The following is a 57671-nucleotide window of genomic DNA, read 5'->3' on the forward strand; positions in this document are numbered from 1 at the left end:
TGGGTAGTGCTCGGCGGTCCAACTTACCCGCCGCAGTCAACGGAATCGAATCCAACACCACAAACACCGACGGAACCATATGCCCCGGCAACACCGACACCACCCGCTCACGCACCACCTCGACATCGACCAACCCACCACCGACACCGAACACATACGACACCAACACCGTCGCCCCCGTAGGACCATCGACACCCACCGTCGCCACGAAATCAACCTCAGGAAGAGCCGCGATCACCGCATCGATCTCACCCAACTCGATCCGGAAACCACGAACCTTCACCTGAAAATCACTACGACCCACATACTCCAAAACCCCAGAACCAGTCCACCGCACCACATCACCCGTGCGATACATCCGCTCCCCCACAACCGAAAACGGCGCCGCGACGAACCGCTCCGCCGTCAAACCCAACCGATCATGATAACCACGCGCCAACCCCGGACCAGCCAAATACAACTCACCCGCAACACCCACCGGAACCGGCTGCAAACGCGAATCCAACACCACCACAGCAAAACCCGACACCGGAGAACCGATATCAACCGGAACACCCGGCGACATCGGCGCACTCAACGACGCAAACACCGTCGCCTCCGTCGGACCATACGCATTGAACATCAACCGACCCGGCGCCCAACGATCAACCAAATCCGACCCAGAAGCATCACCACCGGTCGCCACCACTGCAAGCGCATCCAGACCGGCCGGATCCACCGACGCCAACGCCGCCGGCGTGACGAACGCATGCGTGACGGCCTCCTCACGCAACAACTGAGCAAGCTCCACACCACCGAAAACATCGGTCGGCGCAATCACCATCGTCGCACCACCAGAAAACGCCAACACCAACTCGAGCACCGACGCATCGAAACTCGGCGACGCAAACGCCAACGTCCGCGAAGCAGGAGTAACCCCGAACCGAACCCGCTCCACCTCAGCCAAATTCGACAGACCCCGATGCGTCACCACCACACCCTTCGGCACACCCGTCGAACCCGACGTATAAATCAAATACGCAGCATCATCGAGACGAACCGAACCCAACCGATCGCTGCTCAAAAGTGGCTCGGCTGAAAGATCGTCGAGTTCTCCTACGGTCGACTCCTCATCCATGACGATCCACGACACCCCGCCGGCGGCCTGCCCCAGATCGGACACATACTCAGCCGCAGTAATACCCACCGCCGCACCAGAATCGGACAACATATGAGCAATACGATCCACCGGATACGACGGATCCACCGGTAAGAACGCACCACCAGCCTTCGCCACCGCCCACACCGCAACCACCGACTCCACCGAACGCCGCAACCCCAACGCCACAAACGAACCCACACCCACACCACGACCGATCAACAACCGCGCCAACCGCGACGACCGAACATCCAACTCCCCATACGACACCGACACCCCACCACACACCAACGCAATCGCATCCACACCGGCAACACCCACCGCAGCAGACAAAATCTCCGGCAACAACCCACCCACCACCGACACACCACCACGCACCGGCACCAACAACTCACGCTCGGACACCGACAACACGTCTATGTCGTCAGTGAATACTCGTGGATTCTGAGAGACAACGCGGAGGATCTTGATCAGCCGAGCGAGATGACCACGAAGTGCCTCTTCACCGAGAACTGCTGCTTCGCAATCGAAGCGGACCGAAATACCTTGGGGAGCGCCTAGCGCGTCGAACGTCTCGTCGACCGACACCACCAGTTCGGCATCGGTGTCGACTGCGGGCGTCGCTTCGGTACCGAACGCCAGCACGACGCGGTAAAAATCCTCGCGTGAGAGCTCCTCGAAGACATCGGCAATCAACACGTCCGCGTGAGCGAGAGCAGCGGTGTCGCTTTCTTGCGCGCGGGAGGCCAATTCGGCGAACGGTTCTCCGCGCACGACCGAGGTTCGAAACACGATTGTGTTGCCCTCGGTGAACGGTGTTCGCGCACCGATCGCGATGTCGGTCTCCCCCGAAAGACGGGCCAGCAGTGCGACAAGAGCAGCGTGAACCGTGATGAGAACGCTGGACCCCTTCTTTGCCGCATCGGAAGTAAGCCGTCGGTGGACTCCGAGGTCCACGGTGTCCTCGACTACGAATCTCGGCTGCGGGTGAACCTGGGAAGGTGCGCCCTGCGTGGACGTCCCCAGGCCGACTCCGACCGGTGCGTCGGCAAGCGTTGCCGACCAATAAGCCAACTGTTGTTGCTCGAGTCTGCGGCGGCGACCGACTGCTGCGCTCTCGACGTGCACTTCGTCGACCAGATCATGTGGGCCGGCCTCGACGAACGCGGACAGAATATCGATGAATCCACGATGATGACGCGCAAGATCGGCATCGATGTATCTGTTCGGATTTCCGCGGAAGTCTACGAATGTTTTTGCTGGAGAGCCGCTTTGGTAAATGTTGACCAAAAGGTCGTCGACCGGGCCGGAGGTGACGATGTTGAATTCACCCGAGATGGGCCCGAGATGGATTTCCTGATGAAACAGCATCACGTTGACCATGGGCGCAAGTAGGCCGCTATCGAGGCCCTTGGCGGTCAGGTCGCGTCGGATGTCCTCGATGCTGAATCGCTGATGCCGCAGCGCTCCCATGAGTTCGAGTTGGACATGCTGTACCAAGTCGCCGATGCTGCCGGCCGGAGAGACCCTGATCGGCAGCGGAGCGACGTTGACGAGCATTCCGCCGGAGCGACGGAGAACTGCGGTCGTTCTTGCGGACACCGGAATGTTCACCAGGACGTCTTCGCGCCCCGTCATGCGTGAGAGGTAGCACGCGAAAGCTGCGATGACCACGGCGGCTGCCGTTGCACTCTTGGTTGCGTCCGACTTCTCGAGGTCCTCCACGACGTGCTCGTCGAGGGCCGCGCTTTCGAGCTTGCTCGCGGCCACTGTGGCGCCATCGGAGTTGGCGAGTGTGGCGCCACCCTGCACGTCACGTACGTGGTCGGCCCAGTATTCGCGGTCGGTTTCGAACCGCCCAGAATGTCGGTATTCCTGATCGAGTGAGTACAGCTTCCTCAGGTCCGCTGCACTCGCCGGCTTCGGATCCTTTCCTTCGAGCTCGGCTGTATACAGCTCGGCGGTGCGGTTGACCATGGTCATTGCGCCGTAGCCGTCGAGTGCGACGTGATGAATTTTGCTGTACCACAGGAAACGACTGTCTTCGACTTGAAGAATCCATACCGTGACCAGGCGATCGCGGGTCAGGTCGACTGGTTCGGTGTAATTGTGGTCGATCCATTCCTTTGCTGCGGACATGGGATCCGCTTCGCTACGGAGGTCCAAGAAATCGACGTTGTCGTCTATTTCGTGATCGACGATCTGGACCGGTTCCCCGTCGATCTCGGACAGACGAAGAAAGGCGGATTGGAATTCGTGCCCGGCGGTACGTGAAGCCTTTCTCAATAGCTCGAGATCGAGGTCACCTCGTAAGTCCACGTATTGCGCGATGCAGACCGGGACCTGGGGCGCCAGTTGCTGAGCAAACCACATTCCACGCTGGGCCGACGAAAGCGGAAATCCTGCTGTCTCGTCACCACTCCTAGGAAGAGAGCTGTGCGACTCCCCCGATATCACGGCTCGCATTCATTCGCCTTTCTGATGCGGGAATGTCGTCGAACAGATTGTCGGCTTCGACACCGGTCGTCGATACGATGCTCGAGCAGGCTCGATCAATGTGTTCACTGTCCGTTCTGATCGGGTGCAGCTGTGCAGGCCAGTTCTGAATCCATCGGCTTCTCGGCGCGGGTAACAAACCCGGCCGACTCACGTTGATTCGAAGCGGGCCACATCATGGATTGGAATCGTGCGCGTAATCAGAAACATGCATTCAGTCGGTTTCCGACGCGGTGCCGTGCCGCGAGTCCGTCTGCCGTCGATACACTCCATGCGTTCTACGGCAGGACTCATCACCGGCGCCCCCTCTCATGTGCCTACACCACCGATCGTTCAGGGCCCCGGTCTTCCTGACGAACGGTTGTCGATATGCGTGCTGCAGAAATCGCGTTCATGACAATGACGACCTACCAACTCACAATAGTCAGCCGCCATTGCTTTAGCGGACTATTAGTTGAGAATCGAGATCGATTCCATCTCCGTTACACACTCGATTAGATCGAGGTAAATCGCGTGGATTGTCCTGGTCGCTGGTGCCGATATCAGAACTTGATTTTGCTGAAGCCCTAGTTTCGAAGTGTCGCGTCTTTTTCGCTGTTCATAACAATCTTTGCGTTTGTTATTCGCGAGCACACTACTGCGAACAACAAAAAAAGTCCCGCGCTGAAGCACAGGAGCCGTTCCGGCCATGCACCCAGAGCTGTCGCGACAGTCGTTCGGCTATGGAGTCCGATCTGTGTTACGAGGGTGTCGGCGACGAACAAGGGAGTTTGATCGACGATTGCCCCGTCGGGCGAAACAATTGCACTCACCCCGCTCGTTGCGGCGACTACAACGGATCGCCCATGCTCGACAGCGCGAATTCTCGACATCGCCAACTGCTGATAGGTCATCTCGGTATCACCGAAGGTGGCGTTGTTGGTCGGGATCGCGATGAATTCTGCGCCGGATCGGACAGATTCGGTCAATGCTCGGTCGAACGCGACTTCGTAGCACGTCGCGATTCCTGCAGCGATACCAGCAACGTGGACGACTCCGTTTCCGGTACCGGGGACGAAGTGGCCAGCCTTGTCGGCGTACTCCGAGAACAATCGAAAGAAGCTTCGGTAGGGTAAATACTCACCGAACGGTTGAATTATCTTCTTGTCGTGCCGTTCGCCGGGCCCTTCGTCGCCATCCCACGCGATGACCGAATTCGTGGTGGTGCGATCGTCGTTGACCAGAACCGTGCCGACGAGAATCGGTGCCCCGACGGCCTCGGATGCCGCGGTGATTTCCGAAGCTGCGTCCGCGTTTCGCAAAGGGTCGATATCCGAAGCGTTCTCGGGCCACACGACCAGATCCGGACGATCCACGCGCCCCGCTGATACTTCGTCGGCCAACGCGAATGTCTCACGGACGTGATTGTCCAAGACCGCCCGGCGTTGCGAGTTGAAATCCAGACCCAGCCGAGGCACGCTGCCCTGGATTGCGGCCACGGTGATGGTGCGCTCTCCTGCCTCCGGCTCATTGCTCACCAGCGTCGGAAGAAGCGCAACTGCGACAATGGATGCTGCACTCGTCGTTGCGACCGAGACCAACAGCATGCCTCGGATGGGACGTCTCTTTCTCGCCGCGAGAGTACAAGCGATCGCAGCAAGTCCAGTGCCGGTCAGCGCAACGCCGAAGCTCAGCAGCGGAGCCCCGCCGATGCTTGCGAGGGGCAGCAACCAACTGTCGGGTTGCCCGAACGATAGTCGGCCCCAAGGGAATCCACCGAACGGAAAATTCGATCTTGCCCACTCGACGAGACTCCAGACGGCAGCCGTGGAGACCGGCCACCAGCGGTTTCGGGAGACCATGACGGCTAGTACGCCGAAGAGACCGATGAACAAAGATTGTGCTGCAGCGAGTGCAAGCCACGGCAGCGGACCGACGTAGACACCGATCCAAGGAAGCAGTGGAACGAAGAACCCCAGTCCTGCGAGGAATCCATAGCCGAAACCGCTCTTCTTCGAGACCGACCCGGTAGTTCTGAAACGCCGCAGGACGAGGACGAGAAGTGCCACCCCGACTGGGGCGAGAAACCAAAGGGGGCGGGGAGGGAAGCTCAGGAACAGTAGGAGGCCGGACGCCACAGCGGACAAGACCGACACACCAGTGCGGACCACCTGCGCTCGTGCGACCCCCACCCGTTCAAGCGCCATGAATTGTCCGCCCACGATGCACGGTGCGAAGACAGGTCGGGGACGGCGAGCCAGGCTCGAGCGAAGGCAGGGCAGGGACACCGGCGCGCGGGTCGGTCGACCAACGCGCAACACTGTCCTTGGGTGCCCTGACCACGAGATCGGTTGCGTCCCAGATCGCGTAGCTTGCCGGAGCCCCCGGCGTCAGGGTGCCGGCAAGGCCATCCCGCACGCCGCCCGCGCGCCACGCACCGCGCGTAGCCGCCGAGAACGCCGCTCGAGGCGAGATCGCACTCCCCTCGGTCCGGTGATTGACCGCTGCGCGCAGCATCCTCCATGGATCGAGCCCGGTGACGGGCGCATCGGAGCTGAATGCGAGGGAGACGCCGGAGGACGCCAATTGTGCAAGCGGGTTCAGCGTCCGCGCACGATCCACCCCAAGTCGACGCGCATACATCCCCTCCTCGCCACCCCACAGCTCGTCGAACATCGGCTGCATACTTGCGATGACTCCCCAGGACGCCAACTTCGCTGCTTGTTCGCCGGACACCATCTCCACGTGTTCGACACGATGTCCGAGGGCGGCCAGGGCGGGGCCACCGATGGCGGCCGCAACGCGGGAAAAACCCTGTACGACGGCAGATACAGCAGCATCGCCGATAGCATGGAAGCCCGCTTGGATCCCGGCTTCCGTGCAAGCAGCCACATGAGTGGCAATCGCGTCGACGTCGAGGAACGAGAGTCCTGTGCCGGGCCCGTCGTTGTAGGGCGCGCTGAGCCAGGCCGTGCGTGAGCCGATCGAACCGTCGACGAACAGATCGCCGCCGAGCGCATGTGCACCTGTCTCTTGCGCGAGCGTGCGCGCGTGATCTGCGCTGGACACCGACTCACCCCAGTACCCGCGTACTTCGACCCCGTGGTCAATAGCGAGCAGTTCCTGGAAATCGTCACGGCCGGAGATATCCGGACCGCCACATTCGTGCACTGCGCAGATGCCCTGCGATGCGGCGTAGTCGAGAGCTGACGTTCTCGCGGCCGCTCGGGCGGCCGGAGTCAGAAGATTCAAGGCGGCGCGACGAACGGCGTGATGAGCGTCCCCTGTGAGTGCGTGCTCGGGATGAAAGCCCGCGAGGGCGTTCAGCTCGCTACTGGCGGCACGGAGAACCGTCGAACTTGCGGCGCTGTGGCTGTCCACTCGGGCGAGATAGATCGGCCTGCCGGGCGCGGCTTCGTCCAGGTCCGACGTCGAGAGCACACCAGCCTCGTCCCATGCGGTGTCGTCCCAGCCGTGCCCCCAGATCAACGGATCGGAGCTTTTCAGCGCGTAGCGGCGTATCTCGCGCACACACTCTCCGCGCGAGCGGCACGCACTCAAATCGAGCGCACCGAGAGCCAGACCGTACGCGGTGGTGTGGACGTGTGTGTCGACAAATGCGGGGGCTACGAATGAGCCGGCAAGGTCGATCTCTTCGGCGCCGGGGTGCAGCGCGCGGCCCGTTCGATCCTCACCTGTCCAGGTCACGATTCCGTCGGTAATTGCAATTGCGCTCGCGTCGGGAGCCGTTGGACTGTAGATCCGTCCACCGAGAAGCAGTTGGGTACTCACGATGGTCCAGTGTGCCCTCAGCGAACCGGCTTCTGGAAATCCTGCCCGTCGATGTCGACTATCTGTCCCTCGAGCACCGTGGCAGAGGGCGGCCCGCCATAGGTCGGCCGTGTGGGCGCGTCGGACACGATCTCTCCGTCGATGACGGTGGGCCGCATTCTGCCTGCGGCTGTCGCAACCGTCGGCATCCATCTGGCGGCTGCCAGCATCACCAGTGGACGGAGCACCCAACGCGTGGGGGGCAGAAGAAGCAAGATGCCGAACGCGGTGGTGACCAAGCCTGGAACGAACATCGCGACCGAACCTATGGCGAACAGCACACCGTCGGCGACCGCTCCACCGGGGGACCGCTCGCCGCGACTGGCACTGCGGAGGCCTTCCATCACGCGGCGGCCCTGACCGCGGACGAGTATCAATCCGGCAGCGGAACCGGCGATGAGGAGCAGCACAGTCCAAAGCACGCCGATAGCGCTACCAACAGCCACCAGCGCGGCCACCTCGACGATGACATAGAGGGCAAAAAGCGCAATCACGTGTTCGTTCCTTTCGTCGCTTTTATGTACAACGAACGGCCATGCTGTATTTCTCCCCGAGTCCGTCGTTGGTTCGATAACGATTTACAACCGTGGACGTACGACACCCGTTTCGTATGCCAGGACCACCGCTTGAACGCGATCGCGAAGACCGAGTTTGGTCAGCATCCGGCCGATGTGGGTCTTCACCGTGGCTTCGGACAACACCAACTTACCGGCGATCTCGGCGTTGGACAGTCCTGTTGCGAGCAATCCGAGCACCTCCCGTTCACGGTCGGTGAGAGCGTCGAGCACCACCGGGTCCTGCGCAAGAGGCGCGTCCTCGGCGATGAAACGTGACAATAGACGCCGCGTCACTTTCGGCGAGACGACTGCGTCACCGGCGGCGACGCTGCGGATCGCGGATATCAAATCCTCGGACGGGGTGTCCTTGAGCAAAAAACCGCTGGCCCCTGCCCGCAGTGCTCCCAGGACATGCTCGTCGAGATCGAACGTCGTCATGACGAGCACTCGAGAGTTCGACTCGGATTCGGTGATCATCGCGGTAGCTTGCACACCGTCGATTCCTGGCATTCGAACATCCATCAGTACGACATCCGGGCTGTGGTCGCGGACAGCGCGCACAGCTGCCGATCCGTCTGCCGCTTCCGCGACGACGGTGATGTCTTCCTGCGCGTCGAGGACCATCGTCAGGCCCATCCGCATCAATTCTTGGTCGTCGACGATGAGAACTGTTATCGGCACGGTCCCAACTTAACGTCATTCGAGCGGCAACTCAGCGCGTACTCGCCACCTGCCGTCCGCCGTTCGGCCGGCTTCCAACGCACCCTGCAGGACGGCAACACGCTCACGCATGCCGAGCAGACCGTTCCCGGTCCCCTCGACCGCACTGGTTCCTGATCCGGCGCCATTGACGATCTCGACGAGGATGTCTTCCTCGCGGCGAACGACTGCTACCCGTGCCCGCGGAGCGTGGCCCCCGTGGCGCAGAACGTTGGTGAGCGATTCCTGAACGAGGCGGTGAATACCCAAGCTGATCGCGGGACTGATGTCGTCCAAATTCCCGGTTTGTTCGAGTTCTACGTTCAATCCAGCTCGCGACATCATGTCGACCACTTTTGCCAGCCCCGCAGTCCCGTACATGGGCATGTCCTCGGAATGGGGGGTGGTTCGAAGCAGTGCGACCGTACGGCGTAGTTCCGCGAGCGCCTGCCTGCCGGTAGCAGAAATATTCGCGACTGCTTCTTCGGCTCGATCCGGATCCCGCCGGATCGCGTACGACGCCCCGTCGGCCTGAACGATCATCACGCTGACACCGTGTGCGATGACGTCGTGCAACTCCCGAGCGATGCGGGTGCGCTCGTGTGCAACCGCTTCTTCCGCGCGCCTATCCCGATCATATTCGGCGACAAGTAGTTTCGCCTCGACCGCCTCGTCGTACGCACGGCGAGCTCCGAGGAACTCGGCAGCGATCCAGGCAAACCCGTACAGCAGAACAGTGAACAACACAAAGAAGACCGCATCGTCGTGCAGCGCCCATACCGCCAGACCCCCGTCGAGCAAGACCCCGACCAGATAGAGGAGACCTTCTCGGCGGCCCACGTACGCGATAAGTGTGTAGAGCATGATCGGCAGGGCCAGTGCAGCAGGATGAATGTCAGCTCTCTCCCCGACGGCAAGTCCCCCGAGCGTGACGATCAGCGAACTTGCAAGCACCGCCCACGCGACTGTCCGCGGATGCCGTCGTCGCCATGCGATCGGAGCGCTCAACGCCGCTGCCCCGACGACGAACAGCATCGGGCTCATCATTTCGACGTTGCTGAAAAATGACACAACCTCGAAAAAGAACAGAGTGCCTGCTAACAGCATGTCGGCGATGAAGGGCTTCCCCCTGAGCCACAAGCTGAATCTACGCATGTGGTTGAGTTTGCCGCATGACTGCCGCCGACTGGGGATTGTTGATGGTCGCAGCGACAGCGGCAGGTTGGGTCGACGCCGTAGTCGGTGGTGGCGGTCTCATCCTCCTACCCGCGATCTTGCTCGTCGCGCCACAGTTGGCCCCACAGGCGGCGCTCGCCACGAACAAAATGACTGCCGTGTTCGGTACTTTCGCAGCTGTAGTCACCTTCTCCTGTCGTATAGCACTCGATTGGCGAATGCTCGTTCCCGCCGGGGCCCTCGCAGCCCTCGCGTCGGCAGCAGGTGCTGCTGCGGTGTCCTTGATCGACCGCGAATTGTTCATCCCGATCATCATGGTCGTTCTCATCGCCGTCGCGGCCCTGGTGACGGCCCGACCCACGATCGGCTCTGCTGCAGGCTCACACGCACCCAGCAAGCGGAAGACACTGACCGTCGTCTTCCTCGCAGCCGGCGGATTCGGGTTCTACGACGGCATACTCGGGCCTGGCACCGGGACGTTCTTCATCATCGCCTTTGCGACGTTGCTAGGAACAGAGTTCGTGCGCAGTGCAGCAATGGCGAAGGTGCTCAATCTCGGCTCCAATCTCGGCGCACTGGCGTTCTTCGCCGTCACCGGTCACGTGCTCTGGCAGCTGGGAGCGGCGATGGCTGTGTGCAATGTGATCGGCGCAGTGTCGGGCTCACGCATAGCGCTCGCTCGTGGTTCCGGATTCGTGCGAGTGGTCTTGCTGGTGGTCGTGTTCGGGATGGTCATCCGTCTCGGATGGCAACAGTTCGGCTAACCTCGATTCCTGTGACCCAGCATCCGCGAAGACATGTGGACCCGGACTTTCTCGAGCTCCCCCTTCGCGAACTTGCCGCGGCAGTACTCGATACCGCGCGGCGAGCGGGTGCCGTCCATGCCGATCTTCGCGTTCACCGGCTGACCACGCAGTCTCTCAATCTTCGCGACGGTGCGGTTCAATCCGCGGTGGACGGCTCCGAGATCGGGCTGGCAGTTCGCGTGGTGATCGACGGTACCTGGGGATTCGCCTCGCACACCGACTTGTCCGTTGCCGCTGCGATACGAACGGCCAAGACGGCCGTCGACGTCGCCACTGCTCTGCGTGCCCTCAATCGCGAGCACGTCGAGTTGGCAGACGAACCGATCTATTCGGACGCAACCTGGGTGTCGGACTACGAGGTGGATCCTTTCGACATCCCTACCCGTGACAAAGTCGAGCTCCTTGCCGAATACTCGTCGCGACTGGCAGCGTCCGACGGCGTCGACCATGTGACGGCTTCGGTTCAACAGGTCAAAGAACAGACGTTCTACGCGGACTCGGCGGGCAGCTCCATCACCCAGCAACGCGTTCGACTGCATCCACAGTTCGAGGCGACCACGGTCGACTCCGACGCCGGTGCCTTCGAGACGATGCGGACTCTTGCGCCACCGGTCAGTCGTGGGTGGGAGTACCTGGCTGCGGACAGCACGTGGGACTGGGCCGACGAGCTCGCGCGCATACCCGACTGGCTCGGTGAGAAAGTGAAGTCCCCCTCGGTAGTAGCCGGTCCGCTGGACCTCGTGATCGACCCGACCAACCTGTGGCTCACGATCCACGAATCGATCGGCCACGCTACGGAGTACGACCGCGCCATCGGATACGAGGCGGCCTACGCCGGTACATCTTTCGCGACGCCGGACAAACTCGGCACACTGAAGTACGGCAGCGAATCCATGCATGTAACAGCCGACCGTACCGAAGTTCACGGGCTGGCAAGCACGGGCTACGACGACGAAGGTGTCGCCGCCCAGAAATGGGACCTGGTGCGCGACGGCGTACTGGTGGGGTACCAATTGGATCGCGTATTTGCGCCACGACTCGGGCTTTCGAGGTCCAACGGGTGCTCGTACGCCGACTCCGCACATCACGTTCCGATTCAGCGCATGGCCAACGTCTCCTTGCAACCGGACCCGAATGTCGATCGCAGCATCGACGACCTGGTGGCGGCAGTCGAGGACGGAATTTATGTCGTCGGTGACAAGTCGTGGTCGATCGATATGCAGCGGTACAACTTTCAGTTCACCGGTCAGCGGTTCTTCCGTATTCGACATGGACGACTCGAAGGCCAAGTACGCGATGTCGCCTATCAAGCGACCACGACCGACTTCTGGGGCTCGATGGATCTGCTGGGTGGTGAATCGACCAGGCGGCTCGGTGGCGCATTCAATTGCGGCAAAGCGCAACCCGGTCAAGTTGCTGCGGTCAGCCATGGCTGTCCGGCAGTTCTCTTCCGAGGCGTCAATGTACTCAACACTCGATCGGAGGGGGTCAAATGATTCGAGCTCAGGACGTCGTCGAACAAGTTCTGCGTGCCGCCACAGTCGACGAGACCTTGGTGATCGTCATCGACTCCAGTGAGTCCTCGCTCCGATGGGCCAACAATTCGATGACCACCAACGGCGTCGGAATGTCCAGACGATGGACGGTCGTCTCCATCGTTCGCGGGGACGATGGCTCCCGGGTTTCCACCTCGTCCTCCAGCAGCGTCGATCCGAAAGACATAGCAGCGACGGTCCGCGCCTCCGAAAATGCCGCTCGTGCAGCCGAATCGGCGGAGGATGCAATGCCCCTCGTCGAGGGGAGCGCCGTGGCACCGGAATGGGATGCCGATCCCGCACAAACAGATATAGCCGTGTTCGAGTCCCTCACCGATCCTCTGTCGACAGGTTTCGACGGGACGGACCAGCTTTACGGTTTCGCCCACCACCAGATCGAAACGGTATGGCTCGGGTCGTCGACGGGCATGAGACGGCGATTCACGCAGCCGACGGGATCGATCGAGATCAACGGAAAGCGTGCGGATGCCAGCGCGTGGGTCGGCGCGAGCACGAAGTACTTCGACGACGTATCGATCGAAAAGATGCTCGAGGACCTTTCCACCAGGCTCGACTGGTCCAGAAACATGATCGATCTACCCGCAGGGCGATACGAAACTCTACTGCCGCCGTCCGCGGTTGCCGACTTGATGATCTATCTGATGTGGTCCATGGAGGGACGTGGCGCACAGGAAGGACACACGGCGCTTTCTCGGGCAGGCGGAACTCGCATCGGTGAGAAGCTGGGCCGGTTACCGCTGACATTGTTTTCGGACCCTCGGCACGAGGGTCTCGAATACTCGCCGTTCGTTGCAACAGGTTCTTCGAACGATTCGGTATCGCTTTTCGATAACGGTGTGTCCACCTCACGCGTCGAGTGGATCCGAAACGGAACCATCAATGCACTCGCCTACCCGCGCTTTCTCGCAGAGAAATACGACACCGACCTCACCGTGCCGGGCGACAACCTCGCTCTTACCGGTGGGTCGGATACCACCCTCGAAGAGATGGTCGCGCGAACCGAACGAGGATTGCTGCTGAGCACCCTCTGGTACATACGCGAGGTGGACCCTGCGACTCTGCTGCTGACGGGGTTGACTCGCGACGGTGTCTACCTGGTCGAAGACGGCAAGGTTGTCGGAGCGGTCAACAACTTCCGCTTCAACGAGAGCCCGTTGGACCTTCTGCGCCGGGCCACGGAGGCCGGGACAACGGAGAAAACGCTGCCCCGGGAGTGGAAGGACTGGTTCACGCGAACTGCTATGCCGCCGTTGCGGATTCCGGATTTCCACATGTCCTCGGTGAGTGAAGCGCGGTAGCCACGAGTTGCGGGTCGGGCTACGCCGGCACGATCGAGATGCCGACCGTGCCTGACTTTCCTCGACGAAGCGAGCTTCCCTTCACCGTGAGCCAACCGAGAATGCCGTACTTGGAGGAGATCGCCGAGCGTGCTTTCTCGGTGCCTGCGGCGTCCATGATCTCGGCGACACCGGCGACTGCGTCGCCTTCGACCTTGCCCCGCGCCGAACACGGGGCGATAGTGACCGAGGAATTGCGTCTGATGCGCTTGACCTTCCACGAATCGGTCGTCGTCCACACCAGCAGACGATCTCCGTCACGAGCACCCCACAACGGCGTCGCGACGGGAGTCCCGTCCTTCTTGAAGGTGGTCAGTGACACAAATTTTCCATCGGCGATGTTCGCAAAGGTGGCCATGCCGATAAAGGGTACGGCTACTCCCCCTCCAGGTCGCCCTCGGTTTCGAGATACACCTGGCGTAGGCCGTCGAGGACTGCGGCGTCGGGCTCGGCCCACATCTTCCGTTCGGCCGCTTCGAGCAACCGCTCCGCGATCCCGTGCAGGGCCCACGGATTGGACTGCTGCATGAACTTCTGATTCTGCTCGTCCAGGACGTACGTCTCGGCCAGCTTCTCGTACATCCAATCGGCGACGACGTCTGTAGTGGCGTCGTACCCGAACAAGTAATCGACCGTGGCCGCCATCTCGAACGCACCCTTGTATCCGTGTCTGCGCATCGCTTCGAGCCAGCGAGGATTGATCACCCGAGCTCGGAACACGCGAGCGGTTTCCTCGGACAGCGTTCTGGTCCGCACGGATTCCGGCCTCGTACTGTCACCGATGTACGCCTCGGGTGACTTCCCCGTCAGAGCACGAACAGTTGCAACCATCCCGCCGTGATACTGGAAGTAGTCGTCCGAATCGGCGATGTCGTGCTCACGAGTATCGGTGTTCTTGGCGGCAACAGCGATGCGGCGGTAAGCACTGCGCATATCGTCCGAAGCGGGCACTCCGTCGAGACCTCGCCCGTATGCGAACCCGCCCCACGTTGTGTAGACCTGCGCCAGATCTTCGTCGCTACGCCAGGTCTTGCTGTCGATCAGTTGCAGCAACCCAGCGCCGTAGGTTCCAGGCTTCGAGCCGAAGATGCGAGTAGTCGAGCGACGCTCATCGCCATGCTCGGCGAGATCTGCCTGAGCGTGTGCGCGAACATAGTTTTGGTCGGCCGGTTCGTCCAATGCAGCGACGAGGCGCACCGCGTCGTCGAGCATGGCCAGCACGTGCGGAAAGGCGTCGCGGAAAAAGCCGCTGATTCGCACCGTGACATCGATACGTGGTCGTCCCAGTTCGGCCAGGTCGATGACTTCGAGCTTGGTGACGCGTCTGGAAGCCTCGTCCCACACCGGTGCAACGCCGAGGAGTGCGAAGACTTCTGCGACATCGTCACCGGAGGTCCTCATGGCGGAGGTGCCCCACACCGAAAGACCCACGGACTTGGGCCACTCCCCGTGGTCCTTGCGGTAGCGGGCGAGAAGCGACTCGGCCATTGCCTGCCCGGTTTCCCACGCCAGGCGCGACGGCACTGCCTTGGGATCGACCGAGTAGAAGTTCCTGCCGGTGGGCAGCACGTTGATGAGTCCGCGCAGCGGGGACCCGCTCGGGCCGGCGGGAATGAACCCGCCGTCGAGTGCGTGCAGGATCTGGTCGATCTCGCGAGAGGTCGCCCGGAGCCGGGGAACGACCTCGGTGGCCGCGAAGCGAAGGATCTCGGCAACGACCGTTCCGTGCTCTCCCGCTACTCGTTCGGCGGCGCCGGGATCCCACTGCTCCGTCTGCATCTTCGCCACGAGACCGTGCGCGATCGACTCGATGGCGTCGACTCGTGTTCGCTCCTCGTCCCCGTCTTCGCTCAGTCCCAACGCTTCGCGAAGTCCGGGCACGGTTTGTTCGCCGCCCCACATCTGACGTGCACGCAGCATGGCCAGCACCAACTCCACCTCGGCGTCGCCGACCGGTTCCTGGCCGAGGATGTGCAGACCGTCCCGGATCTGGACGTCCTTGATCTCGCAGAGCCAACCGTCGACGTGCAGCAGCATGTCGTCGAATACTTCTTCGTCGGGACGTTCCTCCAATCCGAGGTCCTGATGCATCTGTGCCGCAGTCATCAGCGTCCAGATCTGCTGCCTGATAGCAGGCAGTTTGGCCGGGTCCAAAGCCGAAATGTTGGCATGCTCGTCGAGCAACTGCTCGAGCCGGGAGATGTCGCCGTAGCTTTCGGCACGGGCCATCGGCGGGATGAGGTGATCGACCAAAGTGGCGTGGGCACGACGCTTGGCCTGCGTTCCCTCGCCCGGATCGTTGACGAGGAACGGGTAGATCAGCGGCAGGTCACCGAGCGCGGCATCGGTGCCGCACGAAGCAGACATCCCGAGTGTCTTACCTGGCAGCCACTCGAGGTTGCCGTGCTTTCCGAGGTGGACCATCGCATCGGCACCGAAGCCGCCGTCCTGGCGTGAGGCCTGGATCCAGCGATAAGCCGCGAGATAATGGTGACTGGGAGGCAGATCCGGATCGTGATAGATCGCGACGGGGCGCTCGCCGAATCCGCGGGGCGGTTGAACCATGATGACGACGTTGCCGAACTGCATTGCCGCTATGACGATTTCGCCGTCGCGATCGCTCGAACGATCGACGTACAGATCACCGGGAGCCGGTCCCCAGTGCTTCTCGACGGCGGTCGTCAGGTCCTCCGGCAGCTCGGCGAACCACGACCGGTACCGTGCGGCCGAGATGCGGATCGGATTGCCCTCGAGCTGTTCGTCGGTGAGCCAATCCGGGTCCTGTCCACCGCGCGCGATAAGTGCGTGAATGAGCGCGTCGCCATCGCGGGCGGCCAAGCCCGGAACGGCATCGGGGCCGTCTTCGGGTCCGAGATCGTAGCCCGCTGTGCGCATCTCGGTCATGAGCGAAATCGCGCTTGCCGGAGTATCGAGGCCGACGGCATTTCCGATGCGAGCATGTTTGGTCGGGTACGCCGAGAACATCAGGGCAATCCTGCGCTCCGATGCAGGAATGTGGCGAAGCCGTGCATGACGCACCGCGATTCCGGCTACCCGAGCGGCACGTTCGTGATCGGGAACGTAGGTGGTGAGACCGTCGCCGTCGATTTCTTTGAACGAAAACGGAACCGTGATGAGTCGGCCGTCGAACTCGGGAACCGCAACTTGAGTCGCAACGTCGAGCGGGGACATGCCGTCGTCGTTCGCGTCCCAGGTAGCCCGGCTGCTGGTCAAGCAGAGCCCCTGCAGGATGGGAACGTCCAGCGCGGCCAGTTCGGCAACGTCCCAAGCTTCGTCGTCGCCGCCTGCCGACGCGCCTGCAGGCTTGGTTCCACCCGCGGCCAACACTGTCACGATCATCGCGTCGGCCGACTTCAAGGCGCCCAGGAGTTCCGGTTCCGCGGCGCGCAACGACGCGCAGAAGATCGGAAGCGCCTTCCCACCCTTCGCCTCGACGGCCGCGGCAAGAGCTTCGATGTATGCGGTGTTTCCAGCCAGGTGCTGCGCTCGGTAGTAGAGGATCGCGATGGTCGGTCCGTCGGCATCGGCGGGTGTCACCGAAGACTCCAGCACTCCCCACGTGGGTGTGTGGACGGGCGCAGAAAACCCATGACCGGTGAGCAGAATGGTGTCGGACAGGAAGCCGTAAAGTTCGGCAAGATTCTCCGGGCCACCTTCTGCCAGGTAATTGTGGGCCTGCGCTGCGACATTGCCGGGGACGGTAGACAACTCCATCAACTCCGCGTCCGGCGCCTGCTCCCCACCGAGAACGACCACCGGGACGCCCGAGGCAAGTACCGCGTCGACGCCTTCTTCCCAGGACCGCTTCGACCCCAGGATCCGGAGCACGATCACATCGACGCCCCCGGCCAGCCCGGCAACATCGTCGGCGAGCAGGCGGGAAGGGTTTCCCCACCGATAGTCGGCGCCGCTGGCACGCGCACTGAGCAGGTCGGTGTCCGATGTGGACAGAAGCAGGATCACGGGTACTGCCCTCCTCGGGGTTTTCGCGCCCCGCATTTGTCTTGCGTGTGGGCTCACGGGAGAGGGTCTGGCTTTCACAGTGGCGCGACCGCGCCGGACTCACACCGGCTTCCTCTCGGCCGAAGCCGTTCGAAGGGGATGCTACCGAAGAAACCCTCCGCCTCGTAACATCGGGAAACGCCGACAAGATGCACTTGTAGCCTGAACAGGTGATGTCGAGCGACCCGAGAACAACTCCCGACCGCTGCCCAGGTGCACTGACCTTGCACCAAGCGGCCGATGGCCCGCTGGCCAGGGTGCGGCTACCCGGTGGAATGGTCGACCCTTCCCACATGCAGGTTCTCGCGAAGGCTGCAGCCGATCTCGGCAACGGGTCGATGCAGTTGACATCCCGCGGCAATATTCAATTCCGCGGGGTTCGGGACAGCACCGAACTGGCTCGACGACTCGCGAATGCCGGTATGTTGCCTTCCCCGTCGCACGAGCGTGTACGCAACATACTGGCCTCGCCTTTGACAGGTCGGGTGAACGGTGTCGCCGATGTTCGAACCTTGATCACCGCACTCGACCGAGGCTTGTGCACCCGTGCCGAGCTGGTGGATCTTCCCGGCCGGACACTGTTCGCCCTCGACGACGGCCGAGGTGACGTGACCGCTCTGGACCCGGACTTCGGTGTCCAAGCGCTCTCGCCCGAGTTGTTCGCACTGATCCTCGGTAGCGCTGATACGGGTGTCCGGGTCGACCGCGATCGCGTCGTCGACGTGCTGGTGGATGCCGCCCGGATATTCGTCTCGTTGCGGGGCACGGAGTGGCGACTGACCGAGCTCGCCGACGGGCCCGCACGAGTTCTCGCAACGCTGGGCCTCGATTCATCCACCTGCGACCCGACAAGTACGGGCCCACTGGCCACTCGGCCGTCCGATACGCCCCCGATCGGGTGGCTATCGCAGCGCGACGGACTCGTCGCGCTGGGCGGAGTCCTTGCGCTCGGAGTCCTCGATGCGCGGCTCGCCGAGTTTCTCGCTGCTATCGACAAGCCACTCGTCGTCACGCCGTGGCGCGGGATCGTCGTGTGCGATCTCGACGAGGGCGCTGCCGAACAGGTGGTCCGAGTACTTGCCCCGATGGGCTTGATCTTCGATGCCGACTCACCCTGGGTGAACCTCAGCGCCTGCACCGGCGCACCTGGGTGCGAGAAGTCGAATGCCGACGTGCGGGGGGATCTACGCGACGCCGTGGCTGCCGGCCGCAATCTTGCTGACCAACGCGAACATTGGTCAGGATGCGAGCGTCGATGCGGCAGGCCGAAAGGCGAGATCGTGGACGTCGTCGCTACCGGCGCCGGATACCGGGTGTCATGAGGGGCCTCCGTTCTGACCTATCGTGAACTCCATGTACGACTACATCCGCGACGGTGCGGAGATCTATCGACAGTCCTTCGCGACCATTCGAGCCGAGGCAGATCTTTCGGCGTTCGCCCCTGACGTCGCGCAGGTTGTCGTTCGGATGATCCATGCCAGCGGTGAAGTCGACCTCACCGAAGTAATCGGCGCTACACCGTCGGTTGTTTCCGCCGCCCGCTCTGCCCTCGCCGCAGGTGCACCGGTTCTGTGCGATGTGAAAATGGTCGCGGCCGGTGTCACACGCCGCCGATTGCCCGCCGACAACGAAGTGATCTGCACCCTGTCGGATCCGACAGTGCGTGATCTCGCGGCCAAGATGGGCACGACTCGAACGGCGGCCGCGCTCGAATTGTGGGGCGATCGGCTCGACGGCGCTGTAGTTGCAATCGGTAACGCGCCGACAGCGCTGTTCCATTTGCTCGAGATGCTGGCTGCAGGCGCACCCAAACCCGCCGCGATCGTCGGGGGTCCGGTCGGTTTCATCGGTGCTGCCGAATCCAAGGAGGACCTCATCGCTTCGAACTTCGGTCTCGAGTATCTGGTGGTTCGGGGACGGCGTGGCGGTAGCGCCATCACAGCCGCCGCAGTCAATGCCATTGCAAGCGAGGAAGAATGAGTGTAATTCCAGGAAAGTTGTGGGGCGTCGGCATCGGGCCCGGGGATCCCGAACTGGTGACGGTCAAAGCTGCGCGGGTCATCGGTGAAGCCGATGTCGTGGCATTCCACAGCGCCAAGCATGGCAAATCCATCTCACGCGGAGTTGCCGCCGGCTATATGCGCGAAGGTCAGATCGAAGAGCACCTGGTGTACCCGGTCACCACGGAGACCACCGATCACCCAGGCGGCTATCAGGGAGCTATCGACGAGTTCTACACCCAGGCAGCCGAACGCCTTGCCGCACATCTCGAGTCCGGACTCTCGGTAGTACTTCTCGCCGAGGGCGACCCGCTTTTCTACAGCTCCTACATGCACATGCACAAGAGGCTCTGCGACCGGTTCGACGTCGAGATCGTACCGGGTGTGACTTCGGTGAGCGCCGCCTCGGCCGCACTGAAGACACCACTGGTCGAGCGCGACGAAGTCTTCACGGTGCTACCCGGAACACTGTCTGTCGCCGAGCTGACGAGGCGGCTTCGAAACACCGATGCGGCCGCGATCATGAAGCTTGGACGCACGTACCCCAATGTTGCAGCCGCACTGAAAGATTCGGGTCGACTCGGCGAAGCGTACTACGTCGAGCGAGCCAGTACCGGTAGCGAACGGGTTCTAGCCGCTGCCGACGTCGTCGCCGACGAGGTGCCGTACTTCTCCATCGCAATCGTGCCGAGCCCGGCGAACAATCCCGTCGAATCGCGCACACTGGGTGAAGTTGTCGTCGTCGGCCTCGGTCCGGGCGCAGACAAGTGGACGACGGAAGAAGTTCGTCATGAGCTTCGCGCTGCCACCGACCTCGTCGGCTATGTGACATACCTCGACCGAGTCCCGTTGCAGGCCGGACAGATTCGTCATGCAAGCGACAACAAGGCCGAGTCCGAACGTGCTGCCTTCGCTTTAGATCTCGCGAAGCGGGGTCGACGGGTTGTAGTGGTGTCCTCCGGCGATCCTGGAGTGTTTGCAATGGCCTCGGCAGTCGTCGAGATCGCCGCCGAAGATCAATGGTCGACCGTGCCGGTGCGGGTCGTCCCTGGAATGACCGCAGCCAATGCGGTAGCAAGCCGCGTCGGCGCACCACTCGGACACGACTATGCCGTGATTTCGTTGTCGGATCGCCTCAAGCCCTGGGACGTCGTGGCCGCCCGCTTGTCAGCTGTGGCCGAAGCGGACATGGCGATTGCCATCTACAACCCCGCCTCGAAGTCGAGGACGTGGCAGATCTCCGCGACACGCGACATCCTCCTCGAACATCGTGAACCCGACACCCCGGTGGTCATCGGTCGCGCGGTAGGAAGCGAAGACGAGTCGGTGACCACCGTCCGGTTGGCAGATCTCGCCGAAGCGAAAATTGATATGCGATGCCTCCTCATCGTGGGATCCTCGCTCACCGAGATCATCGACACGGGAAGTGGCGCAATGATTTTCACGCCGCGCAGATACCCTGCCACCGAGGGCCTGACCTAGCCGGAAAGCGAACCCAGCCAGGTCAGCACGTCGCCCACAGTGTGGACCACACGTCGATCGGACGGCACTGTCGGCCGGGCGATCATGATCACTGGAACGCCCAGCTCTCTCGCTGCGGTGATCTTCGCTTCCGTCATCACTCCCCCGCTGTTCTTGCTGACGACGGCGTCGATCCCACGGCTGCGCATCAGTTCGATCTCGGAGGCGATGTCGAACGGCCCTCGTGCGAGCAGTAATTCGTGATCGATCGGAAGTGCCGAGTCTGGTGGATCGATACTACGAATCAGAAACCAGCTGGATTCGATCGCCGCGAAGGCCGCTACCTCCTGACGCCCGATCGTCAGCAGGACGCGACCGGCGTCGGCTGGAATGGCCGCCGCTGCTTCTCCTGGGGTGAATACTTCTATCCACTGGTCATCGCGCCCGCGGGACCATGGCGCGCGATGAAGTCCGAGAAGCGGGATGCGATGGTGTGCAGCGGCGATGGCGGCGTTGTTCGAGATCGTGGAGGCGAAGGGATGCGTCGCGTCCACCATCGCGTCGATTTCGTGATCGTGCAGCCAGCGGATCAGCCCGTCGGCCCCGCCGAACCCGCCGACGCGCGAAGTGCCCAGCGGAAGTATCGGGTCCCGGACGCGTCCGGCAAGAGAAGTGACGAAGTCGAACCGATCGTCGCCGGACAACCGCGCGGCCAGCTCACGCGACTCGGAGGTGCCTCCGAGTACCAGAACCCTCACTGCTTGATCGACATCCACTGCGCAACCGGAAGTTGCGGTCGCCAACTGGTGAACGAGCCCAACGGCTCCCCCCGGTAGATCTGGAACTTTCTCAACGACCCACCGTACCGATCCACGCACTGCAGAAGAAGCGCCTCGGATTCGGCCGTCACCGCATTCGCGACGAGTCTCCCACCTTCTCGCAGTTGCGACCAGCAGGCCTCGATCATCTCGGTCTGGGTCAGTCCGCCACCGATGAACACGGCATCGGGTTGCTCACCGTCGCCGAAGCAGTCGGGTGCAGCGCCTCGAACCTGAAGTCCCGGAACGCCGAGCGCACGTGCGTTGACTTCGATCTGTGATCGTCGCGCCTCGATAGTCTCGAATGCCACTGCGGTACATCGTGGATCCGTTCGCATCCACTCGATACCGATCGATCCGGACCCGCCACCGACATCGAACAACACTTCTCCCGGCGTCGGGGCAAGCGCACTGATCGTCAACGCGCGAACCTCGGATTTGGTCAGCTGACCGTCACCGGCGTAGACAGCGTCGGGCAGCCCTGGGATTCGACTGATCCGAGACGCAGGGGGCGAGAACACGCACTCGACGGCGACGACGTTGAGCGGATCTCCGGGCACCTCGCGCCACGTGCGCGCAGTGCCGGTCACCGACCGTTCGGAGTGTCCGCCGAGTTGTTCGAAGACTGTGACAACCGAGTCCGCGAACCCCGACTCACGCAGCAACGACACCACCTGAACCGGGGTGTGCCGGTCTCGGGAAAGAACGATCACTCGGCCGCCATGAGCCAAGGCGGGTAACAGCGTCGCGACTTCGGAATTGACGAGACTGACTGCTGTGGTGGTGTGCACCGCCCAGCCCAGCCGCGCACAGGCCAACGACATCGACGACGGCGCCGGCATCACATGCAACCGCGCGGCGCCGAATTCTCTCGCCAGCGTGACTCCGATGCCGTGGAACATCGGATCCCCGCTCGCGAGTACGCATACCCGCTTGCCGTCGAACTCGTCGATCGAGGCGCGCAGTCCTGGCAACAACGGGGACGGCCACCGACGTACACGTCCTTCCGGTATAGGAAGCGTCGCCAACTGCCGAGCCGAGCCGAAGACCACGTCCGAGGACAAGATCACTGCCCTGGCTGATTCGGCTACACCTTCCCAACCGTCTGCTCCGATACCGACGACCGCGATCCGACCGACCGGGATCATCAGCGAGGCATCTTTCGCCACAGCCACGACGGCAGCAGATTCAATCCGGCATACAGGGGTCCGAGAATGCCGGGCACCCACACCCGAGACTTCTTTCGTGCCAGCGCAAGCACGACGGCATCTGCGACTTGGCCCGGGGTACTGGAAAACGGTGCGGGAGACATCCCCTCGGTCATCGATCCGATGACGAAGCCCGGGCGAACCAGTAGCAGTGACACCCCCGACCCATGCAGAGCGTCCGCCAAACCGCTCGCGAAACCGTCGAGGCCAGCCTTCGCCGAGCCGTACACGTAATTGGCTTTGCGCACGCGGATGCCCGCCACGGAGGAGAAGACTACGAGTTCGCCGCTCCCCTGTTGACGCATCATCCGAGCCGCGTGAGTAAGAGCGGAGACCTGAGCGACGAAGTCCGTATGCACTATCGCCATCGCATGCTCTGCGTCCGATACGGCCCGTGCATGATCGCCGAGAATTCCGAAGGCCAGAATCACGGTCGCCAACGGCCCGTACTCCTGCGCGACGGAATCGAGAAATTCACCGTGACGGCTCACGTCGTCGGCATCGAACTCCACCGTTGCGATACTGCGTGCACCTGCGGCTTGCAACCGTCCGACCTGCGGGGAAAGCTGATCGCTCCGTCTGGCAGCGAGCACGACGGTCCGACCGGGCGCAAGCCGAGTCGCCACCTCCATACCGATCTCGCTGCGGCCCCCTAGAAGCAGGACTGTGCCGACATGGCGCGGAAAAGTGTCACTGGGTGGAGTGGACGTCACGGCTTACAGTGTCGCCGATTACGGTCATAGCATGGCCACCACCCCCGCAGACTCTGCAGCCCTCACCGCCGAAGCGGCCGAATTTCTCACCCAACGTCATCTCGCGACACTGACGACACTTCGCGCCGACGGCACTCCCCACGTCGTCGCTGTCGGTTTCACTTGGGATCCCGATGCCCGTTTTGCTCGCGTGATCACACGCCGTACGTCACAAAAGGCAATCAATGCTGCGCGAGGTGGATACGCGGCGGTCAGCCAGATCGAAGGACCACTCTGGCTGACCTTGGAGGGTCCGAGCGAAGTTCTGACGAACCCCGACGACGTTCGCGATGCCGAACAGAGATACGCCGTGCGTTACCGAGTTCCCAGTGAGAATCCCGAACGAGTCGTCATCCGTATCGCCGTCCAACGGGTACTCGGCTCCGCTTCGTTGCTGGCGCGTTGATTTACGAGGCAGGCAACACTGTCAGCCCACGCGGCCGAAGATTGACCGACTCGCACCCGTCCGCGGTGACGATCACGATGTCCTCGATTCGCGCACCCCACTGACCTCGAAAATAGATCCCGGGTTCGATACTGAAAGCCATCCCCTCGACCAATTCGATGTCATTGCCCGCCACGATGTATGGCTCTTCGTGAACCGACAGACCGATTCCGTGGCCGGTGCGGTGCAAAAAGACGTCTCCTAGTCCCTCGGCGGACAGCACGTCGCGCGCCGCCGCGTCGATGGTCTCGGCTCTCACACCGGGCCTGACGGCGTCGACTGCCGCCTGTTGTGCTCGCTCGAGGACTGCGTACTGCGCGGCAACCTCGCCGGTGGGCTCGCCCAGAACGTACGTCCGCGTCGAATCGGAGTTGTACCCCGGCGCGACAGGCCCGCCGATGTCGATCACAACGACATCTCCTGCCTCGATGATGCGCTCCGACACCTCATGATGCGGATCCGCACCGTGGGGACCGGAGCCGACGATGATGAACGCTGCTTCGGTGTGCCCTTCCTCCACGATCGCCGCACCGATGTCGTGTGCAACTGCGGCCTCCGTTCGACCGACTCTGAGAAAATCCCCCATTCGGGCGTGGACCCGGTCGATCGCGTGGCCTGCGCGCCGAAGCGCCTCGATCTCGGCGCTGTCCTTCGGCATTCGCAGTTGCCGCAACACCGCGGTTGCCAAAATTGGTGTCCGCCCCAACTTCTCGGCCAGCGGCACGAAGTGCAATGCCGGCATGGCGTCGTCGACCGCGGTCTTCGCGCCGGACGGCAAGACGGCGGCGACAAGTGCGTACGGGCTGACTCCATCCACCCAATCGGTAATGACGAGGCCCAGATCACCGACCGCGGAATCCTGGAGGGCTGCCAACTCGATACGCGGGACGACCACGGTAGAGCTCGAGCCATCCGCAGGGATCACCAGGCAGATCAGACGCTCGAACGAACTTGCCCGCGAACCGACCAAATATTGCAGATCTGGACCAGGCGTGACCAGCAAGGCGTCCAGACCCGCTTGCCCGGCGTACTCGGCTGCGCGAGCCAGCCGCGAGGCATAGATTTCTGTCGCGAATCGGGTGGGTGACGACGTGGAATCGGAACTCATGACTTCAGGCTAACGGCGTTTGGCAAGATGATGTCCATGACAGCCCCGGGAACGTCACCTCTTCTCCTTCTCGACGGAGCCAGCCTGTGGTTTCGGGCCTACTACGCGCTGCCCGAATCGATCACGGCCCCGGATGGGCGACCCGTCAACGCCGTGCGGGGATTCATCGACATGGTCGCCGCTCTGATGGCTCGAACCGAGCCGCGCCGACTCGCGGTATGCCTCGATCTTGATTGGCGGCCGAAGTTTCGAGTGGATGCAGTGCCGTCGTACAAGGCACACCGCGTCGCAGAAGTACTACCCGACACCGGATCGAGCGAAGAAGTACCCGAAACACTGACACCGCAGGTCGAGATGATCATGAACGTTCTCGCTGCCGCAGGGATCGCAACTGCCGGATCTGTCGGACTCGAAGCCGACGACGTGCTCGGAACTCTGGCTGCGCGCGAGCGAGAAGATCCAGTCGTCGTCGTCAGCGGAGATCGCGATCTGCTGCAAGTTGCATCCGATGAACCCAACCAGGTCAGGGTCCTCTACGTCGGACGGGGGTTGGCGAAGGCCGAGTTGTTCGGCCCCGCAGAAGTGGCAGACAAGTACGGGGTTCCCCCGCACCGGGCGGGCGAAGCGTATGCCGAACTGGCCCTTCTGCGCGGTGATGCCTCCGACGGACTCCCGGGTGTGAAAGGCGTTGGCGAGAAAACAGCGTCGACGCTCATGCTGCGCTACGGCTCGGTGGCCGAACTGCGCGCAGCGGTGGACGATCCAGCATCCGATCTAGCGAAGGGCATTCGAGCCAAACTGACCGCGGCGAGCGACTATCTGGATGCAGCACTGCCTGTAGTTCGCGTCGTTACCGATGCCGAGGTCGAGTTCTCACGTTCGGACATCATCCCAGCGGTGCCCGCCGACCCGGATCGGCTGTCGCAGCTGGCTTCCGAGCTCGGAATCGGCAGTGCCGTGGACCGATTGACCTCGGCACTGGGCACCTACGGCCGTCCCTGACCCGAAACCCAGCTGCACTCCGTATCTCAGCTGGGTTTCGTACGGCGCTTGGTCCCAGTACGCCAGTTGGTCCCAGTACTTCAGCGGGTCCCAGAACTTCAGCGGGTCCCAGTACGTCAGCGGGGACGTGATACCTCGTAGGTTCCGGTGTCATCGGTGAACGTCAATGTCACCTTCTTGTCGATGCCATCGACTCGCACCGAGCAATCGAAGGATGCACCTTTTTCGACGGCTTGGCCGCTGGGGCAATCTACGTTCGAAACGCTTGTGGCGCCGTAGGTTCCGGATACGATCTCTTCGATTCCGGCCTCGGCAGCGTCAGTATCGAGGGTCTTCGTTCCACCCAAGGTCGCAAAAAGCACCCCACCGATGAGAAGAATTGCGACGACCAACCCGCCGATCAGGAACAGGGGTGTCTTCGACTTGGTTCCCTGCGGTGATTGTCCACCTGGATTCCACTGCTGCTGACCGGGCTGCTGCTGACCGGGATACATGCCCCCGTACTGGCCCTGGGGGTTTTGGCCCTGCGGATACTGCCCCTGCGGAAATTGGCCCTGGGGGAACTGCCCCTGCGGATACTGCCCCTGCGGGAACTGGCCCTGGGGGAACTGCCCCTGCGGAAATTGGCCCTGGGGGAACTGCCCCTGCGGATACTGCCCCTGCGGGAACTGGCCCTGGCCGTAGGACTGAGTTGGATAGTTACCCTGCCCCTGGGGCTGCGCCGGGTATTGCCCCTGTGGATAGGGCGGCTGTTGCGGGTAGCCCTGAGTCGGTTGGCCCGATATAGGGCCGGCTTGGTCCCACGCTTGCTGACCAGGTGCTTGCTGACCAGGTGCTTGCTGACCGGGCGCCTGTTGTTCCCATGGCTGACCGGTCGTTGGGAGTTCACCGCCAGAATGGGTCTCCGACGCTGGTTCCTCCCGTTGCCCCTGATTGCGCGACCACTGCTCATCGGGGTTGTTCGGACCGTAAGGGCCGGTCATCTCGCCTCCACTTGATTCGATGTCGTCACACCTTAACGGAATTCACTCACGCCGCATCGACTGCGACAACACCACGTCTCAAGGCAGCAACGGCACGCGCTGCCGTCTTGGATATCTCCGGATCCGGCGAAGCCAGACGCACTTGGTCCAGTAGATCGATGACCTGTCGGCACCATCGAACGAAATCGCCGCCGGACAGAGCTTTTCCGTTGTCTCCGGCAGCCACGAGAGCATCGACGAGCGAGCTGTCGCTGGCCCAGCGATACACGGCCTTCACGAACCCCATATCAGGTTCACGTGTCGGCGGCAGAGAGTGTCGAATTTCGTCGGCGCGCAATTCCGTCCATACCCGGACCGTCTCGGTCAGAGCATGACGCACAGGTCCGGTTGGCCCCTGTGGAGTCGAGTCGCCTTCCTGCCGTGACTCGAACACGACCGAGGACACAACGGCTGCAAGTTCGGCAGGCGCAAGGCCGAGCCAGAGGCGTTGCCGCAGGCACTCGGCAACAAGCAGGTCCGATTCGGAATAGATGCGGCTCAATCGCGAACCGTTGCCTGTCACCTCGGGCGTACGACCGGCAGTGATGTACTCCCTTTCGGCAAGCAGCGACAAAATTCGGTCGAATGTACGCGCCAACGAATTGGTGGTGGCGGACACCTTGCGGCGCATCGATTCGTTCTCCCGCGCGAGCCTGTTGTACTGCTCGCCCACTCGGCCGAGTTCCTCACGATCGGACCTCGAATGAACCGGATGCGAACGTATGCTGCGCCTCAACGTGGCGAGTTCGCGGTCGTCGGCCGCCGTGGATTTACGGCGTCGGTGATCGGATGGCACGGAGATGCCTGTCGAACGCAACGCCGCCGCCAAATCACGCCGAGTCCTCGCCGTTCGATGATCGACGTAGCGAGGCAAACGCATCGCGCCCAAGGAATCTGCAGAAGAGGGGAAGTCGGCAGCCGACACTCGTCCCGCCCACTTGTCCTCGGTCAGAACCAACGGCCGAGGATCGGTCAGGTCGTCGTCGGGCTCGAGGACAACAGCCAACCCGCTGCGTTTGCCGCTGGGAACGGACACGACGTCGCCGCGCTTGAGACTCCGTAGCGATTCGACGGCTCTGTCCCTTCGGTCCTGCCGTCCCTGACGCTCGAGGGTCTTTTCGCGGTCCTTCAGTCGTTCGCGCAGCTTGGCGTACTCGAAGTATTCGCCCTCCGGCCCGCCCAGTCGTGCACCCAATTGCGTCAGAGTCACATCGTTGCGCTCGATGCCGCGAACGAGACCGACGACAGATCGGTCCGCTTGAAACTGTGCAAACGAGCGTTCCAACAATGCGCGCGAGTCGGCAGCTCCGAATTGTTCGACCAGATTGATCGACATGTTGTAGCCCGGGCGGAATGAACTCCGTAGCGGAAAGGTGCGGGTCGATGCCAGACCCGCTACTTCGGTCGGCTCGGTTCCCGGCTGCCACAGCACGACGGCATGACCTTCGATATCGATGCCACGGCGTCCCGCTCGACCCGTCAGCTGGGTGTACTCCCCCGGAGTCAACTCTGCATGAGTTTCACCGTTGAACTTGACCAGCTTCTCGAGCACGACGGTGCGTGCTGGCATATTGATGCCCAGAGCCAATGTTTCGGTGGCAAACACTGCCCGGACCAGGCCTTTGACGAACAGCTCTTCGACGGTATGGCGGAAGACCGGCAGCATGCCCGCGTGATGGGCGGCAAGCCCTCGCTCGAGAGCCTCGCGCCACTCCCAGAAGCCGAGTACTTCGAGATCCTGACGGGGAAGCTCGGAGGTGTGCTTTTCGACAATGTAGCGAATCTCTTCGACCTGCTCCGGCGTCGTGAGAACCAACCGAGAACGCAGACATTGCGTCAGAGCAGCATCACAACCGGCACGGCTGAAGATGAAAGTGATCGCCGGTAGTAGACCTTCCTGGTCCAGCCGAGCGATAACGTCAGGCCGCGGCAAAGGTCGATTGTTCGCACTCGCTCCGTGTCCACCGCGCCCGCGTCCTCTTCCATGGGGCGCTTGCCATCTGTCGACGTAGTCGAGTGACTGCCTTTCCTTCACGTGGCGGACCAGATCGCGGTCGACAACCGGTTTGGCCGCACCCCCGCTGGAGTGAGCGCGACTGTCGAACAAATCGAACAACCGGCGGCCGACCATGATGTGCTGCGACAACGGCACCGGTCGATTCTCGTCCACCACGACGGTGGTATCTCCCCGGACCGTCTCCATCCACGCGCCGAACTCCTCGGCGTTGCTCACAGTAGCCGACAGGCTGACCAGCCGAACGTCCTGAGAGAGATGAAGAATCACCTCTTCCCACACCGCACCCCTGAACCGGTCGGCGAGATAATGAACCTCGTCCATGACCACGTGGGACAGTCCCCGAAGGGCATTCGAGTTGGCATAGAGCATGTTTCGCAATACTTCGGTCGTCATCACGACGATCGGCGCATCGGGATTGATGCTCGAATCGCCGGTCAGCAGTCCGACAGTCGACCGACCGTACCTTGCCGTCAGGTCGGCGAACTTCTGATTGCTCAGCGCTTTGATCGGAGTCGTGTAGAAGCACTTGCGACCCGACGCGAGGGCGAGATGAACGGCGAACTCACCGATAATCGTCTTACCCGCGCCGGTGGGGGCGCACACCAGAACGCCGTGGCCTGCCTCCAATGCCGTACAGGCATCGATTTGAAAGCGATCGAGCGGAAAGCTCAGCTCACCGGCGAACTTCTGCAATTCGGACGTCGAGACGCTCACTCGATCACGTCAGATCGTGTCGGTGAAGTCCTGCTGGGGTTGACGGGGTGCCTCGACCTTGCTCGGTGACTCGACCTTGTTCGGCGATTCGATGGATCCAGAGAAATCGATCGACGATGCTTCGTCATCGGATACATCACCCCATTCCTCGCTACTCTTGCGCAATTTACGCCTGTCGTGAATGCGAGCGACCTGCACTGCCATTTCGAACAGGATCGTAAGTGCCAACGCCAATGCCAACATCGAGAACGGGTCTTGTCCGGGCGTTGCGATCGCAGCGAAGACGAACAGTCCGAAAATCAGTCCGCGGCGCCATGCTTTCAATCGTTCGTAGGTCAGGATGCCGACAAAATTCAACGCCACCACCAGGAGCGGAATCTCGAAGCTGACACCGAAAATGATCAGCAAATTGATCAAGAACCCGAAGTACTGGTCACCGCTGAGCGCCGTGATCTGAACGTTGTCGCCGATGGACAACAAAAAGTGCAGGCCCTTGGCCACGACGAAGTACGCGAGAATCGCACCCGCGACGAACAGTGCAGCCGCGGAAGAGACGAACGCGATCGCATAACCGCGTTCCTTCGCGTACAGGCCCGGGGTGATGAACGCCCACAGCTGGTAGAGCCATATAGGGCATGCCAGCACTACGCCGGCGGTGAACGCGACCTTGAATCGGAGCAGAAACTGATCGAATGGGCCGGTCGCGAGCAGGCGGCACGAGTCGTCGTTACTCAGATTCGCTCGCAAACTCGGATCAAGCGAGCAATAAGGACCTCGCAGTAGGTCACCGAGGCTCTCGAAGCCGAACAAGGTGTGTGAGTACCAAAAAAAGCCGAAGGCCGTCGTCACGGCAACGGCCAGCAAAGCCCACATCAACCGAGTCCGCAACTCGTACAAGTGATCGACCAACGACATCGTGCCGTCGGGATTCAGTCGGCGCTTGCTTCGCCTTGGGTCGAACGGGATTCGCATTCTCTGTCTTCGCTCAGCAGTGAACCGGGGTGCTGATCAGCACCCCGGTTTGCTGCGTATCGTTCTTCTCAGGCCGACTTGGTGTCAGGTCGGCTGCTCACGCCGTCCACAGGATGAGCGTTCACAGCGTGTGGGTCGACCGGCACCGCAGGATTGAGCTGCGTCGGCGCGGCAGGTTGAGCGGCAGGAGCTTCGGCCTTGCCGTCGTTCTGCATTTCCTTCACTTCGCTTTTGAAGATGCGTAGCGAGCGGCCCAGTCCCCGAGCTGCTTCGGGCAGCTTCTTGGAACCGAACAGAATTACGACGACCACCGCGACGATGGCCCAGTGCCACGGGCTCAAGGCTCCCATGTATACCTCCCAGAATCAGATAACTCGAGCCTACCCGACGTCAGACCTAGTCGGACCCGAAGTAACCGAGTGTTAACTGTCAGTTCATTGATACTGATCAGTGTGAAACAACCTTGTACAAATCATTCACCGAGCTCAGCATAGGCAGCCAGCGCGGTCCGCGCGCGCTCGTTGACGCTGCGCTGCAGTTCCGGCGGTCCGAGCACAGCGATTCCCGTACCGAAACCAAGGGTCAAACGTGTCATCCACGCCAAAGTCGCGAATCGCATCGTCACCGTGATCGAGCCATCTGCCGCAGCACCTACCTGAGTCATCGGGTAGTAGTCCATTACCCACACGAAACTGGGCTGGATCTCGAGAAGTGCTTGAGGAAGCGACGGATCGTCATTGAAGATTTCGAAACTGTCGTCCTGTGGTGCACCCTCGGGCGGGCATGACGGTTCGGGAAGCTCGCCTGCGCTGTCGATTCGATCGAATCGAAACAGTCGCACTCCCTCGGCGCGACGGCACCAAGCCTGCAGGTAGCTGTGATCGTCGATGAGGACAGTTCGGATCGGATCGACGACTCGTTCGGACACTGCGTCACGCGAAGCGGAGTAATAGGTCAGTTCGAGCGCATGTCGATTCCGAAGGGCAGAGCGGATCGCGGCCGCTGCCTCGCTCTCCGGAACCGATGTCGCCGTATCTTGCCCGGATGATCGGGGGACGTTGGCGGCAGCAGCTCCTGCAGCATCCTCGATCTTCGCGATCGCGCGCTGCGCAGCTGACGGATCCACCATCCCTGGCATCGAGGTCAGTGAACGAAGCGCGACGAGTAGAGCCGTTGCTTCGGTCGACGTCAGCCGCAACGGACGATCGATTCCGGCAGAGAACGTAACCTCGATGCTCTCCTCCGAGAAGGACAGGTCGATGAGATCTCCGGGGCCGTAACCGGGCAATCCGCACATCCAGAGCTGATTCAGATCGGTCATCAGGGTCGTGGTGGATACACCGAGTTCGCGCGCTGCTTCGGCTGCGCTCAGGCCTGGATTCGCCTGGAAGAAAGGCACCATGTTCAGGAGTCGGGCCAACCGCACCGACAGTCGTGCGCTCACCGTGACACCTCGATCGCTGCTGAATTGAGTGCACGAATGACGTCGGCTCGTAGCTCTGGCGGATCCAGCACCAAAGCGTCACCCCCGTGCCCTGCCACCAGACGGGTCACCCATTCCCACGAACGCACCGGGATTTGTACTACCGATCCACTTCTTCCACCGACCGTGCGGTCCTCCAACGCAGTTCCCAGTCTTCTGATCTCGAATGCGGCGTCGTCGACGACCCAGACGGTTGCCGATCCGCTGACCTCCGCGGTTCCTGCAACTCGTTCGACAATGGATTGAAGATCGATGCCCTCGGGCTTGCGCACACTTCCTGTGCGCCCGAACGTGGAAACGTCATCGCCGATCCGCGACAACCGGAACGTCCGAATGTCGTTGCGATCGACATCGTGCCCCACCAGGTACCACCGTCCGCGAAACGTGACAACCCCCCACGGTTGCACGGTGCGAGTGACGAAGGGGTCTGTGGTCGAGCCTCGATGCTCGAAACGGACGGACCTACCCGCGTCGATTGCCGAGAGCAAGGCACCGAGCGCAGGTTCGGAGCCTCTGGTCCGCGCTGGAACCGCAGTGACCGATGCCGCCGATTGGTCCTGATCGACCTGAATGCCAGCGGCACGTAGCTTGAGGAGCGCGCTTTGCGCTGCAGAAGTCAACTCCGGGGACTCCCACAATTGCACGGCGACGGCGACGGCAGCGGCTTCTTCTCGGCTGAGATCGATGTCCGGGAGCTCATAGGCATCTCGATTGATCCGATACCCCTCGACCCCTCCCGAGCCGGCAGCAAGTCCGGTCTCCAACGGAACGCCGAGATCGCGGAGTTCGTTCTTGTCTCGCTCGAACATGCGACTGAAGGCTTCGTCGGTCCCCGAGTCTCCATACCCGGCGACGCTGTCTCGGATCCGCTCCGCGGTCACGAACTGCCGCGTCGACAGGAGACAGATGACCAGGTTCATCAATCGCTCGACTTTGGTGATCGCCACTATGGCAGCCTAATGGTCGATACGTGACCCGCTACATCGAAGCGATCAGACGCTCCACGCGTTCGTCGACCGAACGAAACGGATCCTTGCACAGCACGGTGCGCTGCGCCTGGTCGTTGAGCTTGAGGTGCACCCAGTCGACGGTAAAGTCGCGTCCTGCTTCCTGCGCGGCGGTGATGAATTCGCCTCGCAGCTTTGCGCGAGTCGTTTGCGGTGGCAAATTGACCGCCTCGTCGATTTGTTCGTCTTCGGTGATGCGTTTGACCAAGCCTTTGCGTTGAAGAACGTCGAACACCCCGCGACCGCGCTTGATGTCGTGATATGCCAAGTCGAGCTGAGCGATCTTCGGATCCGACAGTTCCATCGAGTAGCGATCCTGGTAACGCTGGAACAGCTTGCGTTTGATCACCCAGTCGATCTCGGTGTCGACCTTCGCAAAGTCCTGTGCTTCGACGGCGTCGAGAGTGCGGCCCCATAGATCGACGACTTGCTCTACCTGTGGGTCCGGTTCGCGGGACTTCAGATGTTCGACGGCCCGCGCGTAGTACTCACGCTGGATCTCCAATGCACTGGCCTGACGGCCGCCGGCCAGGCGGACTGGCTTTCGACCGGTCAGATCGTGGCTTACCTCGCGAATCGCCCGAATCGGGTTGTCCAGAGCGAAATCTCGGAAGGAGACGCCTGCCTCGATCATTTCCAGAACAAGCGCAGCGGTACCGACCTTGAGCATGGTGCTCGACTCGGACATGTTCGAATCACCGACGATCACATGCAGCCGCCGGTACTTCTCGGCATCGGCGTGTGGTTCGTCCCGGGTGTTGATGATCGGTCGTGAACGCGTAGTCGCGGAGGACACACCTTCCCAGATGTGCTCGGCCCGCTGAGAGAGGCAGAACGTCGCCGCTTTGGGGGTCTGCAAGACCTTGCCTGCACCACAGATCAATTGGCGAGTCACCAGGAAAGGCAGCAAGACGTCGGAGATTCGGGAGAACTCCCCCGCGCGCGCCACCAGAAAGTTCTCGTGGCAGCCGTAGGAGTTGCCGGCCGAATCGGTGTTGTTCTTGAACAGGTAGATATCGCCACCGATACCTTCTTCGGCGAGACGCTGCTCCGCATCGATCAGCAGGTCTTCGAGCACGCGCTCACCGGCTCGGTCGTGCGTGACGAGCTGCAGAAGGCTGTCACATTCGGCCGTCGCGTACTCCGGATGCGAACCGACGTCGAGGTACAACCGCGCACCGTTGCGAAGAAAGACGTTGGAGCTACGGCCCCAGGACACGACTCGGCGAAACAGGTAGCGGGCCACCTCGTCGGGACTCAGCCGCCGGTGCCCGTGAAAGGTACATGTCACACCGAACTCGGTCTCGATGCCCATAATTCGTCGTTGCACACTTCGACAGTACAACGACCCAGCACCCACCCGGGGTCCGAACGTCCCGACTTCTGTCGTGTCCATTCGCTCCGCATAGGCTCGAACTGTGAAGCACAGGCCATCGCAACTATCCGCCCTGATCCATACCTGGGACGTAAGGGTGTTCGATCGCATTGCCGCGAGCCGCACGTCCACTGCCGATCCAGTGTTGCGCGAACTCAGTACGGCCGCGAACCACAGCCTTCTGTGGGCGGCCTCGGCTGGCCTGCTCTCTGCCCGCCCCGGCCCGACGCGTCGTGGCGCTGTTCGCGGACTTCTTGCTGTCGCCGGTGCAAGCGCGGTCGCCAACGGCATTCTCAAGCCACTCCTACCGCGCACCAGGCCGGGGTTCGAGCGCACTCCACTCGTCCGGCGCCTGCTGTCCCCACCCGAGTCGTCCTCGTTCCCGTCCGGGCACTCCGCGTCGGCGGCAGCATTCGTCGTCGGGGTGTCTCTCGAATCACCGCTCGCAGGAGCGCTTGTGGCTCCGCTCGCGGCCGCAGTCTGCTATTCGAGGGTGCACACTGGCGTCCACTGGCCATCCGACGTCGTCGCAGGAGCTGCTCTGGGTGCGGGTATCGCCCTGTCCACCAGAAGGTGGTGGGCGGTTCGTACAGAGGAAGCAGCAGAGCTCGGCACCTCGATCGAAGCACCTGCGCTGCCGAAGGGAAGAGGACTACTCGTCCTCACCAACCCTGGTTCCGGGACGAACGACGACATGTCCGCCGAGATCAGCGAGATGCTCCCCGAGGCCGAACAATTCGCTCCGGATACCGACACCGATTTCAACGAACAGCTCGAGAAGCGCATCAGCGACGGCAGACCGCGAGCGTTGGGAGTCTGCGGCGGTGACGGCACGATCGTCAGTGTGGCGGAATCAGCTGTTGCACACGGACTCCCGCTCGCAGTATTCCCTGGAGGAACACTCAACCATTTCGCCAGAGACGCCGGGGTCGCCAGCGTCGAAGCGACGGTGCATGCCATCGAGAATGGATACGCATCGCGAGTAGATCTCGCATCGGTGATCGTCGACGGCTCTCGGTCAGTGCATTTCGTCAATACGGCAACGTTCGGCGGGTATCCGGATTCCGTACGACTTCGAGAACGCTTGGAAGGCAAGATCGGTAAATGGCCGGCAGCGGCGGTAGCGATGATCCGCGTTCTGGCCGCGGCGCAACCCTTGAAGATTTCCCTCGACGGCCGGCAAAGATCGGTGTGGATGCTCTTCGTCGGCAACGGCCAGTACCACCCCAGTGATCAAGTTCCGATGTCTCGACGCTCCATCGGTTCTGGCACGCTCGATGTTCGGTATCTTCCATCGAAGCCGTTTCTGTCTCGCACGAGACTGCTGATCGCAGCGTTGACCGGCACGCTCGGAAGCTCGGCAACCTATGTGCACTCCGTTACGCGAACGTTGAGCGTGAAAGTCACCGGCTCGGAGGTCGCACTCGCGACCGACGGCGAAGTGACCGCTGACGGTAGCGAATTCACCTTCGCCACCGACGACAACGGCCTCGTACTCTACCGCGACAGGTAGCGCACGAGGCCGGTCCGCAACAACTCAATCAGTCGTCGAGGACTCGGAAGTCGATGCTAGATTCGGCAACATTTCCTGCAACGCCGGGCCCGCTATGCGCCGAAATGCTCGCCGCGGGCGAGCCTGATCGAGAACGGCGACCTCGAGGGAACTGACTTCGAGAATTTTCTTCTCGGAGTCGGCACCGTTCGCGGTCGTAGTCGTCGACACCGTGCCCTGCGCAAGCGCGTCGACTGCGATCTTTACCGCAGCGCTGAGGTCGAGCCCCTGCCGGTAGGACGTCCGCAACGCGGTCACGATCGGCTCGGTCGTGCCGCCCATGACGACGAACTCTTTCTCGTCGACGATCGAACCGTCATAGGTGATTCGGTAGAGCTGCGTCGACGACGCCTCGTCGGAGTGGCCTACCTCGGCAACACAGATCTCCACCTCGTACGGCTTGAGTTGCTCGGTGAAGATCGTGCCGAGTGCCTGGGCGTAGGTCTTGGCGAGAGAACGTCCGGTGACGTCACGACGGTCGTAGGTGTAGCCCTTGGTATCAGCGTGCAGAATCCCAGCCTTGCGGAGGTTTTCGAACTCGTTGTACTTGCCTACAGCTGCGAAACCGAGTCGGTCGTAGAGTTCGCTGACCTTGTGGAGTGCCGACGAGCGGTTCTCGGCGACGAACAACACCCCCTCGGCGAAGGTCAAGACGATGACACTTCGACCTCGTGCGATGCCCTTGCGTGCCAACTCCGAGCGATCGCGCATGATCTGCTCGGCAGATGCGTAATACGGCATCGTCATGACGAAAGCCCCTCGTCCTGAGTGCGCTCGGCTATCACTGCCCGAGCGGCATCGGCAATTCGTGATTCGGCAACGTCGACCGCACCGACACTCGTAATGGTGACGGCAGTCGGATAGATGCCGCGTGTCACGTCCGGTCCGCCAGTCGCGGAGTCGTCATCTGCTGCGTCGAAGAGGGACTCCACGGCTGCACGCAGCGCAGCTTCCTCGTCCATGCCCGGCGAAATCAGCTTCTTCAGCGCCGATTTCGCGAAAAGTGATCCCGAACCCACCGAGTGATAACCGGATCTCTCTTCGTACCGGCCGCCCACCACGTCGTACGAGACGATACGACCAGCAACCTCGGGATCGGCTGCGTCGACATCGAATCCGACCAGCAGTGGCACCGCTGCCAGGCCCTGCATTGCCGCACCCAGATTGCTACGGACCATCGACGACAGCTTGCTCGCCTTACCGTTGAATGTAAGCGGGACGCCCTCGATCTTCTCGTAATGTTCGAGTTCGACGGTGAACAGACGCACGAGTTCGATTGCGATACCTGCAGTCCCGGCAATGCCCGCCGCCGAGTATTCGTCCGTGACGAATACTTTCTGCATGTCCCGGTTGGCAATGAGATTGCCCTGCGTCGCACGACGATCGCCGGCGATGAGAACACCACCGGCGAAGGTAACCGCGACGATGGTCGTACCGTGGGGCGCCAGATCCGACATCGTCACGAGATCGCCTGCACTTCCGCGTAGATCCGAACCTGCTTCCGGTGAAAAACGATTTCCCGGAAGCAGGTGCGGTGCATGATCACGTAGGTGGTCGGTGAAGGAAGAGTGATGTGAGCCGAATGTCGGCAGCAGATCATCGAGCACAGACGCCGTCCGGTCCAACCTCACTGGCCGCCCTTCTGAACGTAAGCACGTACGAAGTCCTCGGCGTTTTCCTCGAGCACGTCGTCGATCTCGTCGAGTAGGTCGTCGGTTTCCTCTGCCAGCTTCTCGCGCCGTTCCTGACCACCGCCGGCCTCACCGGGGACCTCGTCGTCGCCGTCGCCACCGCCAGAGCGTCGTGTCTGCTCTCGAGCCATAGTCGCCGACCTCCTTACGTATTCGCAGTACCTGCTCGGACCTTCACCCTACCGATTCGGCGCTGGGACGGGCGGTAAGACACCAGATCGAGCAAGAGCGGAGCGGGCGGAGTGAGAGCGGTGTGGGTCAGGTCGTGAGTTGCTCGACAAGCTCGGCAGCAGTCTCGGCGGACTCGAGGAGCGCCCCTACATGCGCTTTGCTTCCCCGCAGCGGTTCCAGGGTCGGTATTCGTACCAAGGAATCGCCGCCGAGGTCGAAGATCACCGAGTCCCAGCTTGCGGCTGCGATGTCGGCGCCGAACTTGCGGAGGACCTCACCGCGGAAATAGGCCCTGGTGTCGGTCGGCGGGTTGGTCACTGCGTCAAGGATCTGCTGCTCGGTGACGAGACGCTGCATGGATCCGCGCGCCACGAGTCGATTGTAGAGGCCCTTGTCGAGTCGCACATCCGAGTACTGAAGGTCCACGAGATGCAGTCGCGGCGCTGACCACCCCAGGCCTTCGCGCTGCCGAAACCCTTCGAGCAGGCGAAGTTTCGCCGGCCAGTCGAGCAGATCCGCGCATTCCATCGGGTCGCGTTCGAGTAGGTCGAGGATCATCGCCCACTTCTCGAGGATGTCCGCAACCCGGGGGTCGTCGTTGCCTTCTCCGGCTACGAACTTGGCGACGCGTTGATGGTAGATCCGCTGCAGTGCCAAGGCGGTCAGTTCTCGACCATCGGTGAGTGCGACGGTCTGCCGCAGTGTCGGGTCGTGGCTGATCTGGTGAACAGCGGTGACGGGACGCGCAAGCTGAAGGTCCGAGAGATCGACGCCTGCCTCGATGATGTCGAGGACGAGCGCTGTCGTTCCCACCTTCAGATAAGTTGCCATTTCGGCAAGGTTGGCGTCACCGATGATGCAGTGAAGTCTCCGGTACTTGTCTGCATCTGCATGCGGTTCGTCCCGGGTATTGATGATTCCGCGTTTGAGCGTCGTTTCGAGGCCGACTTCGACCTCGATGTAGTCCGCACGCTGCGAGAGTTGGAAGCCTGCTTCGTCACCGGACTGACCTATACCTACCCGACCCGACCCGGTGAAGACCTGACGGGATGCGAAGAACGGAGACAGGCCGGCAATGACCGCCGAGAAAGGCGTCGCGCGGGACATGAGGTAATTCTCGTGAGTTCCGTACGACGCGCCCTTGCCGTCGACGTTGTTCTTGTACAGCTGGAGTCGCGGGGCACCGGGCACGCTGGAGGCATGCCGTGCCGCGGCCTCCATCACCCTCTCGCCTGCCTTGTCCCAGATGACTGCATCGAGCGGATCGCGTACTTCTGGAGCCGAGTACTCCGGGTGTGCGTGGTCGACGTATAGCCTTGCACCGTTGGTCAGAATCATGTTTGCGGCGCCGATCTCGTCGGCGTCGATGATCGGCGCAGGTCCGCTGAAACGGCCGAGATCGAATCCACGGGCGTCACGTAGGGGCGACTCGACCTCGTAGTCCCAGCGGGTTCGCTTCGCCCGAGGTACCCCGGCTGCGGCTGCATAGGCCAGCACTGCCTGAGTGGACGTGAGAATCGGGTTGGCCGTTGGATCGGTTGGGGAGGAAATTCCGTACTCGACCTCGATGCCAATGATGCGCTCCATATATCCGAGCCTAGGTTATGGCCGGGTCTGCAATCGAACGACCAGGCCGGACCGGATCGATATCGGCGCAGCATCGCGTCGAATCACCGAGGGCGACGTGCCGTTTCTCGCGAAACCAGAACTGCTCGACGCATCTACCGAACGAGCGGCGTGTACGTCGAGCAGTTCTGGACGGCGATCTTACTGACGAGAAACTCGGTTGCTACAGGTACTGCCCCGTGTTCGACTCGGTATCGATCGCGCGGGAAGCACTTGCGTTCTTGCCGGTGACCAGGGTGCGAATGTAGACGATGCGCTCGCCCTTCTTCCCCGAGATCCGAGCCCAGTCGTCCGGGTTCGTGGTGTTGGGCAAGTCCTCGTTCTCGGCGAACTCGTCGACGATCGAATCGAAGAGATGCTGAACGCGAAGTCCGGGGGTCCCTGACTCGAGAACAGACTTGATCGCGTACTTCTTCGCACGGTCGACGATGTTCTGGATCATGGCACCGGAGTTGAAGTCCTTGAAGTACAGAACTTCTTTGTCTCCATTGGCGTAGGTCACTTCGAGGAAACGATTGTCGTCGCTTTCCGCGTACATGCGGTCCACCACACGCTCGATCATCGCCCGAATGCAGGCAGTCCGGTCTCCCCCGAATTCTGCGAGGTCATCGGCATTGACCGGTAGTGAATCGGTCAGGTACTTCGAGAAGATGTCCTGGGCCGACTCGGCATCGGGGCGCTCGATCTTGATCTTCACATCGAGCCGGCCGGGTCGAAGAATTGCCGGATCGATCATGTCTTCACGGTTGGACGCACCGATCACGATGACGTTCTCGAGCCCCTCGACACCGTCGATCTCGGCGAGAAGCTGTGGGACGACCGTTGTTTCGACATCGGAGGAAACCCCAGAGCCACGGGTACGGAAGATGGAATCCATCTCGTCGAAGAACACGATGACGGGCGTACCCTCCGAAGCCTTTTCACGGGCACGCTGGAAGATCATCCGGATATGACGCTCGGTTTCACCGACGAACTTGTTCAGCAGCTCGGGACCTTTGATGTTCAGGAAGAACGATTTTGCTTCCTTGGCATCCTGGCCGCGAGATTCGGCGATCTTCTTCGCGAGTGAGTTCGCGACAGCCTTGGCGATCAGCGTTTTACCGCAGCCGGGTGGGCCGTAGAGCAGTACTCCCTTGGGTGGCCGTAGGGAGTACTCGCGGAACAGATCCTTGTGGAGGAACGGAAGCTCCACCGCGTCGCGTATCTGTTCGATCTGGCGGCCGAGACCACCGATGTCTTCGTACCCGACGTCCGGCACCTCTTCGAGCACCAAATCCTCGACCTCGGCCTTGGGTACACGCTCGAACGCGTACCCGGCTTTGGTATCGACCAGGAGCGAATCGCCGGGCCGCAGTTTGCGGGACGGCTCGTCCGGATCTTGGGGAAGGGTGTCGTTGACCATGTCGAACAGCGGCTTGGCGAGCCACACCACGCGCTCTTCGTCCGCGTGACCCACGACCAGAGCGCGGCTGCCGTCACCGAGCAACTCTCGGAGCGAACAAATCTCCCCGATTTGCTCGAACGATCCCGCCTCGACGATCGTCAGCGCCTCGTTCAACCTCACTGTCTGGCCGGGCGCGAGTGAGGCTGCCTCGACGTTGGGCGAACACGTCAGCCGCATTTTGCGACCGGAAGTGAACACATCCACCGTGTCGTCCTCATGCACTGCCATCAAGATGCCGTAGCCGCTGGGGGGTTGACCGAGCCGATCGACTTCTTCACGCAGCGCGATGAGTTGCTGACGCGCCTCCTTGAGGGTGTCCATCAACTTCGAGTTTCGTAGCGACAGCGAGTCGATGCGAGTCTCGAGTTCACGGACATGGTTCGGCGATTCCCCGAGTTGACCGAGTTGTCGCCGTAGAGCCGCAGCCTCGGTACGAAGCTCGTCGAGTTCCGCCCGTGCCGCAGCCGATTCTGGATTGTCTGTTGAGCTCATGAGCGACTCCTCCCAGTCCGATCTTTCAACGCTACCGGCACAGCGACCAAAGCGCGTGTGGACGCGTTCGCGTGTTGTCGACCGGGTGACGAATAGAGCCATCGAAGACTTCGTAGAGCAATGTTAGCCTCGCCTGACCCGGCGGGCCGAGAGCCCCACCAGAAAAGGCCCCACCAGTGAAGATGCGAGTTTCGCGCTGCTGAATGCAACCGCACAGCAATGAGGACCGTTGCCGACTGTAGCGACAGCGAGGGTACCGATCACGCTGATCACAGTTCGGACTCCACCGTGGAGACAACGGCTCGGAACTGCAACCTGACATCGGGACAGACGCTAGTGCCTGGATCCGTCAGCCCTTGCCGGATCTCCGCTGCGGCTTCGGGGTAACGGTCCCGGCTGCCAGTTTGCGAGCGCTGATCAAGAATGCGGTGTGACCCTGCATACGATGCTCGGGGCGCACCGCCAATCCCACGACATGCCAACCACGGACGATGGACTCCCACGACTTCGGTTCGGTCCAGCATTCTTGCGCTCGCAGAGCTTCGACGACGCGTGAGAGTTGCGTTACCGTCGCAACGTAGACGATCAACACCCCGCCGGGAACGATCGCATCCGCGACGGCGGGCAGGGCATCCCACGGCGCAAGCATGTCGAGAATTGCGCGGTCCACCGTCTCACCGGGATGATCCGCGGCGAACTGATCGATGTCGGCCACGGTCAAATCCCAGTTCGGCGGCCGCTCGCCGAAGAACGTTTCGACGTTCTTCACGGCATAGTCGGCGTGGTCCTGCCTGATCTCGTACGAGATGACGGTGCCCTCGGAACCGACCGCCCGAAGCAACGAACACGTCAGTGCGCCGGAACCCGCTCCTGCCTCCAACACGCGTGCTCCGGGAAACACGTCGCCCTCGTGGACGATCTGCGCAGCATCCTTGGGGTAGATGACCTGTGCGCCGCGCGGCATCGACAGGACGTAGTCGGTCAACAGCGGGCGCAGCGCCAGGTACGGCGTGCCGTTCACGGAGGTGACGACGCTGCCCTCGTCGGCACCGAGCAGCTTGTCGTGAGTGATTCCGCCGCGGTGAGTATGGAACTCTTTGCCGGGCTCGAGGACCACCGTGTAGTGCCTGCCCTTGCCGTCGGTCAACTGGACTCTGTCGCCGGCGCGGAACGGTCCGCTCCTTGCAGGTCCGGCATTCTCGGTGGGTACAGGAGTTACATCATGAGCGGGAGCTGGGTCGGATGCGGGAGCTGAGTTGGATGCAGGAACAGGGTCGGATGCGAAAGCCTCCTCGGAAGATTCGATTTCGCCCGAAGACACGCTCTCGTCCGAAGACACAGCCATTCCCACTTTCTAGTACTTGCACCTCAACCATCCGCCCGCGCGTAAATCTGCATGGGAAGGCGGCCGCCGATCCGGATGTTCGGAAGCGACTCGACCGCCCAGACTACGGCCTTCCCCGATTCTGTCAGGGCAGGGGCTTACCCTGCCCTATGTGAGTATTTTGGAATTGCCGGCGCAGCCACGTCCGCGGCGGAGTAGGCCCGCACTGTCGCCCTCCCGCGCAAACGACTTCAAACAGTGTCCTTTGCTCTACCGATTTCGAGCAGTGGATCGTCTTCCTGAGAAATCCACCACAGCTCAAATCAAAGGAACCGTCGTTCACGCTGCACTCGAAGCGCTTTACGCAATGCCAACCGAGACAAGGGATTCCGACACTGCGGTCGAGTTGGTGTCCCCCGCGTGGGATCGTGTGCTCGAAGAATCACCGGAACTGGACGCACTGTTCGAAGACAAGGATCGCGAGACACTTCTCGCCCAAGCGCGGGCGCTGGTGGCCGGGTACTACGAGATGGAAGATCCGACCAGATTCGATCCGGAGTCTTGTGAACAACGAGTGGAGATCGAACTGGCCGACGGCACTCCTCTTCGCGGATTCATCGATCGAATCGATGTTGCACCCAACGGCATGATCCGCGTCGTCGACTACAAGACCGGCAAGTCTCCTCGTGAGTTCACCGAGGCCAAGGCGCTCTTTCAGATGAAGTTCTACGCACTGGTGATCATGCGGATGCGCAGCGTCGTACCCTCCCAGCTCAAATTGATGTACCTCGGTGACAAGAAATCGCTGACCTATACGCCCGACGAGGAAGAATTGATTCGCTTCGAGCGGATGCTGTCGGCGATATGGAAGGCGATTCTCGAGGCAGGGCGGTCCGGCGACTTTCGACCGAAGCGAACCAAACTGTGCGGGTGGTGCGATCACCAGGCCGTATGCCCTGAGTTCGGTGGCACTCCCCCGGTCTATCCAGGGTGGCCTGACGAACTTCAGGATCAGAACCTGCTCGTGTCGGAGATGAGCCTGTGACCTCGAACGAACACACCCCGAACTCCGAAACCCCCGCTGCCCAGACCGAGCCGGACGCATTCTTCGTGCCCCTCGGGCTCAACGCTCAGGGCAACGAGATGTTCTCTACGACTCGTCGTACGGTGAGCTTGTGGGCACCGACAATGCAGCACGGCGCACCCCCGTCGGCCTTGCTCGTTCGCGCACTCGAACGCGTCGCACCGCGCGAGGACGTGCGCGTGAGCCGGGTCGTCGTCGAATTGCTCGGCCCCGTGCCCATCTCGGACATCGAGGTTCGTTCCTGGGTCGATCGACCGGGCGCGAACATCGAACTTGTCGTCGCCGAATTATGGGCTCGGTCTCCTGACCGGGTCGATCAGAACGGTGTCGTCCGTGAGGGTGTCGAACGCGCGGTTGCCCGAGGCACAGCGTGGCGCATGACCACCGTCGACACCTCGAGCGAGTCCCACCAAGCCGACGCGTCCTTGAAACCCCTGTCGGAGGGGACAAGTCACAACTGGGGAGAAATGTGGAAGTCCGGGTATCTCGACAATATCGAGATCTTCGCACTCACCGAGCTGGGCGGTAATGGACCGGGGCAGGTATGGGCAAGGCCTACACCGGCTTTGGTGTTGGGCGAAGAGATGACACCCCTCGAAAGACTGTTCTCGATTGCCGATATCGCGAACGGCATCGGTGCCAAACTCGACCTGAACCAGTGGACCTTCCTCAATACCGATCTCACCGTCCACGTCTTCCGCGTACCGGAGGGTGAGTGGGTCGGGATTTCGGCCGAAACGTCCACCGGGCCGGATGGGTTCGCAATGTCTGCCGGTGTACTGCACGACGAACGAGGGCCGATCGGACGTATCGCACAGACAGTGCTGGTCAGACCGCGCCCGTAGGGACGAGCGCCGACCCGGTCAGAAGGCGCGGCAGGACCTGATATCCGAAGCGAGAATAGCTTTGGCTCCCAGGTCCGCCAGCTCGTCCATGACGCTGTTGTGCACCTTGCGAGACACCATTGCCCGCACGGCTACCCAGTTGTCGTCGACCATCGGTGAGAGCGTCGGGGATTCGATGCCGGGCGTGATCTTGACGGCCTCGTCGAGGATGGACTTCGGGCAGTCGTAATCGAGCATGAGATACTGCTGAGCGAACACGACGCCCTGCACGCGAGCGATCAACTGCTTGCGAACTTTGTCGGTGTCCTCGCTACCTGCCCGCGAAATCAGCACACCTTCCGAATCGCACAGGGACTCACCGAACGCGACCAGATTGTGTTGCCGCAAAGTACGGCCGGAGCCCACGACATCGGCGATGGCGTCGGCGACACCGAGCTGGATGGAGATCTCGACGGCGCCGTCGAGTCGAATGACCTCCGCAGTTAGGCCGCGACGAGCGAGGTCTGCTCGTACGAGGTTCGGGTACGAGGTTGCGATTCGGAGTCCGTCGAGGCTCTCCGCAGACCATTCTTTCCCTGCCGGCGCGGCGTATCTGAAGCTGGATCGCCCGAAACCGAGGGCCAAACGCTCATCGACCGGGGCACCTGAATCGAGAGCAAGATCGCGGCCGGTGATGCCGAGGTCGAGCTCGCCGGAGCCGACGTAGATGGCGATATCTTTCGGGCGCAGAAAAAAGAACTCGACCTGATTGGCTGGATCGAGAACCGTAAGATCACGAGCGTCGGTCCGGCGTCGATAACCGGCCTCGGACAGAATCTCAGCGGCGGATTCGGAGAGCGAGCCTTTGTTGGGAACTGCTACACGCAACATGGAGTTTTCCTGTGTTCGGGGTGTCGGTCGGGAATCGTCGGGGCGGAGCTCACAGATGTCGGTAGACATCTTCGAGTTCGAGGCCCTTACCCACCATCAACACCTGAACCCAATACAGAAGCTGGGAGATCTCCTCGGCGAGCGCTTCGTCGCTCTCGTGTTCCGCGGCGATCCACACTTCGCCTGCTTCTTCGAGGATCTTCTTTCCTTGCGCATGCACGCCTGCATCCAACGCAGCGACGGTGCCGGAACCCTCAGGGCGTGTCGCGGCGCGATCGGTGAGCTCGGCGAACAGGGATTCGAAGGTCTTCACGGGTTGTAATTCTTTCATGACGAAGTAGTGGAACGCGCATCGCACCACGCCGACGAGAGTTCGTCGGCGGTGAGCCCGACGAGCGAGCTACGTACGACGTAACCCGCACGAGGGGTTACTGCGAGTTCGGAGGGCACAAAAAGCACGGAACAACCTGCGCGATGAGCGGACAACGATCCGGTCGGTGAGTCCTCGACAGCGAGGCAGTCCTCCGGAGCGACACCGAGCAACGAGGCCCCGCGGAGATAGGGCGCAGGATGCGGTTTGCCGGCCTCGACTTCGTCGCCGCTCACAGTTGCGTCGAAGTAGTCACGGCCGACAGTGTCCAACGCGTACTCGACCAGACCTCGCTCGGTGTTGGTCACCAGAGCAGACCTGAGACCGAGATCGCGGACAAGTGCAAGAGCGTCCTCGGCACCGGGACGCCACGAGATTCCCTCGGCGAACAACTCAGCGACACGGTCGGTGAGCCAGTTCCTTGCGGTGGCCAGCGACTGGTCGGTCACCTCGGTGCCGGTGTGGGCGAACACTGTGCGAAGGGCGTCCTGCATCGAATTTCCGAGAGTGCTCTCGCGAACCTCCGGCGTCAGTTCACGCCCGAGGTCGAGGGACAGTTCCTCGACCGCAACGTCCCAGATTTTCTCGGAATCGAGCAAAGTTCCGTCCATGTCCCACAGCACAGCCCGCAGACGGCGGTCAGAAGAGTCAGACATTGAAATACTTGGCCTCCGGGTGATGAAGAACGAATGCGTCCGTGGACTGCTCTGGATGCAGTTGCAGTTCTTCCGACAGCTTGACGCCGATCCGTTCGGGTTCGAGAAGTGCTGCCAACTTGATGCGATCCTCGAGGTCCGGGCACGCACCGTAACCGAATGAGTAACGCGCACCACGGTATTCGAGTTTGAAGTATCCCTCGGCCTCGGTCGGGTCCTCGGCCGCAACACTCGCACCACTGGAAAGCTTCAACTCCTCACGGACTCGACGATGCCAATACTCGGCAAGCGCCTCGGTCAGCTGCACACCGATGCCATGCACTTCGAGGTAGTCACGGTACGAGTCCGCAGCGAACAGCTCGTTAGCGAAATCCGCGATCGGCTGCCCCATCGTGACCAGATTCATCGGAAGGACGTCCACCTGACCAGATTTCGTGGCGTCTTCCCGCGACCGAATGAAGTCGGCGATGCACAGGAATCGATCACGATTCTGACGTGGGAAGGTGAACCGGAATCGTTCGGTCGCGTCGACGCGCGGCTCGGTCAGTACGACGACGTCGTCACCTTCCGAGACCGCCGGGAAGTATCCATAGACGAGGGCCGCATGCGCGAGAATGCCGTCGGTGCTGAGCCGATCCAGCCAATACCGCAGTCGCGGCTTGCCTTCCGACTCGACGAGGTCCTCGTACGTTGCTCCTTCGCCCTTGCGCGCGCCACGCAAGCCCCACTGGCCGAGAAAGAGTGCGCGCTCGTCCAGGAGTTCGGAGTAGTCGGACAACGACACGCCCTTGACGATGCGGGTCCCCCAGAACGGCGGAGTCGGAGTCTCGATATCCGTCGCGACGTCCGAACGCTCCGGCACCACGATCGGAACCTCGTTCGCCTTGCGCTGCTCGGCGATTCGACGTGAACGTTCGTGGCGGGCCTTGCGCTCTTCGGTTTTCGCCTTGGCCGCCAACGCCTCCGGGCTGTCCGGCGCCGGCCCACCTCCACGCTTGGTCGTCATGATGGTGTCCATCAGGCTCAGACCCTCGAACGCGTCGCGGGCATAGTGGACATCGCCTTGGTAGACGTCCTGTAGATCGTTCTCGACATAAGAGCGCGTCAAGGCTGCGCCACCGAGCAGCACCGGAAACTTCTCGGCAACTCCCCTGTTGTTGAGTTCGATCAGGTTGTCCTTCATGACAACCGTGGATTTGACCAGCAGTCCCGACATGCCGATGACGTCGGCACGCTTGTCGATCGCTGCTTCCAGAATTGTCGCGATCGGCTGTTTGATCCCAAGGTTGACGACCTCGTACCCATTGTTGCTGAGAATGATGTCGACGAGGTTCTTGCCGATGTCGTGAACGTCGCCCTTGACGGTGCCGAGGACGATCCGCCCCTTGCCGTCGTCGTCCGACGCCTCCATGTGGGGTTCGAGGTACGCCACAGCTGCCTTCATCACCTCAGCGGACGCCAACACGAACGGCAGCTGCATCTGACCGGAGCCGAACAACACTCCCACGGTCTTCATGCCCGACAGGAGCGTTTCGTTGATGATCTCCAGCGGTGGCTTTTCCTTCATCCCCGCATCCAGATCCGCTTCGAGACCGTTGCGTTCGCCGTCGACGATGCGCCGCTCGAGCCGCTCGAACAGCGGCAACCGGCCAAGTTCTTCGGCACGAGACTCACGCGCCGACGCCGCCGAAACCCCTTCGAAGAGCTGCATGAGCTTCTGCAGCGGGTCGTATCCCTCGGATCGACGGTCGTACACCAGATCGAGCGCAATCTCGCGATGCTCGTCGGGGATCTTGTTCATCGGCAGAATCTTCGATGCGTGCACGATGGCCGTGTCCAACCCGGCTTGGGTGCACTCGTGCAGAAACACAGAGTTGAGGACCTGCCGTGCAGCGGGATTCAAACCGAAAGAGATGTTCGACAATCCGAGCGTGGTGTGCACCCGGGGATAGAGTTCCTTGAGCTGGCGGATGGCCTCGATCGTTTCGATTCCATCGCGTCGTACTTCTTCCTGCCCCGTGGAAATCGGGAAGGTGAGTGTGTCGACGATGATGTCTTCCTGACGAAGACCCCAGTTGCCGGTGATGTCCTCGATCAGGCGTGCGGCGACGCGGACCTTCCACTCGGCGGTGCGTGCCTGACCTTCTTCATCGATGGTCAAGGCGACGACAGCAGCGCCGTGCTCCTTGACGAGCCGCATGATCTTCTGAAAACGCGAGTCCGGGCCTGCACCGTCTTCGTAGTTGACCGAGTTGACTGCGCTGCGACCACCGAGATGCTCCAGTCCGGCTTTCAGTACGGCAGGTTCGGTCGAGTCGAGCATGATCGGCAACGTGGATGCCGTCGCCAGACGACTGGCGAGTGCAGCCATGTCAGCGGCCCCGTCCCGGCCCACGTAGTCGACGTTCAGGTCGAGCATGTGTGCACCGTCGCGAGTTTGATCCTTGGCGATATCGAGGCACTTCTCGTAATCCTCGGCGAGCATCGCGTCGCGAAATGCCCTGGAGCCGTTGGAGTTGGTGCGCTCACCGATCACCAGGATGCTGGAATCCTGCTCGAAGGACACGGCCGAATAGAGCGAGGAAACACCCGGCTCCGGGGTGGGCGTGCGCTCCGCTTGACGGGTGCCGTGAACGAGATCGGCGACCTGACGAATGTGCTCGGGCGTCGTTCCGCAGCATCCGCCGACCAATGACAGGCCGTACTCGGAGACGAAGCCGCTCAGTGCGATCGCCAACTCGGGCGCGGTCAGCGGATATTCGGCTCCCCTGGCTCCCAGAGTGGGCAGCCCGGCGTTCGGCATGACGGACACCGGCAACCGCGAGTGCTGCGACAGATGCCGAAGATGCTCGCTCATCTCTGCGGGCCCAGTCGCGCAATTGAGCCCGATCATGTCGATACCGAGCGGCTCCAGCGCAGTCAGCGCGGCACCGATCTCACTTCCGACGAGCATGGTGCCGGTGGTTTCGACGGTGACATGCGTGATGATCGGAATGCGCGCACCCAGCTTGTCCATCGCGTGCTGGCTACCGATGATCGCCGCTTTGACCTGTAGCAGGTCCTGGCAGGTCTCGATGAGAATTGCATCGGCACCGCCGTCGATCATGCCGAGCGCGGCCTCGGTATATGCGTCACGTAGGCGTGCGAACGGCGCGTGACCCAGCGTGGGAAGTTTGGTACCCGGGCCCATCGAGCCCAGCACGAATCGGTCCATCCCATCACGACCGGGGCCCATCTCGTCGGCCGTTTCACGCGCCAGGCGTGTCCCCTTCTCGGCCAGCTCGCGGATCCGATCCTCGATGCCGTAGTCCGCCAGGTTCGGAAGGTTGCAACCGAAGGTGTTGGTTTCGACGGCGTCTGCACCCGCATCGAAGTAGGCGCGGTGGATCTCACGAAGCACATCGGGACGAGTGTCGTTGAGAATCTCGTTACAGCCCTCGAGACCGATGAAGTCGTCGAGCGTCAATTCGGCGTCCTGCAACATAGTCCCCATCGCACCGTCACCGATGACAACGCGCGAACGAATCGCTTCCAGCAGGCCGGTCTTGTGTAGCGCAGGCATTGCTACAGCCTAGTGGTCACACAGCGATACCCAAGACGGGCCGGGCTGGTCGTAGGCTGTCGTGGTGAGTCCCCAAAACAGCGACGGCAATATTCCAGCCGACAACGACGTTACAGAACGCGACAATTCAGACAACGCTGCAGAAGCGCTGCTCGAAGCCGTCTCCGACGCTGTGTCCAATTCCACATCGTTGTTTGTCTCCGAAAATGACGATTCGGACGTGGAGCCAGACCTCCCCACGCTGCGCGACCCGATTCTGGTGGCCGCGTTCGAGGGCTGGAACGACGCAGGGGACGCAGCGAGTGGCGCCGTCGAGCATCTGGAATTGATCTGGGATGCCAGTCCGTTGGCCGAGTTGGACTCCGAGGACTACTACGACTACCAGGTGAACCGTCCGACAATTCGACAGGTAGAGGGCGTCACGAGAGAAATACAGTGGCCGTCGACGCGATTGTCGGTGTGCTCGCCCCCCGGCAGCAGCAGGGACGTCGTGTTGCTGCGCGGCATCGAACCCAACATGCGCTGGCGAAGCTTTTGCGACGACCTGCTGGAGTTCATCGAGCAGCTCGGCGTGGACACCGTGGTCATCCTCGGCGCTCTGCTTGCAGACACCCCTCACACCCGACCGGTACCGGTGACGGGAAGCGCGTACAGCGTCGAGGCAGCCGAGCGTTTCAACCTCGAGCAGACTCGATACGAGGGGCCGACGGGCATCACCGGAGTCCTACAGGACGAATGCGTCAAGGCAGGCGTTCCGGCCGTCTCGTTCTGGGCAGCCGTGCCGCACTACGTGTCGCAGCCACCCAACCCCAAGGCGACCGTGGCGTTACTCCAGCGCGTCGAGGATGTTCTGGATATCGAAGTTCCGCTCGGTGAGCTCCCTTCCCAGGCCGAGGACTGGGAAGAGGCCGTCAACGAGATGACCGCGGAGGACGAGGAGATCAGCGAATACGTTCGAACGCTCGAGGAGCGCGGAGATGCCGAGGTGGACATCAGCGATGCGATCTCGAAGATCGACGGCGACGCCATCGCAGCCGAGTTCGAGCGTTACCTCCGACGTCGGGGGCCCGGGAACTTCGGGCTGTAACGGAACTCGGTCCAGGTCGCAGTTGCAGGCCCGTCCGCAACCGCACAGCGACAGAACGATCATCGTGAGATCTTTCTGACCCCTACGTAACGTCGACGCAGCGGGAGTGCAACCCCGACGCGGCACCGTGGCGTCATGGCCAGCACACCGCGATTTCTCCAGGGCGTCTTCCCGTTCACCGGGCACGGGCTGAGCAAGCCCGAGTCGATAGATCCGTCGACCAGGTTCGTCGTTCCATCCGGGGCTACCGCTCAACCGCTGTACTTTCGTGGCGGTAATTCGAGCGAAGAGCTGGTGGTCGTGACCTTGCTGAGGGACGGGCATTCCATGCGGATGTTCCCCATGGGCTCCAAGAGCGGGGTCAACATCGCGCTTCGTGTCGTCGAGGACGTGGATCCGGATTCTGTCCTCGAACTCGTCGTCGCGGCGCCGGAAGGGACGACCGGTGAAGTCGTCGTCGACTTCGGTTTGGTGCTGATCTGATGAGCAACGACGCGATGCGTAGCGAAACGACCGACCTGCGGAAACTGCTCGTAGTCGGGAACGGTATGGCGGGCGCACGCACAGTCGAGGAGATCCTCAAACGCGGCGGAAGCACACTGTTCGACATCACGATGATCGGCGACGAACCGTACGGCAACTACAACAGGATCATGCTTTCGCACGTGCTGTCCGGTGAAGCCGGCATCGACGACGAGGATCTGCTTCTCAATCCCATGAGCTGGTATCGCGAAAATGGTGTCACGCTCTTTGCAGGCGACCGTGCCGTCTCGCTCGACCGGTTCGCCAAGTCCGTGGTGTGTGAAAGTGGCCGAACCGTCGCGTACGACGTCCTGATCATCGCCACCGGCAGCAACACGTTCTTTCCGAACATGGACGGGCTTCGTGAGAGCGACGGTCGCCTCGCCCGCGGGGTGTTCGGATTCCGGACCATCGCCGACACGAACGGCATGTTGCAGATGGCGGAGGCTCAGGACGACGTCGCTGCGGTCGTGATCGGCGGCGGACTGCTCGGATTGGAAGCTGCGTACGGTCTTCGAACGCAAGGCTTGGACGTCGATGTCGTGCACTCGCCCGGCCACCTGATGAACCAGCAGTTGGACGAACGCGGCGGACGGGTACTGCGTAACAAGATCGAAGCACTCGGCGTCGGTGTGCACACCTCCAAACGAACGACTTCGGTCTTGCGTACTCGCGAGGGCGCAGTGGCCGGTGTGGGCTTCAACGACGGCACCTCACTTGCCGCCGACATGATCGTCGTGACCGCCGGAATCCGTCCCAATGTCGAATTCGCACGCGGGGGCGGACTGGTGATCGAACGCGGAATCGTGGTGGACGATCAACTGCGCTGCGAGGACGAGGGGTCGATCTTCGCAGTCGGTGAATGCTGCCAACATCGCGGTGAGGTGTACGGCCTCGTAGCGCCACTGTGGGAACAGGCCGTCGTCCTCGCCGATCATCTGACCAACGCGAATCCTTCTGCCGCATACCATGGTTCACGCCTGACCACTAAACTCAAAGTGGCCGGTGTCGACGTGGCAGCAATGGGAGTCAAAGGACCGGAGCGTGAGGACGACGAGTTCGTCCAGTTCTACGAACCACGCAGCGGAACGTACAAGAGCGTCGTTGTCCGCGACGGCAAACTCATCGGTGCCACGCTTCTCGGGGACATCAGCAAAGCGAACTTTTTGACGCAGGCGTTCGACGAGAAGGTTCCGCTCCCCGAGGAACGAATCAGCATGTTGTTCGACATGGGAACCCCGACAGCGGCAACCGGCGCAGCCGAACTGGCCGACGACGTCCAGGTGTGCAACTGCAACGGCGTCACCAAAGGTCAGATCGTCGCCTGCGTTCACGCAGGTGCCACGACGATGAGCGACGTCACCGCCAAGACCCGCGCAGGTAAGGGGTGCGGTTCCTGCAAAGGCCTCGTCGCCGATATCTTGGCCTGCGCTGCCGGAGGCGCAGTCGCCCCCGACCCCGCCGCCGACTGGTACGTGCCGTCCATCCCGTTGGCCAAGCCGCAATTGATCGACATCATCAGAGAGCGCGACCTACGTTCGGTGTCGCAGGTATTTCGCGAACTCGCTGCAGGTGGCCGCGAAGATGCGAGCGCGAAGATGCCACTCGCATCTTTGCTGCGAACGATCTGGGGACCGGACTGGGTAGACGAACGGGGTGCACTCTTCATCAACGATCGCGTCCACGCCAACATCCAGCGTGACGGCACCTTCTCGGTCGTTCCGCAGATGAAGGGCGGGGTCACTACCCCGGATCAACTTCGCAAGATCGCCGACGTCGCCGACAAATATCACGTTCCGCTGGTCAAGGTCACCGGCGGGCAGCGCATAGATCTGCTCGGAATCAAGAAGGAGGATCTACCCAAGGTCTGGGGTGACCTCGACATGCCGTCCGGGTTCGCGTACGGCAAGAGCATGCGAACCGTGAAAACGTGCGTCGGCAGCGACTTCTGCCGCTTCGGCCTCGGTGATTCGACGGCGCTGGGCATCGCCCTCGAAGAGCGCTTCCAGGGACTCGAGACCCCCGGCAAACTGAAGCTGGCCGTCGCCGGATGCCCGCGAAACTGTTCCGAAGCACTGTGCAAGGACTTCGGTGTCGTGTCCGTCGGCGAGGACAAATGGGAGCTCTATGTCGGCGGAGCCGCGGGTGCCCACATCAGGAAGGGCGATCTGCTGGCCACTGTCGTCGGCGGCGAGGAAGTTCTGCGGATGGCAGGTATATTCATCCAGCACTACCGAGAGACGGCGCAGTGGCTCGAGCGAACATATGCGTGGGTCCCCCGGGTCGGGCTGGACGAGCTTCGACGAATTCTGGTCGAGGACGGTGACGGAATCGTCGCGGGGCTCGAACAACGCATGCAAACATCGGTGGACGGGTACCGGGATCCCTGGCAGGACCGGGCCGAACCCAAGTCGCCTGCGCAGTTCACACCGTCCTTGCCGCTCCTTCCGCTCCCCCAGGTACCGGTCCGATGAGCGTGCCGGTAGGCCCTGTCGAAGACCTGACACCAGGTGAGGGCCGCGCCTACGTCGTCGACGGCAGGCAGGTAGCGGTATTCCTCCTCCGGGATGGGAGTGTGCGCGCCATGGACGCGGTGTGCCCGCACAAGGGTGGGCCATTGGCGGACGGTCAGATCGACGGCTCGGTCGTGATGTGCCCGATGCATCAATACGCGTTCTCTCTCGACGACGGCACCTGTCCGAGCGGAATCGCCTCCGTACGAACATATCCCGCAGTAATCGTCGATGGAAAGATCATGGTGGAGGTGTAGCGGCACCCGCATTTCTTTCGCGACCAACCCCATACCGATTACCGTCAGCCGATCGAGGTGCCGTCCGGCATGATCGCCCCGGTGAGATCGGCACCGTCCAGGATGGCGGTGACGACCTTCGCCCCCGTCAGGTTGGCTTTCCCAAGGTAGGCACTGATCAGGGTGGCACCCGAGAGGTCGGCGTCGCCGAGGTAAGCGCCGGTCATGTACGCGCCGGTCATGTACGCGCCGGATAGGTCCGCTCCAGTGAGATCCGCATGCCCGAGGAAGGTCCAGGTAAGGAACGTCATAGTCAGGTCGGCTCCCCTCAGGCGGGTGCGCGTGAGATATGCACGGGCAAAGTTGGCGTCGTGAGCGATCGCGCCGGTGAGATCGGCTCTCGACAAGTCGGCGCCCACGAACTCGGCCGAGGTCACATTGGCGCCCACGAATGAGGCATCGGTGAGGTCGGCCCGACATGTCAGCGGTGGCACCGCGTGACTGCCCCCTTCGGAAACACCGGGACGGATCACACCTGCAGGGAAGGCAGAGTGCAAGTTGGGTGGTGGGCGATCATGCTCACTCAGGTGATGGCGTAGCCGAGCTGATGGGCGGCGGTGTCGATCGGTCCGGCGAGGGCGGGATGCGCCAACGGCAGCGACACCGCTGGGTGACGGGGGAACGCGTCAGTGGCGCGTTCGACCAGGGAGATGCACACGCTGCCCGCGAACCGACCCCGGTAGATGATGCCGTCGAGGTCGTCGTGCGCGCGGTGGATGGCGCGCGCCCAGTGCTGGGTGCGACTGTGGGCTGCCGAGTCGAGGGCGTGGTTGCCGCCGACGCGTGTCGCCCACGCGCCGCCGCCGATCCCGGCGACGTCGAGCAGCCGTAGCGGCCGCGCGAAGCGCAGTGCGGTCAGGTAGGGGTCGCCGTAGTGGCGGTCGATGACCCGCGCCGATTGGAATGCTTCGGCCAGGGCGCCGCGGGGACTGGCCGCGCCGTACCAGATGCCGTAGGCGTGGTGTTCCCCCCGCGGTAGCGGGTGGTGGTCGAACCGCAAGATAGGCCCGAACGTCCGCATCCCGTTCCAGGGCAGGATGTGAGAGCCACCGGTGGTGCGGTGCACTCGCCACAGCAGTTCGGCAGTCTGCCAGCTCAGCAGTTCGTCGGGGTGGATTCCCGCGTCATGGAGAACGGAGACTGCGGGCGGCAGTGGCAGAGTCACCGGCCCCATCTATGCCGATTCCCAGGTGGCGGCGGTGATCACGTCGGCGGCCTGTTCGATCTCCTCCGCGGTGCCCGCGCTTCCGGTCAGCCACCGCGCGATCGACACCGGGCGGCCCTCCACGATCAGGGACGGCTGCGGCTGCGTGAGCAGCGACTGAACGGTCAGCGGGTGCAGATCTTTCGCCAGCAGCGGCAATACCTTGTCGATGTGAGGTACCGCGCCGGTGGCAGTGAACTGGGCGGACGGCAGCAGCCTGCCCTGGCCCGAGGTGAACGCCCAGAGAGTGCCCTCGGTCAGGCGCTGGCGGATCCGGGCGGTGCTGACCCCGAGGCGTTCGGCGGCGTCAGGCAACGGCAAGGAGCGCTGGACTAGGTACTGCATACGGATGTCTCGGTCCAGCCGCGCCGCCGTGGCGGCGGCGGGATCGGTGACGAATCCGGCTTCGGCGAGCAGCGTGGAGTCGTGCTCGGACAGTGCCAGCCCGGCCCGGTCTGGTGTCGTGAGGTCGTGCAGGATCCGCGCGAAGAACTCGCGGCCGATGTCGGCGCCGGTCGCTTCCCGCACCGCCGTCTCGAAGTCCAGGTCACCGTGCCGGTAGCGCTCTTCGGCGCTCCTCATCCCGTTTACCATTCCCATCGCTTCCTTACAGTTACTTGCACGCGTAAATCAATGATAGGCGCGGCCGTAGGTCAGCGCCATAGCCGCCGGTAAGGTGCGATGCAGGTGCAGCCGTATCGTGCAGGTTCCACGTGCCCCAGAAGAAGAAAGAACCCACACCTGGCCGGTCTTCTAGCAAGTCCATGAGCTTGCGTTCTTGCTCGACGAGGGTATTCATACAATTTCGCGCACCCCCCGGCCAACGCCTACCCTGTTCCAGTGAGCGATTCAGACGACAACGCACGGCTCGGTGCCGCGGCAGCGTTCTTGCAGGAAGATCGCCTCAAACTCTTCGCATTCACGGTCGCGGAGAAGCACAACGAATATCTTTGGGTGCTTCGTGCCTTCGACATCGCCCGCGCCAACTATGTCGTTCTTCTACATGCGGCCGAGATTGCGGACACGCTGGCTAAGAATGCCCCCGAAGACGCACGGCTCACCCCGGCCGAAATCGCACCGCTGCTCGAGCAGCTTCATACCTGGGAGCTTCTCGAGCGCAGCTACGACGGCTCACGCGCGGCTACCTTGGCCGAATACCGCAACCGCCATTACGTCTACCAATTCAGCCAGGCCGGCTACAAGGCGTTTCGAGCCGTCGAGGACGTGCTCGGTGCCAGGCTCGACGACGCATCACTGTCGCGGCTCGTCCTGCCTGAGCTGCTCGCCGACATGCACGAGTTGGCCGAGGCGAACCGTCAGGCCGACGGCGACCGCATCTACCGCAAGCTCAGCCGACTCGACTCGACCCTCTCCGAAATG

Annotated in this window: 48 protein-coding genes and 1 riboswitch (1 of these 49 running past the window's edge); of the genes, 16 read left to right on the top strand and 32 right to left on the bottom strand. The window is 62.1% G+C overall.

From position 1 onward, the window contains the following. The 6 genes from BJI47_RS07105 to BJI47_RS07135 form a co-directional block, all read right to left on the bottom strand. Positions 1-3511, bottom strand: a 3511-nt coding sequence (locus BJI47_RS07105; protein ID WP_217808512.1) for an amino acid adenylation domain-containing protein, incomplete at its 3' end; no start/stop codon positions are given. 689 nt (positions 3512-4200) lie between these two features. After that, positions 4201-5820 (bottom strand): apolipoprotein N-acyltransferase, encoded by a 1620-nt coding sequence (gene lnt / locus BJI47_RS07115; RefSeq protein ID WP_088943070.1) that lies wholly within the window; start codon positions 5818-5820, stop codon positions 4201-4203. Beyond that, positions 5810-7405, bottom strand: coding sequence for an amidohydrolase (locus tag BJI47_RS07120; protein WP_088943071.1), 1596 nt, complete (start codon positions 7403-7405; stop codon positions 5810-5812). The genes lnt and BJI47_RS07120 overlap by 11 nt, the downstream gene beginning before the upstream one ends. Before the next feature lie 17 nt (positions 7406-7422). Continuing rightward, entirely contained in the window at positions 7423-7938 is a 516-nt protein-coding gene (locus BJI47_RS07125; protein WP_088943072.1) for an FxsA family protein, read from the bottom strand. Positions 7939-8022: 84 nt separating this feature from the next. Further along, positions 8023-8682, bottom strand: coding sequence for a response regulator transcription factor (locus tag BJI47_RS07130; RefSeq protein WP_088943073.1), 660 nt, complete (start codon positions 8680-8682; stop codon positions 8023-8025). Positions 8683-8697: 15 nt separating this feature from the next. Further along, positions 8698-9855, bottom strand: coding sequence for a sensor histidine kinase (locus BJI47_RS07135; RefSeq protein WP_088943074.1), 1158 nt, complete (start codon positions 9853-9855; stop codon positions 8698-8700). 17 nt (positions 9856-9872) lie between these two features. On the opposite strand from BJI47_RS07135, the gene BJI47_RS07140 reads away from it, so the two are divergent. Genes BJI47_RS07140 through BJI47_RS07150 form a run of 3 tightly spaced genes read left to right on the top strand, consistent with a single transcriptional unit; the run spans position 9873 to position 13536 of the window. Beyond that, a complete protein-coding gene (locus tag BJI47_RS07140; RefSeq protein ID WP_088943075.1) occupies positions 9873-10640 on the top strand; it encodes a TSUP family transporter in 768 nt (255 codons plus the stop codon). Continuing rightward, on the top strand, positions 10622-12178 hold the full coding sequence (locus BJI47_RS07145; protein ID WP_088943076.1) for a TldD/PmbA family protein: 1557 nt from the start codon (positions 10622-10624) through the stop codon (positions 12176-12178). The genes BJI47_RS07140 and BJI47_RS07145 overlap by 19 nt, the downstream gene beginning before the upstream one ends. Beyond that, positions 12175-13536: a metallopeptidase TldD-related protein gene (locus tag BJI47_RS07150; protein WP_088943077.1), complete on the top strand. Its 1362-nt coding sequence runs from the start codon at positions 12175-12177 to the stop codon at positions 13534-13536. The genes BJI47_RS07145 and BJI47_RS07150 overlap by 4 nt, the downstream gene beginning before the upstream one ends. A gap of 19 nt (positions 13537-13555) precedes the next feature. Here the strand turns inward: BJI47_RS07150 and BJI47_RS07155 are convergent, their stop codons facing one another. Next, the gene (locus BJI47_RS07155) at positions 13556-13933 is read right to left on the bottom strand and encodes a PPOX class F420-dependent oxidoreductase (protein WP_088943078.1); all 378 of its coding nucleotides are present in this window, start codon (positions 13931-13933) and stop codon (positions 13556-13558) included. Positions 13934-13950: 17 nt separating this feature from the next. Next, positions 13951-17559, bottom strand: coding sequence for a cobaltochelatase subunit CobN (gene cobN, locus BJI47_RS07160; RefSeq protein WP_088943079.1), 3609 nt, complete (start codon positions 17557-17559; stop codon positions 13951-13953). 46 nt (positions 17560-17605) lie between these two features. Continuing rightward, positions 17606-17732: riboswitch (cobalamin riboswitch) on the bottom strand. 39 nt (positions 17733-17771) lie between these two features. On the opposite strand from cobN, the gene cobG reads away from it, so the two are divergent. Genes cobG through cobJ form a run of 3 tightly spaced genes read left to right on the top strand, consistent with a single transcriptional unit; the run spans position 17772 to position 21080 of the window. Then, on the top strand, positions 17772-18920 hold the full coding sequence (gene cobG / locus BJI47_RS07165) for a precorrin-3B synthase (RefSeq protein ID WP_088943080.1): 1149 nt from the start codon (positions 17772-17774) through the stop codon (positions 18918-18920). Positions 18921-18951: 31 nt separating this feature from the next. Beyond that, positions 18952-19578, top strand: coding sequence for a precorrin-8X methylmutase (locus BJI47_RS07170; RefSeq protein ID WP_088943081.1), 627 nt, complete (start codon positions 18952-18954; stop codon positions 19576-19578). Beyond that, a complete protein-coding gene (gene cobJ / locus BJI47_RS07175) occupies positions 19575-21080 on the top strand; it encodes a precorrin-3B C(17)-methyltransferase (protein ID WP_088943082.1) in 1506 nt (501 codons plus the stop codon). The genes BJI47_RS07170 and cobJ overlap by 4 nt, the downstream gene beginning before the upstream one ends. On the opposite strand, the gene BJI47_RS07180 is transcribed toward cobJ, so the two are convergent. Genes BJI47_RS07180 through BJI47_RS07190 form a run of 3 tightly spaced genes read right to left on the bottom strand, consistent with a single transcriptional unit; the run spans position 21077 to position 23798 of the window. Further along, positions 21077-21835 (bottom strand): cobalt-precorrin-6A reductase, encoded by a 759-nt coding sequence (locus BJI47_RS07180; RefSeq protein WP_254900433.1) that lies wholly within the window; start codon positions 21833-21835, stop codon positions 21077-21079. The two genes, cobJ and BJI47_RS07180, sit on opposite strands and share 4 nt — an antisense overlap. Next, positions 21814-23046, bottom strand: coding sequence for a precorrin-6y C5,15-methyltransferase (decarboxylating) subunit CbiE (gene cbiE, locus BJI47_RS07185; protein ID WP_088943084.1), 1233 nt, complete (start codon positions 23044-23046; stop codon positions 21814-21816). The genes BJI47_RS07180 and cbiE overlap by 22 nt, the downstream gene beginning before the upstream one ends. After that, positions 23025-23798, bottom strand: a complete 774-nt coding sequence (locus BJI47_RS07190) for an SDR family NAD(P)-dependent oxidoreductase (RefSeq protein WP_254900434.1) — start codon at positions 23796-23798, stop codon at positions 23025-23027. Before BJI47_RS07190 ends, cbiE begins: the two co-directional genes overlap by 22 nt. Before the next feature lie 31 nt (positions 23799-23829). Between BJI47_RS07190 and BJI47_RS07195 the strand changes: the two genes are divergently transcribed. Continuing rightward, entirely contained in the window at positions 23830-24243 is a 414-nt protein-coding gene (locus BJI47_RS07195) for a TIGR03618 family F420-dependent PPOX class oxidoreductase (RefSeq protein ID WP_088943271.1), read from the top strand. A 1-nt stretch (position 24244) separates the two neighbouring features. On the opposite strand, the gene BJI47_RS07200 is transcribed toward BJI47_RS07195, so the two are convergent. Beyond that, positions 24245-25390, bottom strand: coding sequence for a Xaa-Pro peptidase family protein (locus tag BJI47_RS07200; protein WP_088943086.1), 1146 nt, complete (start codon positions 25388-25390; stop codon positions 24245-24247). Between the two features lie 27 nt (positions 25391-25417). Between BJI47_RS07200 and BJI47_RS07205 the strand changes: the two genes are divergently transcribed. After that, positions 25418-26392 (top strand): 5'-3' exonuclease, encoded by a 975-nt coding sequence (locus tag BJI47_RS07205; RefSeq protein WP_088943087.1) that lies wholly within the window; start codon positions 25418-25420, stop codon positions 26390-26392. A 116-nt stretch (positions 26393-26508) separates the two neighbouring features. On the opposite strand, the gene BJI47_RS07210 is transcribed toward BJI47_RS07205, so the two are convergent. The 7 genes from BJI47_RS07210 to pafA all read right to left on the bottom strand — a co-directional run bounded on the left by BJI47_RS07210 (position 26509) and on the right by pafA (position 34937). Further along, complete coding sequence (locus BJI47_RS07210; protein WP_088943088.1) at positions 26509-27375, bottom strand: DUF4333 domain-containing protein; 867 nt, start codon at positions 27373-27375, stop codon at positions 26509-26511. A gap of 46 nt (positions 27376-27421) precedes the next feature. Further along, complete coding sequence (locus BJI47_RS07215) at positions 27422-30145, bottom strand: RNA helicase (protein WP_088943089.1); 2724 nt, start codon at positions 30143-30145, stop codon at positions 27422-27424. A gap of 9 nt (positions 30146-30154) precedes the next feature. Next, the gene (gene tatC, locus BJI47_RS07220) at positions 30155-31117 is read right to left on the bottom strand and encodes a twin-arginine translocase subunit TatC (RefSeq protein ID WP_088943090.1); all 963 of its coding nucleotides are present in this window, start codon (positions 31115-31117) and stop codon (positions 30155-30157) included. A 68-nt stretch (positions 31118-31185) separates the two neighbouring features. Continuing rightward, the gene (gene tatA, locus BJI47_RS07225) at positions 31186-31467 is read right to left on the bottom strand and encodes a Sec-independent protein translocase subunit TatA (protein WP_088943091.1); all 282 of its coding nucleotides are present in this window, start codon (positions 31465-31467) and stop codon (positions 31186-31188) included. Between the two features lie 122 nt (positions 31468-31589). Further along, positions 31590-32561: a YafY family protein gene (locus tag BJI47_RS07230; protein WP_088943092.1), complete on the bottom strand. Its 972-nt coding sequence runs from the start codon at positions 32559-32561 to the stop codon at positions 31590-31592. Next, entirely contained in the window at positions 32558-33547 is a 990-nt protein-coding gene (locus BJI47_RS07235) for a YafY family protein (protein WP_088943093.1), read from the bottom strand. The genes BJI47_RS07230 and BJI47_RS07235 overlap by 4 nt, the downstream gene beginning before the upstream one ends. Positions 33548-33578: 31 nt before the next feature. Beyond that, a complete protein-coding gene (pafA, locus tag BJI47_RS07240) occupies positions 33579-34937 on the bottom strand; it encodes a Pup--protein ligase (protein WP_176224717.1) in 1359 nt (452 codons plus the stop codon). Positions 34938-35079: 142 nt separating this feature from the next. Between pafA and BJI47_RS07245 the strand changes: the two genes are divergently transcribed. Then, complete coding sequence (locus BJI47_RS07245) at positions 35080-36495, top strand: bifunctional phosphatase PAP2/diacylglycerol kinase family protein (protein ID WP_254900457.1); 1416 nt, start codon at positions 35080-35082, stop codon at positions 36493-36495. Between the two features lie 24 nt (positions 36496-36519). Here BJI47_RS07245 and prcA read toward each other — a convergent pair whose 3' ends face one another. The 6 genes from prcA to BJI47_RS07275 all read right to left on the bottom strand — a co-directional run bounded on the left by prcA (position 36520) and on the right by BJI47_RS07275 (position 43303). Next, the gene (prcA, locus tag BJI47_RS07250) at positions 36520-37281 is read right to left on the bottom strand and encodes a proteasome subunit alpha (protein ID WP_088943095.1); all 762 of its coding nucleotides are present in this window, start codon (positions 37279-37281) and stop codon (positions 36520-36522) included. Beyond that, a complete protein-coding gene (gene prcB, locus BJI47_RS07255) occupies positions 37278-38165 on the bottom strand; it encodes a proteasome subunit beta (RefSeq protein WP_088943096.1) in 888 nt (295 codons plus the stop codon). Before prcB ends, prcA begins: the two co-directional genes overlap by 4 nt. Next, complete coding sequence (locus tag BJI47_RS07260; protein ID WP_084348893.1) at positions 38162-38356, bottom strand: ubiquitin-like protein Pup; 195 nt, start codon at positions 38354-38356, stop codon at positions 38162-38164. Before BJI47_RS07260 ends, prcB begins: the two co-directional genes overlap by 4 nt. Positions 38357-38483: 127 nt before the next feature. Further along, a complete protein-coding gene (dop, locus tag BJI47_RS07265; RefSeq protein WP_088943097.1) occupies positions 38484-39983 on the bottom strand; it encodes a depupylase/deamidase Dop in 1500 nt (499 codons plus the stop codon). Between the two features lie 202 nt (positions 39984-40185). Continuing rightward, positions 40186-41958, bottom strand: coding sequence for a proteasome ATPase (gene arc, locus BJI47_RS07270; protein ID WP_088943098.1), 1773 nt, complete (start codon positions 41956-41958; stop codon positions 40186-40188). A gap of 349 nt (positions 41959-42307) precedes the next feature. Continuing rightward, entirely contained in the window at positions 42308-43303 is a 996-nt protein-coding gene (locus BJI47_RS07275; protein WP_254900435.1) for a tRNA (adenine-N1)-methyltransferase, read from the bottom strand. Positions 43304-43454: 151 nt separating this feature from the next. Here BJI47_RS07275 and BJI47_RS07280 point away from each other — a divergent pair, with 151 nt between their 5' ends. Together BJI47_RS07280 and BJI47_RS07285 are read left to right on the top strand one after the other, a co-directional pair. Next, positions 43455-44327, top strand: coding sequence for a RecB family exonuclease (locus BJI47_RS07280; protein WP_368655874.1), 873 nt, complete (start codon positions 43455-43457; stop codon positions 44325-44327). A gap of 98 nt (positions 44328-44425) precedes the next feature. Beyond that, entirely contained in the window at positions 44426-45211 is a 786-nt protein-coding gene (locus BJI47_RS07285) for a thioesterase family protein (RefSeq protein WP_088943275.1), read from the top strand. Positions 45212-45229: 18 nt separating this feature from the next. Here the strand turns inward: BJI47_RS07285 and hisG are convergent, their stop codons facing one another. The 4 genes from hisG to metH are packed head-to-tail and all read right to left on the bottom strand — an operon-like array spanning position 45230 to position 50669. After that, positions 45230-46081: an ATP phosphoribosyltransferase gene (gene hisG / locus BJI47_RS07290; protein ID WP_088943099.1), complete on the bottom strand. Its 852-nt coding sequence runs from the start codon at positions 46079-46081 to the stop codon at positions 45230-45232. 49 nt (positions 46082-46130) lie between these two features. After that, positions 46131-46412, bottom strand: a complete 282-nt coding sequence (locus BJI47_RS07295) for a phosphoribosyl-ATP diphosphatase (protein WP_176224718.1) — start codon at positions 46410-46412, stop codon at positions 46131-46133. Beyond that, on the bottom strand, positions 46409-47107 hold the full coding sequence (locus BJI47_RS07300) for an HAD family phosphatase (protein WP_088943100.1): 699 nt from the start codon (positions 47105-47107) through the stop codon (positions 46409-46411). The genes BJI47_RS07295 and BJI47_RS07300 overlap by 4 nt, the downstream gene beginning before the upstream one ends. Beyond that, positions 47100-50669, bottom strand: a complete 3570-nt coding sequence (metH, locus tag BJI47_RS07305) for a methionine synthase (protein WP_088943101.1) — start codon at positions 50667-50669, stop codon at positions 47100-47102. Before metH ends, BJI47_RS07300 begins: the two co-directional genes overlap by 8 nt. A gap of 172 nt (positions 50670-50841) precedes the next feature. On the opposite strand from metH, the gene BJI47_RS07310 reads away from it, so the two are divergent. The 4 genes from BJI47_RS07310 (at position 50842) to BJI47_RS07325 (ending at position 55048) form a co-directional block, all read left to right on the top strand. Then, on the top strand, positions 50842-51756 hold the full coding sequence (locus BJI47_RS07310; RefSeq protein WP_303393527.1) for a PAC2 family protein: 915 nt from the start codon (positions 50842-50844) through the stop codon (positions 51754-51756). A gap of 135 nt (positions 51757-51891) precedes the next feature. After that, entirely contained in the window at positions 51892-52239 is a 348-nt protein-coding gene (locus tag BJI47_RS07315; protein WP_088943102.1) for a molybdopterin oxidoreductase, read from the top strand. After that, positions 52239-54752, top strand: a complete 2514-nt coding sequence (gene nirB / locus BJI47_RS07320; RefSeq protein ID WP_254900436.1) for a nitrite reductase large subunit NirB — start codon at positions 52239-52241, stop codon at positions 54750-54752. Before BJI47_RS07315 ends, nirB begins: the two co-directional genes overlap by 1 nt. Next, the gene (locus BJI47_RS07325; protein WP_088943103.1) at positions 54749-55048 is read left to right on the top strand and encodes a Rieske 2Fe-2S domain-containing protein; all 300 of its coding nucleotides are present in this window, start codon (positions 54749-54751) and stop codon (positions 55046-55048) included. Before nirB ends, BJI47_RS07325 begins: the two co-directional genes overlap by 4 nt. A gap of 44 nt (positions 55049-55092) precedes the next feature. Here the strand turns inward: BJI47_RS07325 and BJI47_RS07330 are convergent, their stop codons facing one another. From BJI47_RS07330 to BJI47_RS07340, 3 genes are all read right to left on the bottom strand, one after another. Further along, on the bottom strand, positions 55093-55521 hold the full coding sequence (locus tag BJI47_RS07330; RefSeq protein ID WP_254900437.1) for a pentapeptide repeat-containing protein: 429 nt from the start codon (positions 55519-55521) through the stop codon (positions 55093-55095). A gap of 89 nt (positions 55522-55610) precedes the next feature. Next, positions 55611-56261, bottom strand: coding sequence for an RES family NAD+ phosphorylase (locus BJI47_RS07335; RefSeq protein ID WP_088943105.1), 651 nt, complete (start codon positions 56259-56261; stop codon positions 55611-55613). Next, positions 56262-56873: a hypothetical protein gene (locus BJI47_RS07340; RefSeq protein WP_254900438.1), complete on the bottom strand. Its 612-nt coding sequence runs from the start codon at positions 56871-56873 to the stop codon at positions 56262-56264. It lies immediately after the preceding gene. A gap of 306 nt (positions 56874-57179) precedes the next feature. Between BJI47_RS07340 and BJI47_RS07345 the strand changes: the two genes are divergently transcribed. Beyond that, positions 57180-57671 carry the 5' portion of a TIGR02677 family protein gene (locus BJI47_RS07345; RefSeq protein ID WP_368655877.1) on the top strand. 984 nt of this gene lie beyond the right edge of the window, so the window shows 492 of its 1476 coding nt (coding positions 1-492); its start codon is at positions 57180-57182; its stop codon lies beyond the right edge, outside the window.

The organism is Rhodococcus sp. 1168 (assembly GCF_002091955.1).
Lineage (GTDB): Bacteria > Actinomycetota > Actinomycetes > Mycobacteriales > Mycobacteriaceae > Rhodococcoides.

What these genes read in the sequence shown, in the direction of transcription:
- BJI47_RS07325 (WP_088943103.1), top strand. Translation starts at nt 54,749, where the DNA reads ATGAGCGTGCCGGTAGGCCCTGTCGAAGACCTGACACCAGGTGAGGGC.
- arc (WP_088943098.1), bottom strand. Translation starts at nt 41,958, where the DNA reads ATGAGCTCAACAGACAATCCAGAATCGGCTGCGGCACGGGCGGAACTC.
- BJI47_RS07300 (WP_088943100.1), bottom strand. Translation starts at nt 47,107, where the DNA reads ATGTCTGACTCTTCTGACCGCCGTCTGCGGGCTGTGCTGTGGGACATG.
- BJI47_RS07335 (WP_088943105.1), bottom strand. Translation starts at nt 56,261, where the DNA reads ATGGGGCCGGTGACTCTGCCACTGCCGCCCGCAGTCTCCGTTCTCCAT.
- BJI47_RS07295 (WP_176224718.1), bottom strand. Translation starts at nt 46,412, where the DNA reads ATGAAAGAATTACAACCCGTGAAGACCTTCGAATCCCTGTTCGCCGAG.
- BJI47_RS07260 (WP_084348893.1), bottom strand. Translation starts at nt 38,356, where the DNA reads ATGGCTCGAGAGCAGACACGACGCTCTGGCGGTGGCGACGGCGACGAC.
- lnt (WP_088943070.1), bottom strand. Translation starts at nt 5,820, where the DNA reads ATGGCGCTTGAACGGGTGGGGGTCGCACGAGCGCAGGTGGTCCGCACT.
- cobG (WP_088943080.1), top strand. Translation starts at nt 17,772, where the DNA reads ATGTCGAGCGACCCGAGAACAACTCCCGACCGCTGCCCAGGTGCACTG.
- BJI47_RS07285 (WP_088943275.1), top strand. Translation starts at nt 44,426, where the DNA reads ATGTTCTCTACGACTCGTCGTACGGTGAGCTTGTGGGCACCGACAATG.
- BJI47_RS07195 (WP_088943271.1), top strand. Translation starts at nt 23,830, where the DNA reads ATGGCCACCACCCCCGCAGACTCTGCAGCCCTCACCGCCGAAGCGGCC.
- hisG (WP_088943099.1), bottom strand. Translation starts at nt 46,081, where the DNA reads ATGTTGCGTGTAGCAGTTCCCAACAAAGGCTCGCTCTCCGAATCCGCC.
- BJI47_RS07170 (WP_088943081.1), top strand. Translation starts at nt 18,952, where the DNA reads ATGTACGACTACATCCGCGACGGTGCGGAGATCTATCGACAGTCCTTC.
- BJI47_RS07205 (WP_088943087.1), top strand. Translation starts at nt 25,418, where the DNA reads ATGATGTCCATGACAGCCCCGGGAACGTCACCTCTTCTCCTTCTCGAC.
- BJI47_RS07340 (WP_254900438.1), bottom strand. Translation starts at nt 56,873, where the DNA reads ATGAGGAGCGCCGAAGAGCGCTACCGGCACGGTGACCTGGACTTCGAG.
- tatA (WP_088943091.1), bottom strand. Translation starts at nt 31,467, where the DNA reads ATGGGAGCCTTGAGCCCGTGGCACTGGGCCATCGTCGCGGTGGTCGTC.
- BJI47_RS07275 (WP_254900435.1), bottom strand. Translation starts at nt 43,303, where the DNA reads ATGGCTGTGTCTTCGGACGAGAGCGTGTCTTCGGGCGAAATCGAATCT.
- prcA (WP_088943095.1), bottom strand. Translation starts at nt 37,281, where the DNA reads ATGACGATGCCGTATTACGCATCTGCCGAGCAGATCATGCGCGATCGC.
- BJI47_RS07145 (WP_088943076.1), top strand. Translation starts at nt 10,622, where the DNA reads ATGGCAACAGTTCGGCTAACCTCGATTCCTGTGACCCAGCATCCGCGA.
- tatC (WP_088943090.1), bottom strand. Translation starts at nt 31,117, where the DNA reads ATGCGAATCCCGTTCGACCCAAGGCGAAGCAAGCGCCGACTGAATCCC.
- BJI47_RS07135 (WP_088943074.1), bottom strand. Translation starts at nt 9,855, where the DNA reads ATGCGTAGATTCAGCTTGTGGCTCAGGGGGAAGCCCTTCATCGCCGAC.
- BJI47_RS07150 (WP_088943077.1), top strand. Translation starts at nt 12,175, where the DNA reads ATGATTCGAGCTCAGGACGTCGTCGAACAAGTTCTGCGTGCCGCCACA.
- BJI47_RS07155 (WP_088943078.1), bottom strand. Translation starts at nt 13,933, where the DNA reads ATGGCCACCTTTGCGAACATCGCCGATGGAAAATTTGTGTCACTGACC.
- nirB (WP_254900436.1), top strand. Translation starts at nt 52,239, where the DNA reads ATGAGCAACGACGCGATGCGTAGCGAAACGACCGACCTGCGGAAACTG.
- BJI47_RS07140 (WP_088943075.1), top strand. Translation starts at nt 9,873, where the DNA reads ATGACTGCCGCCGACTGGGGATTGTTGATGGTCGCAGCGACAGCGGCA.
- cobJ (WP_088943082.1), top strand. Translation starts at nt 19,575, where the DNA reads ATGAGTGTAATTCCAGGAAAGTTGTGGGGCGTCGGCATCGGGCCCGGG.
- BJI47_RS07210 (WP_088943088.1), bottom strand. Translation starts at nt 27,375, where the DNA reads ATGACCGGCCCTTACGGTCCGAACAACCCCGATGAGCAGTGGTCGCGC.
- dop (WP_088943097.1), bottom strand. Translation starts at nt 39,983, where the DNA reads ATGGAGCGCATCATTGGCATCGAGGTCGAGTACGGAATTTCCTCCCCA.
- metH (WP_088943101.1), bottom strand. Translation starts at nt 50,669, where the DNA reads ATGCCTGCGCTACACAAGACCGGCCTGCTGGAAGCGATTCGTTCGCGC.
- BJI47_RS07315 (WP_088943102.1), top strand. Translation starts at nt 51,892, where the DNA reads ATGGCCAGCACACCGCGATTTCTCCAGGGCGTCTTCCCGTTCACCGGG.
- BJI47_RS07200 (WP_088943086.1), bottom strand. Translation starts at nt 25,390, where the DNA reads ATGAGTTCCGATTCCACGTCGTCACCCACCCGATTCGCGACAGAAATC.